This is a genomic window from Streptomyces sp. NPDC029836 (assembly GCF_055574495.1).
On the sequence record NZ_JBVHZI010000004.1, the window covers coordinates 304858 to 360325 of the forward strand.

A 55468-nucleotide genomic window follows, 5' to 3' on the forward strand; every position below is an offset into this window, starting at 1 on the left:
GCCCCGGACGAGGTCCCCGGGATCGGGAAGGCGCTGGTCCGCCGGGCGGGCACGAGCGCCACGCTGATCACCTACGGGCCGTCGCTGCCGGTCTGTCTGGAGGCGGCCGAGGCGGCCCGCGAGGAGGGCTGGGACCTGGAGGTCGTGGACCTGCGCTCGCTCGTCCCGTTCGACGAGGACACGGTCGTGGCCTCCGTACGCCGGACCGGGCGCGCGGTCGTGGTCCACGAGGCCGGCGGCTTCGGCGGACCGGGCGCGGAGATCGCCGCCCGCGTGACGGAGCGGTGCTTCCACCACCTGGAGGCGCCCGTGCTGCGCGTGACGGGCTTCGACATCCCATACCCGCCGCCGATGTTGGAGAAGCACCACCTGCCCGGTGTGGACCGGATCCTGGACACCGTGGCCCGCCTGCAGTGGGAGAACTGATGCCGCAGGTACTGGAGTTCAAGCTGCCCGACCTCGGGGAGGGGCTCACCGAGGCGGAGATCGTCCGCTGGCTGGTGGCCGTGGGCGACGTGGTCGAGATCGACCAGCCGGTCGTCGAGGTCGAGACCGCCAAGGCGATGGTCGAGGTGCCCTGCCCGTACGGCGGCGTGGTCACCGCGCGCTTCGGCGAGGAGGGTACGGAACTCCCGGTCGGCGCCCCGCTGATCACGGTGGCCGTCGGTTCGGGCACCATGCCGGAGCCGGAGCCGGCGGAGCAGTCGTCCGGGTCGGGCAACGTGCTGGTCGGCTACGGCACGGACCACTCCCGGCCGGCGCGGCGCCGTCGGGTCCGTCCGGCGGGTGCGGCGCAGGCCGCTCCGGCGGAGGTGGTTGTGGCCGCTCCGCAGGCCGCCCCGGCGGTCGTGGCCGCGGCCGCTCCGGTGGTCGCCGGCGGGCCCGTTCCGGTGATCTCGCCGCTGGTGCGCAAGTTGGCCCGGGACAACGGGCTCGACCTGCGGGCCCTGCACGGATCCGGTCCGCAGGGACTGATCCTGCGGGCCGACGTCGAGGCGGCCCTGGCGGGCGCGCCCACGCCGTCCGTCACGTCCGCGGCGCCCGTCGCGGCGGCCCGACCCGCCCTTCAAGGCGAGCGGATCCCGCTCAAGGGACTGCGCGGGGCCGTCGCCGAGAAGCTCTCGCGCAGCCGGCGCGAGATCCCCGAGGCCACCTGCTGGGTCGACGCGGACGCCACCGAACTGATGGCGGCCCGGGCCGCGATGAACGCCGTGGACGGGCCGAAGATCTCGGTGCTGGCGCTGCTCGCCCGGATCTGCACGGCCGCGCTCGCCAAGTACCCCGAGCTCAACTCCACCGTCGACCTGGCGGCGAACGAGATCGTCCGGCTCCCGGCCGTGCACCTCGGTTTCGCCGCGCAGACGGAGCGGGGGCTGATGGTCCCGGTCGTCCGGGACGCGCAGGACCGCAGCCCGGAGTCCCTGTCGGCCGAGTTCGCCCGGCTGACCGAGCTGGCCCGGGCGGGGAAGCTGGCACCGTCCGACCTCACGGGCGGGACGTTCACGCTGAACAACTACGGGGTCTTCGGGGTCGACGGCTCCACGCCGATCATCAACCACCCCGAGGCGGCCATGCTCGGCGTGGGCCGGATCATCCCCAAGCCGTGGGTGCACCAGGGGGAGCTGGCCGTGCGCAAGGTCGTCCAGCTGTCGCTGACCTTCGACCACCGCGTCTGTGACGGCGGCGCGGCCGGCGGTTTCCTGCGGTACGTCGCCGACTGCGTGGAATCCCCGTCGGTGCTGCTGCGCAGCCTCTGATCGGAGACCTCCACCGCGAGGTCTCCACCGCGAGGTCTCCGCCGCGACGCCTGCGGTGCGAAGCCTCCGCCGCGAGGACTGCGGCGGTACGAAGCCTCTGATCCGAGGCTTGCGATCCGCAGCCCCGGGCCGCCCGTCCTAACCGGGCGGCCGGGGCCGCGGCCGAGGACTCCCGGGGCGGCGGCCCCGGGAACACGGCCGGGCGGGACCCCCACCCCGCCCGGCCGTACCACCCGTTCCGCCGCGCGTCCGAGTTCCGCCCGTCCGAGGCGCAGGACGCGTTCCGGCCCTACACGGTCAGCAGCAGCTTGCCGACGTGGGCGCTGGACTCCAGCACCCGGTGGGCCTGCGCCGCCTCGGCCATCGGGAACGTCGCGTGCACCACGGGGCGCACCCGCCCCGCAGCCACCAGCGGCCACACGTGTTCGCGTACGGCCGCGATGATGGCGGCCTTCTCCTCCAGCGGCCGGGTCCGCAGCGAGGTGGCGGTGATGGCCGCGCGCTTGGCCAGCAGGGTGCCCAGGTTCAGTTCGGCCTTCACGCCGCCCTGCATCCCGATCACGGCAAGTCGCCCGTTGACGGCCAGCGCGTCCAGGTTCCGCGCCAGGTACTTCGCGCCCATGATGTCGAGGATCACGTCCGCGCCGGCGCCGCCGGTGGCGGACCGCAGCTCCTCCACGAAGTCCTGCTCGCGGTAGTCGATGAGGATGTCCGCGCCCAGCTCCGCGCAGCGCGCGAGCTTCTCCTTGCCGCCCGCGGTCACCGCGACCCGTGCGCCGACCGCCTTGCCGAGCTGGATCGCCATCGTGCCGATGCCGCTGGAGCCGCCGTGCACGAGCAGGGTCTCGCCGGGACGCAGCCCGGCGACCATGAACACGTTGGACCACACCGTCGCGACGACCTCCGGCAGCGCGGCGGCCGTCACCAGGTCGATGCCCGCCGGCACGGGCAGCAGCTGCCCCGCCGGGACGGCCACCCGCTCCGCGTAACCGCCGCCGGACAGCAGCGCGCACACCTCGTCGCCCACCGACCAGCCGGACACGCCCGGCCCGAGGGCGGCGATGCGGCCGGAACACTCCAGGCCGGGGTAGGGGGAGGCGCCGGGCGGAGGATCGTAGAAACCCTGCCGCTGGAGGACGTCGGCGCGGTTCACGGCGCTCGCCGCGACCGCGACGATCACCTCCCCCTCGCCGGCCACCGGATCGGGTACGTCGGCCCGGACCAGGGCCTCGGGGCCACCGGGCTGCTCGATCGTGATCGCATGCATGGCCCGGAGGCTACGCGAAGGCGCCCCGCGACGGCAGGACGCCGCCGCGTACGACCCGGCGCGCGGCCCCGGCACCGACCCGGCACCGACCCGGCGCGGACCCGTCCGGGGGGCCTACTCCACCGGGCCGAACGTCACATTGGGCGAGAGCGGACGCGTGGCGCGCACGATGCTGATGACCCGGTCCGTCAACTGGAGCGGGCTCGCGTGCGGGTCGTCGTAGGCGAGCAGACGGTGGCCGCGCAGCACGCTCACCACCAGGTCGTCGGTCTCCCGCACGCTGCGGCCCACCTCGGACTTGTTGACGGGGCGTTCGATCAGGTCGAGGCCGCTGCCCTGCTGGATGAGGTCCTCCATCACGGTGCCCGCGCTCGGGCTGAGCACCGACAGCCCGAGGAGCCGTCCGGCCGCGCTCGCGCTGGTGATGACCGCGTCCGCGCCGGACTGCTTCAGCAGCGGCGCGTTCTCCTCCTCGCGGACCGCCGCGACGATCTTCGCGCCCCGGTTGAGCTGGCGTGCCGTCAGCGTCACCAGGACCGCCGTGTCGTCCCGCTGGGTGGCGATGACGATCTGACGGGCCTTCTGGATCTCCGCGCGCAGCAGGACGTCCGAGCGGGTGGCGTCGCCGACCACACCCGTGAGCCCCTCCGCGTTGGCGGTGTCGATGACCTTGGCACTGGGGTCGACGATGACCACCTGTTCCCGGCTGAGGCCCGTGGCCAGCAGGGTCTGCAGCGCCGAACGGCCCTTGGTACCGAAGCCGACGACGACCGTGTGCTCGCGCAAGTTCTTCCTCCAGCGACTCAGCCGCCATTCTTCCCTGGTGCGTTCGGTGAGCACTTCCAGGGTGGTGCCGACCAGGATGATCAGGAACAGCACCCGAAGCGGGGTGATCAACAGGACGTTGACCAGCCGCGCGGTGTCGCTGTGCGGGACGATGTCGCCGTAGCCCGTCGTGGACAGGGTGACGGTCGCGTAGTAGACGCAGTCGAGGAGATCGACCGACCCGTTCGCGTTGTCGTGGTACCCCTCGCGGTCGAGCCAGACGATCAGAACCGTCAGACAGAGCACGAACAGGGCCATCAGCAGCCGCCGGCTCACCTGCCGTAGCGGCTTCTCGACGACGCGTTTGGGCAGCTTGATGCGGCGCGAGACGAGTTTTTCGTCCGCGCCGCGCGCCATGGCGTCCTGGCCGTGAAGTTTCACGTGAAACATCCCCCCGAAGCCCAGGGCAGGTCGAGGATTTCGAGGTCCTGCCCGGATCGTGCGCCGTGCGGCGGTACGACGGCCAGCGCGTCGGCGGCGGCCACGCCGCGCAGCATCGCCGGGCCGTTGTACCGCAGCGGCACGGCATGTTCGTCGGTCAGCAGCACCGGCACGAGCCGGGTGTCGTGCGGGTGGCCGGGCACGTCCCCCTGCACCGGCGCGGTGTAGCGCGGCCGCTGCCGGCGGCCCGCGAGGGCGCGCAGCAGGGGTTCGGCGAGGGTCAGCAACCCGGAGACGGCCGCCAGCGGGTTGCCGGGCAGGCCGACGACGTGCCGCCCGTCCGCCCGGTCGCCGATGCGGGCCAGCAGCATCGGGTGCCCGGGGCGCACGGCGACCCCGTCCACGAGCAGCTCGGCACCGGCGCGGGCCAGCACCGGGTGTACGTGGTCGACGGGACCGGACGCGGTGCCGCCGGTGGTGATCAGCAGGTCCGCGGAGGAGCCGGCGACGGCCTCGTACAGGGCCTGCGCCCCGGCCGGGTCGTCCCCGAGCCGGCGCGTACCGGTGACCTGCGCCCCGATCCGGGTGAGCCAGGGGCCGAGCATCGGGCCGAGGGCGTCGCGGATCAGTCCGTCGTGGGGTCGGCCCTCGGCCAGCAGCTCGTCGCCGAGGACGAGCACCTCGACGCGGGGCCGGGGCCGGGTGACCAGCTCGTCGTACCCGGCGGCCGCGGCGAGACCGAGGACGGCGGGGGTGACGAGGGAGCCGACGGGCAGCAGCAGGTCCCCGGAGCGGCACTCCTGGCCGCGCGGACGGATGTCCTGGCCGGTGCTGACGGCCCGCTCGGCGTGCAGTTGGGCGCCGACCTCGCGGACGTGCTCGCTGCGGATCACGGCGCTGGTGTCCGCCGGGACGCGGGCGCCGGTGGCGATCCTGACGGCCTCGCCGTCGGCGAGCGGAGCCGGCGGCTCCGTCCCGGCCAGGACCCCGCCGGGGCGGGTCCGCCAGGGGCCGGGTCCGGCGACGGCCCAGCCGTCCATGGCGGAGGTGTCGAAGGACGGCAGGTCGCTGAGGGCCTCCAGGGGGGCCTCCAGCACCTCGCCGAGCGCGTCGGGGAGCGGTACCCGGTGGCTGCGGCCGCGTACGCCCGAGCCGGCCCGGACGGCCGCCGCTCGGGCGTGCGGCCAGGCCGTGGCGCGGTGGCCTCCGGCGTCGCCGGCCCGGGCATCGCGGCTGACCAGGGCAAGGGCTTCGTCCAGGGCGCCGTCGGCGTCGGTACGGGTCATCCTGAGCCGCTCTCCTGGGGATCGGCGGGGCCCGCCTCGGCGGGCTTGGCGTCGGCGGGCTTGCCGTCGGCGGGGGTCGCTTCGTCGGCCCAGCGCAGGGCCAGCTCGGCGGTCTTGCGGCAGGCGTCGAGGACGGCCTGCGCCGGGTCGGCGCCCTGCGCCTCGGCGCGGGCCGCCGCGTAGCCCACGAGGAAGGTCGTCAGCGGAGCCGCGGGCCGGGCGACGCCGTGGGCGGCGTCACGGGCGAGGTCGAGCAGGGCCGTGACGTCGACGTCGACGTCGATGCCGAGCTCGTTCTTGGCGGCGTTGATCCATTGCTCCAGCACGGTCCCATGCTCCCTGATCCGGGCCCGGGCCGACGCCAGGTCCTCCCAGGTGTCGCAGTCGAAGGAGGCGAGGGGTGCGGTGGCGGTGACGGAGGTCAGGTCGAGCTCGGCGGTCAGGGCGCGCAGTGGCAGCCCGTTGAGGGTGCCGTGCTCGGTGGCGAGCAGGGCGATCTCGCGGCGCAGGGGCTCCGCGCGGTAGGCGGCGACCAGCGGCTGGTCCCGGCCGTCGGGGTCCCGGAGCAGGGCCCCGTCCGGCCCGTCGGCGGTCAGTAGCGCGCGGACGGTGTCCCGGTCGAGGAAGGGCAGGTCGGCGGAGAGTACGAGGACCAGCCCGGCCGTCGTGGCCCGCAGCCCGGCGTCCAGCGCGGCCACGGGGCCGCCGCCGGGCGGGTTCTCCCGGGCCCAGCGCACCGGGCGGGCCGTCGCCCGGCGGCCGCCGACCACGACGGTGGTCCCGGCGTCGGCGCACGCGTCGAGGACCCGGTCCAGCAGGGCGCGGCCGCCGACGCGCAGGCCCGGCTTGTCGGCCCCGCCGAGGCGGCGGGCGGCGCCGCCGGCCAGGACGATCGCGTCGTAGGTCATGCCCTTGAGTATGGGGGCCGGGGGTTGTCCACCGGCGGCGTGGGGCCGCGCCTCAATCGCCGGCGGGGCTGGAGGGGGTCGGGGGTTTCCGGGCGCCGCCCGGACCCGCGCCTCAAGTGTTGGCGGGGCTGGAAGGGGGTGACCGGGCCTGTGCCGCGTGGGGGCGGTGGGGTCGGGGGTTTCCGGGCGCCGCCCGGACCCGCGCCTCAAACGCCGGCGGGGCTGGGTTGGTCGCTGCCCGGGCCCGCGCCTCAAGCGTCGGTGGGGCTGGAAGGGGGTGACCGGGCCCGTGCCGCGTGGGGGCGGTGGGGTCGGGGGTTTCCGGGCGCTGCCCGGGCCCGCGCCTCAAACGCCGGCGGGGCTGGGTTGGTCGCCGCCCGGGCCCGCGCCCCAAGCGCCGGCGGGGCTGGGTTGGTCGCCGCCCGGGCCCGCGCCCCAAGCGCCGGCGGGGCTGGATCGGGCGCCGCCCGGGCCCGCGCCTCAAACGCCGGCAGGGCTGGGGCGGGGGGATCGGATCGCGCCCCCGCAGAGTGGTGGCGGGCTCGGGGCCTGGGGCTCCGGGCCCGCCGGGTGGGGCGGGGTTAGAGGTACGGGCCGGAGCGGACCGCGCCGTGGGGGCCGTCCTCGTCGTCCTCGTGCGATCCGCCGGGCGGCAGGGCGCGGCGCATCTGCTCCAACTGGGCCCGCGCCGCCATCTGCTGCGCGAACAGGGCCGTCTGGATGCCGTGGAAGAGGCCCTCCAGCCAACCCACCAACTGTGCCTGCGCGATCCGCAGTTCCGCCTCGGAGGGAATGGCCTCCTCGGTGAACGGCAGGGACAGGCGCTCCAGTTCCTCGACCAGTTCCGGTGCGAGGCCGTCTTCGAGCTCCTTGACGGAGGCGGCGTGGATGTCCTTGAGCCGGACCCGGCTCGCCTCGTCGAGAGGCGCGGCGCGTACCTCTTCCAGGAGTTGCTTGATCATGCTGCCGATCCGCATGACCTTGGCGGGCTGTTCGACCATTTCCGTCACCGGGACCTCGCGCGACTCGTCATCGGCGCCGCCGACCGCCATCCCGTCCTGTCCCACGATCAGGACGTTCGGGGGGCTGTCCTGCGACCGTTCACTCCTCGGCATCTCCATGCCGTCATTCTCTCGCACACCTGCGTACTCACACGGTGTGCCCCCGCGGGAGCGTGATCCACCCTGTCCGGGGGCCGGAACATAGGCCCGGCCCCCGTCGCGGGGGTCAGCCGGCCTCGCGGCGGGCCAGTGCGCCGCTCGAGCGGGTGACCAGCGCCGCGAGCAGCGCCGCTCCCAGCGGGACCACGATCAGCAGTCCGGCCAGCGTGGGCCAGGGCACGGCGATCGGCACGTACAGCTCGGTGTCCTGCACCGTGGCCCAGCCCCTCTCGATGCCGTTGCGGATCAGGCGTTCCTGTTCGCGTTCCTGGGTGAGCCGCAGCCCGACCGCCGGCAGGATCCCGGCGGCGGAGCCGAGGACCACGCCCATCAGAGCGACCACCCCGCACTGGAAGCCGCTCAGGGTGCGTCGCACGCGCGGGGCCGCGCCGACCGCCGCGAGCGTCTTCAGGTCGGCCTCGGCGTCGGCCTGCGCGAGGCCGGTGGCGATGCCGGCCGCGCCGATGGTGATCAGCCCCGCGAAGACGGTGAGGACGAGGACGCCGAGGGTGCTCTCCTTCTGGTAGCCCTCCTCGATCCTGAACCGGGCGTCGGCGCCCATCCGGTCGATCTCCCCGTCGAGCGTCTGCCGCTGCGCGCCGGTCGCCTTCCCGTCGAGGCTGAACCAGGCGCCGACGGGAGCCGTGGCGAGGCCCGCGTTCTTCGCGGCGGCCGGCGGTACGACCAGTCGGATGCCCCAGGCCTCGGCGGGACGCGGGGCCGTGTGGACGGCGAGCACCGTGTCCCGGCCGGGGACTTCGGCGTTCTTCCCGGCTGCCTCCTCTACGGCGGCCTGGTCGGTGACGACCCGCAGGGTGATCTTCCCGTCCTTCACGTCGTGCGGTTCGAAGGAGACCGGCCGGCCCTCCTTGAGGGCGGCGGTGGATCCGGGGTCGGTGACCGCGAGGACGGTCATCAGCTTCTCGTCGGCGATGACCACATCGGGCGCCGAGAAGTGCGTGCGCGGTGCGCACCGCGAGTCCTTGCGCAGTTCACGGGCCTGCGCCGGGGTGAAGGAGTCGACCCCGCCGGGTGCTTCGAGGAGCGGGCAGCGCTGTTCCTTCGGGGTGATGAGTTCGACGCGTCCGCAGGTCAGGTCGGAGTCGCGCATCTCGCAGTTCGGGTTGCCGACCACGAAGCGGTCGACATCGGCCCGTACGGCGACCGGCAGCGTGCTGCTGAGGGTGGCGCGCAGGGCCGGGACGTCCTTGTGCCCGGTGTTGTCATTGGCGGTCAGGGTCCCGACGTTGGCGGGGAGTTCGGCCACGTACTCGTGCCGGGCCTGTACGTCACGACTGTGCTCGTAGGTGGAGACCGCCACGGTGCCCGCGACGGCGGCCAGTACGGCGGCCACGGCCGGCGCGGTACGCCCCCGGTTGCGGACGGCGTCGCGCAGCGCGAGCCGCGGCGAGAGCGGCAGCAGGCGTCCGAGCCGCCCGAACAAGCCGACGAGGAGCGGGGTGAGGGCGACGACGCCCAGTTCGGCGATGGCGCTGCCCCCGGCGACGACGGTGGTGCTGACCTGGCGGGTCGCTCCGTAGAGGACGATCGCGGTGCCCCCGGCCACGGCGGCGAGGCCGACGAGGGGCAACACCCGGTTGGCGCGGCGGACGCCCCGACGGCCGGTCAGGGAGGCCAGTACGGTCTGTCGGGAGGCGGTGACGGCGGGCACGACCGCCGCGAGGAGCCCGGTCAGCACGGCGAGCAGGGCGATGCCGAGCAGTTCCAGCGGGCGGACGTCGAAGCCGCCGAAGCGGGCGCCGAGCTGCTGTTCCAGGACGGGCCGCAGCCCGACGGTGAGGGCCACACCGACCGCGGTGCCGATCACGGCCGCGACGGCGCCGATCACGAGGCCGCCGGAGAGCACGACGGCCCGGATGTGCCGCCGGTCGCCGCCGTTGGCGCCGAGCAGCCCCAGCTGGCGGCGCGAGCGCCGGGCGCCGACCGCGAAGGCGGGCCCGGCGAGCAGGCACACCTCCAGCATGGTCAGGCCGATGACGGTGGCCAGGACGGCCCGCTCGGTGAGGGTGCCGCCCGTGCCGGTCAGCTCGAACTGCTCCTTCGGCGCCTGGCGGAACAGCGGGACGTCGGAGTCGGCGGGCGGGTTCAGCGCCACGGCGCGGGAACGCACGAGCGCGCCCTTGGTGTTGGCCTCCTTGACCATGTTCCACGTGAAACCATCGCCGCCGACCGAGACCAGGTACGAGGTCCGCTCGGTCACCCCCGGCGCTCCGGTGGCCTGGAGCGCCTTGTTCAGCGGGGCGAACAGGGTGCCGGGGAGGGCGAGCAGCTCCGTGGTCCGTAGCGCGGAGGGGAGCTCGTACGCCCCCACCACCTTGTACGCGGCCGGTGAGCCGCGCGGGGTGACCGAGGAGCCGACGTACAGCCCGGAGGCCTTCAGGAAGGCGTTGGTGGCGACGACCTCCCCCCGCCCGGAGGGCAGTCGGCCGCGGTCGAGCGTGATCAGGCCCCGGGTCAGCGGGTCGTGCACGTCCAGCTCGCGCAGTTCGGTGGCGAGGAGGCCGTGCGCGGTGTGCACCTTGGTGTGGCCCGAGGTGTCCTGGACGGACCGGGCGCCCGCGGGGACCGAGGCCTTCAGCGGCTGCGCCTGCGGCTGCTTGCCCGGCCGGTAGGCGTCGTAGCCGCCGACCGGCGCGTAGTGCTCGCCGTCCGGGTGCTGGAACACGGCGGCGTCGACGTGGGATTCGGTGATCCGGGCGTCGGCCGCCCCGAGCTCGCGGGTCAGGGTCTGTTGCGGGGAGAGCTCGCCGCTGCGCAGGGCGAGGTCCGCGGCGCTCACGCCGACGATCGGCAGGGCGATCATCGACAGGACGAGGGCGCTGCGGCCCTTGGCGCGCCAGGCGTCGCGACGGGCGATGCGCAGGGCCGCGACCCAGGGGTGGAACCAGGAACCGAACGGGGAGGTCACAGGCCGGCCGCCCGCCCCGAGAGCAGCGAGTCGGCGCCGCTGCGCAGGGTCTCGTCCACGACGGTGCCGTCGCGCAGGAAGACGACCCGGTCCGCCCAGGCGGCGAAGCGGGGTTCGTGCGTGACCAGGATCCCGGCCGCGCCCGCGTCGCAGCGGTTGCGCAGCAGGGCCAGTACGGATTCACCGGTCTCGGAGTCGAGGGCGCCGGTGGGCTCGTCGGCGAGGACCAGTCGGCGGTCGCCGACCAGCGCGCGGGCGATGGCGACGCGCTGTTGCTGGCCGCCGGACATCTCGTCGGGGAAGCGGTGGGCGAGCTGCGCGAGGCCCATCTCCTCCAGCGCGGCGATGGAGGCGACGCGGGCCCTGCGGGCGGGGACGCCGTCGAGTTCGAGGGGCAGCGCCACGTTCTCGGCCGCGGTGAGGGCCGGTATCAGGTTGTAGTCCTGGAAGACGTAGCCGATGCTGCGCCGGCGCATGGCGGCGAGTTGTTTGCGGCTCGCGGTGGTGATGTCGAGGCCCTCGACGAGGACCCGGCCGCTGGTCGGGGTGTCGAGGCCGCCCGCGAGGGTGAGCAGCGTGGACTTGCCGGATCCGGACGGGCCCATCACGGCGACGAGTTCGCCGGGGTGGACGACGAGGTCGATCCCGCGCAGGGCGTGCACCTCGGTGGCGCCGCTGCCGTGGGTGCGCACGAGCCGGTCCAGTTGGAGTACGGGTTGCGTGGTGTGCTGGTCGGGCATGAGGGTTCCCCCTTGGAACGGTGGTCAGCCCCGCCGCGGTCGGGCGGTACGGGGCCGGCCGGCGGTGGCGCCGGCGGTGGGCTCGGTGGCGGGCTCGTCGGTGGCGGTCCCCGGCGGAGCGGGGGCGGCGGGCCCGGCGGGGGTCCGGCCGGCCTGCTGGGAGAGCCGTACGAGCCGTGCCTCGGAGTGGTCGAGCCAGCGGGCCTCGGCCTCGGTCTGGAAGATCAACTGCTCCAGGACGAGCAGCCAGGCGAGGTCGTCGCGTTCGTCGGCCTCGCCGCTCTCGATGGCGCCGAGGGCCCTGGCCTTGAGCCGGGTGTAGTCCTGCATGGCCCGCACGGTGGCGTGCCGCTGGGACTGGATCACGGCGCGGATGTCCACGCCGGGGGCGCCGACGGCCATGGCGAGCTTGATGGACAGCTCGTCGCGCGGCGGGTTGGTGCGGTCGACGGGGCGCTCGTACCACTCGCGCAGTTCGGCGCTCCCGGTGTCGGTGATGGCGTACAGGGTGTGTCCGGCCGCGTCCTCGCCGCCGGGGGCGACGAGTCCGTCGCGCTCCAGGCGGCCGAGGGTGGTGTACACCTGCCCGACGTTGAGGGGCCAGGTGGAGCCGGTGCGGGATTCGAATTCGGAACGCAGTTGGGAGCCGTACCGGGGGCCCCGTTCCAGCAGGGCGAGAAGACCGTGGCGAATGGACATACTCAGTATGTATACCGAGTATGCCCTTGCTCGCAAGGACCCCCGGGAGGATCCGGGGGTGGTCACGGGCCCCGAGGAGGCCGGTTCCGGGGCGGTCAGCGGCCGCGCCGCAGCCGCATCCCCATGAAGCCGAGGCCTAGTCCCATCAGGGCCAGCCCGGTGCCGAGCGGCAGTATGTGGGCGGCCAGATCGGCGGCCCGCTCGTTCGGCCCGGTGCCGATCGCGGTGACGGAGGACGGCGGCCGCGCCGCGGCGGGCGGCCGCGGCTCGGGCGCGACCTCCGGAGGGAGGACCGGCTCGCCGGGCGGCGGCTGCGCGGGCCGTACGGGGTGCGCGGGCCGGACGGGGTGGACCGGCCGCAGCGGACGCGACACCGGGGCCACGTCCACGGAGGCCGGTTCGCCGACCGGGCGCCCGGGCCGCTCCCGCCCCTCCCCGGCGGCGCTGCCGGCGAGGTCCTCGCGGGGCCCGCCGTCGGCGTCGGTGGTCCGACCGGCGACGGTGGCCGCGGCGACGTCGAGGGCGGCGCTCGCCGGCGCCGTGACCAGCAGCGCGGCGGCGAGCGCGGCTCCGGCCGCCCAGTGCGGGACGCGGAGGCGATGAGTCACGGGGAGCCCCTCCCGTTCCGGTTGACCGAGGAAGCGGAAACCGAGATCCGGCAAAGCGGAAGACCGAGGACCGAGCGGCGGAGCGGCGGAGCGGCGGACGGGCGGGCTAACGGGCGGCCGAATGACCGGGCCGACGGCGGCAGGTTCGTGCTCAGATTTACATAGTGGGGCAAAAGCGGCATCCCGGGCCGCCCATCGGGGTGGCCCGGGATGCCGGGTGTGTCGTGCGGGTCGCCCGGGAAGCCCCGGACCGACCGTCTCCTCCTACGGGTCCTCCCGCGGGTCCTGCTACGGGTCCCTCCGCGGGTCCTACTGCGGGTTGCCGCTGGAGACGATCAGCTTGAACTCCGTGTCGTCCTTCGCCACGTCGTCACCGGCCGCGGGCAGCTGCTCCAGGACGGTGTCCTGGCCGTAGACCGCCTCGTCCCGCGTCTCGATCTCGTAGCGCCAGCCGGCGGCCTGGAGGCACTCCTTGACCGAGCGGAGGTTCTTGTACCGCAGGTCGGGCGCGATGACCTTGTTCGCGTCCTTGTAGGCCTTGGACGGCTTCTTGCACTTCTCGACGTCGATCGTGCGCGAGGTGTCCGGCCCCTTGAAGCCCGCCTTGGCGGACCCGGACGCGGACGCCGACGCGGAGGCGCTCGGCCCCGGGCCGGCCTGCGGGTCCTCGTCCTTGCCGTTCATCGAGAGCGCCGCGATCAGACCGCCGACGGCCAGCAGGGCCACGACGATCGCGCCGACCACGACCGGCGTGTTCCGCCGGCCACCGCCCGAGCCGCCCGTCGCGCCGCCCTGGTGCGACGGGGAGATGGTGAACGGCGCCGGCGTCTGCGGCGCGTACTGCTGCGGCGCCGGCGTGTGCACGCCCTGCTGCGGGTACGCGTACCCGCCCTGGTGGTGCTGCGGCGGGGGCGTCGGCGCGTACGGGGACGGCGCCTGGTAGGGCTGCTGGAGCGACTGCGGCGGCGGGGCCTGGAACCCGGAGTCGACGGGCGGGAACACGGCCGAACCCACGCCGGCGCCGCTGCCCCCGGTGACGGCGCCGGGCACGATCGCCGGCGCGCCCGTCCGACCGGCCGACAGCACCCGCAGCAGGTCGTCGCGCATGGCGGCGGCCGTGGGGTAGCGCTCGTTCGGGTTCTTCTTCAGCGCCCGGGCGACGAGCGCGTCCATCGCCGGGGTGACCGCCCGGTTGATGGTCGACGGAGCCACCGGCTCCTCCTGCACGTGCGCGTACGCGATGGCCAGCGGCGAGTCCGCGTCGAAGGGGATCCGCCCGGTCAGCAGCTGGAACAGCATGATGCCGACCGAGTACAGGTCGGAACGGGCGTCCACGCCACGGCCCAGGGCCTGCTCCGGGGAGAGGTACTGCGGGGTGCCGACGACCATGCCGGTCTGCGTCATCGAGGTGACGCCCGACTGCATGGCGCGGGCGATGCCGAAGTCCATCACCTTGACGACGCCGCGCTTGGTCATCATCACGTTGCCGGGCTTGATGTCGCGGTGGACCAGCCCCATCTCGTGGCTGGTCTCCAGCGCGGCCAGCACGTCGGCCGTCACCTTCAGCGCCCTGTCCGCGGGCATCGCGCCGTACTGGCGGATGTCGGCCTCCAGGGCGGAGCCCAGGGGCTGACCTTCCACGTATTCCATGACGATGTAGGGCATCACGGTGCTGTCGCCGCCGCCGGAGCCGCCGAAGACGACTTCGCCCTCGCCCGTGTCGAAGACCGAGACGATATTGGTGTGCGACAGTTTCGCAACAGCCTGCGCCTCACGGCGGAACCGCTCGCGGAAGGACGCCTCGCGCCCCAGTTCGCTGTGCAGGGTCTTGATCGCCACCTGCCGGTCCAGCGCGGAGTCGTACGCGAGGTAGACCGACGCCATGCCGCCCTCACCCAGCAAATCCCTTAGCTGGTAACGGCCGCCGGCCAGAGAGCCGCCTGCGTACCGGCCCTGTGTGCCGTCCTGGCTCATGACTGTTGCTTCCCCTCGGGCTGCGTCCCCACGCGTCCGGCTGAGCGCATGTGGCGCCCAGTCTGCCGGAGGGCAAGCACACGTCAAGCCAGGTACCCGTTCCGTGACCACGGGGGCACGCGCCGCCTTCGTCCGGACGGTGACCGGTTCGGAGGCTGTAGCGTTCGTCGGAGCACCCGATGAGGACCCGATGAGGACCCACCGCTAGAGCGGACGAGAGAGACGACGGCGAGGACTGATGGCACCCGAACCCGAGGGAAACGGCGCCGGGATGGCCGACGGTCCTGAACATTGGGGCGCGGGCGGCATCGTCGGGGACGGCCGCTACCGGCTGACCCACCGCCTGGGCCGCGGCGGCATGGCTGAGGTCTTCGCCGCCGAGGACGTGCGCCTGGGCCGTACCGTCGCCGTGAAGCTGCTGCGCGCCGACCTCGCCGAGGACCCGGTGTCCAAGGCCCGGTTCACGCGCGAGGCCCAGTCCGTCGCCGGCCTCAACCACCACGCCGTGGTCGCCGTGTACGACTCGGGCGAGGACCGGGTCGGACCGAACGTCGTCCCCTACATCGTGATGGAGCTCGTCGAGGGCCGCACCATCCGCGACCTGCTGATCAGCGCCGAGGCCCCGGGCCCCGAGCAGGCGCTGATCATCGTCTCGGGCGTGCTGGAAGCCCTCGCGTACTCCCACCAGCACGGCATCGTGCACCGTGACATCAAGCCCGCGAACGTCATCATCACCAACACCGGCGCGGTGAAGGTGATGGACTTCGGCATCGCCCGCGCCCTGCACGGCGTGCAGTCGACGATGACCCAGACCGGCATGGTCATGGGCACCCCGCAGTACCTGTCGCCCGAACAGGCCCTCGGCAAGGCCGTGGACCACCGCAGCGACCTGTACGCGACCGGCTGCCTCCTCTACGAACTCCTCGCGCTGCGGCCCCCCTTCACCGGCGAGACCCCGCTCTCGGTGGTCTACCAGCACGTGCAGGACGCCCCGGTGCCGCCTTCGCAGCTGCCCGAGGGCGGTTCGATCCCGAAGGAACTCGACGGCCTGGTCATGCGGTCGCTCGCCAAGGACCCGGACGACCGGTTCCAGAGCGCCGAGGAGATGCGCGGACTCACCCAGTACGCGCTGCAGATGCTCCAGGAGCAGGGCGCGAACACCGGCACCTGGAACACCGGTCCGGTCACCATGTCCCTCCCGCACGGCCAGCCCGGCTCGCCGACCACGGCGATGCAGGCGAACGGCAACGGTGGCCAGTTCCCCTCGCACTCGACGACCTCGCAGTTCCAGCAGCCGATGGTGCCGCCGCTCAACCCGGACGACGGCTCCGCGTTCCCGGGCGGCGGCGGTCACGGCGGCCCGGGCGGCGGTCAGGGCGGCTACGGCGGCTACGGCGAGCGTCCGCGCGGCGGGCGCTGGAAGATGATGCTGTTCGCGCTGGTGGCGGTGCTCGCCATCGCCGGCGGTGTGGCGTACGCGTGGAAGAACGTCAGCGAGAACAACAGCAACAAGGACAAGACCCCGAGCACGAACCAGAGCTCGCCGGGCGCCTCGCAGAGCAAGCCGGGGGAGACCAGCCCGGAACCCGAGTCGAGCCCCTCGGCGCCGTCGACCTCGAAGACGTACGAGGAGACGTACGCGCCGAACCCGACCAAGAGCAACAAGTTCACGCCGAGCACGGGCCCGACGGCGAGCGCCAGCACGAGCCCGACCCCGACGGCGAGCAAGACCACGCCGGTGGACCCGACACCCCCCACGAAGGAGCCCCCCACGAAGGAGCCTCCGACGACGGAGCCTCCGACGAAGGAGCCGACGGACCCCGTCACGGGCGGCCCGGCGAACCCGGTCGAGTAGGCACCCGAACGCATCCGAAGTACGCGAAAGGGCCCGGCGGAACCAATTCCGCCGGGCCCTTTCGCGTCCCCGCGCGCGAGGTCGGTCCGTCCGATGATCACAATGCGTGTTGGTACTGCCGTTCCCGGCGGTTCGTGTTCCCGGCCAGGGTGTGGACGGTGACGAGTTGGGGTTCGATGCGCATGTAGACCGGATCGAAGACCGCGCCGTCCACGAAATGCGGGCCCGGACCGAATAGTTCCAGTTCCCCGTTGGTCGGTTCGACGATCTCCGCGGTGCCGGTGAACTGCACCGACCACAACCGTTCGTCGGGGGAATTGAAGTTGTCCGCCCCGTACGAGACGACACTGCCGTTGCAGGCCTGGTGATAGCCGAAACCGGCGTGCATTCTCAGGACGACCTTGTCGTCCACCACGATGTGGCGGGCGAGGGCGAGGAAGGGCAGCGCGCGCATGCTGGTGGCGACTCGGCCGTAGGGCACGCGGCGCAGCAGTTCGATGGCGTGGAGTTCCTCAGGGGACATGCGACCACTGTCCGGCACCGACGCGGCGTCGGGAAAGGGGATCCCGCCCCGATCATCGGGGACGTTGGTCCCGAATGGGCCGAGAGCGCCGAGGGCGCCACTGGCGGCCCCGGGGTCGGGCACCGTCCCCCGGGGGTCCGTCACCGTGTGTCATCGGCCCGGTGGCCGGGTGGAGCTACGCGCGCTTCTCCGCCTGGAGGCGGGCCACGTACGCGGCGGCCTGGGAGCGGCGCTCCATGCCGAGCTTCGAGAGCAGACTGGAGACGTAGTTCTTGATCGTCTTCTCGGCGAGGTGCAGCCGCTCGCCGATGACCCGGTTCGTCAGGCCCTCGCCGATCAGGTCGAGGATCTTGCGCTCCTGCTCGGTGAGGTTGGAGAGCCGGTCGTCGCCCTTGCCGTTCTTGCCGTCGCGCAGCCGCTCCAGCACCCGTGCGGTCGCGACGGGGTCCAGCAGCGACCTGCCGGCCGCCACGTCCCGTACGGCGCTCAGCAGTTCGTTGCCGCGGATCGCCTTGAGGACGTAACCGGAGGCGCCGGCCATGATCGCGTCGAAGAGGGCCTCGTCATCGGCGAACGAGGTCAGCATCAGGCACTTGATGTCCTCGTTCTGCGAGCGCACCTCCCGGCACACCTCGACGCCGCTGCCGTCCGGGAGTCGCACGTCGAGGACCGCGACGTCGGGGCGGGTCGCCGGGATGCGCACCAGCGCGTCCGCCGCGGTACCGGCCTCACCGACGATCTCGATGTCGTCTTCGACCGACAACAGCTCATGAACACCCCGACGTACCACTTCGTGGTCGTCCAGGAGGAATACCTTGATTTTTCCGTCTTCGCGCACGAAGTCAGTTTCACACACTCACCCCTTCCCTGCCGGAGTTACCCGGGATAACGTGCCGTTGTTCCGGCCCCCTGCAAGGCTGTGACCAGTGGTTGTTCGCGCTCCCGCCGATTTACTTGGATATCCAAGCAAAATCGCAGGTCAAACGGGGTTTCGCGGTTATACGACGCACTGGGTAACGTGCATTGCGCAGGGCACTCGCCGGGGCACCTGTCACGCCTGAATCCCGTACTCGACGCGCACCCACCCCGTGCGCGGGTACAGATGCAGGTGAGCCGCACTGGACCCCGGAGAACCCGGGTGCCGGACCGACGGAGGAGCACACGTGACCGTGGAGAGCACTGCCGCGCGCAAGCCGCGACGCAGCAGCGGCACCAAGCGGGCAGCCGGCGCGGCGAGCGCCCGCAAGGCCGCCGCCGCCACCGCACAGCCGCACGACGCCGAGCCTCAGCTCGTACAACTGCTGACGCCCGAAGGAGAACGGGTCGAGGTGGCGGACCATCCGGACCTCGCGGAGTTCGCGCCCTTCGTCGCGGACATCACCACCGACGACCTGCGCGGGCTGTACCGCGACATGGTCCTGACCCGCCGCTTCGACGGCGAGGCGACCGCCCTCCAGCGCCAGGGCGAGCTGGGCCTGTGGGCCTCGCTGCTCGGCCAGGAAGCGGCGCAGATCGGCTCCGGCCGGGCCCTGCGGGACGACGACTACGTCTTCCCGACCTACCGCGAGCACGGCGTGGCCTGGTGCCGCGGGGTCGACCCGACCAACCTGCTCGGCATGTTCCGCGGTGTGAACCACGGCGGCTGGGACCCGACGATCAACAACTTCCACCTGTACACGATCGTCATCGGCTCGCAGACGCTGCACGCGACCGGCTACGCCATGGGCGTGGCCAAGGACGGCGCCGACTCGGCCGTCATCGCGTACTTCGGCGACGGCGCGTCCAGCCAGGGCGACGTCGCGGAGGCCTTCACCTTCTCGGCCGTCTACAACTCGCCGGTCGTGTTCTTCTGCCAGAACAACCAGTGGGCGATCTCCGAGCCCACCGAGCGCCAGATGCGCGTGCCGCTCTACCAGCGCGCGCAGGGCTTCGGCTTCCCCGGCGTACGCGTCGACGGCAACGACGTCCTGGCATGCCTCGCGGTCACGCGCTGGGCGCTGGAGCGCGCGCGCCGCGGCGAGGGCCCGACCCTGGTCGAGGCGTTCACGTACCGCATGGGCGCGCACACCACCTCGGACGACCCGACGAAGTACCGGCGCGACGAGGAGACCGCGGCCTGGGAGGCGAAGGACCCGATCCTGCGCCTGAAGGCCCACCTGCTGGCCTCCGGGGGCGCCGACGAGGCGTTCTTCGCGGAGCTGGAGGCGGAGAGCGAGGTCCTGGGCAAGCGCGTGCGCGAGGTCGTACGGGCCATGCCCGACCCCGACACGATGGCGATCTTCGAGAACGTCTACGCGGACGGGCACGCGCTCGTCGACGAGGAGCGGGCGCAGTTCGCCTCCTACCTCGCGTCCTTCGAGGGTGGGGAGTGACCACCATGGCCATCGAAAAGATGTCGATCGCGAAGGCGCTCAACGAGTCGCTGCGCAAGGCCCTGGAGACGGACCCCAAGGTCCTGATCATGGGTGAGGACGTCGGCAAGCTGGGCGGCGTCTTCCGCATCACCGACGGGCTGCAGAAGGACTTCGGCGAGGAGCGGGTCATCGACACCCCGCTCGCCGAGTCGGGCATCGTCGGCACCGCCATCGGCCTGGCCCTGCGCGGGTACCGGCCGGTCGTGGAGATCCAGTTCGACGGGTTCGTCTTCCCCGCGTACGACCAGATCGTCACGCAGCTCGCGAAGATGCACGCCCGGGCGCTCGGCAAGATCAAGATGCCGGTCGTCATCCGCATCCCGTACGCGGGCGGCATCGGCGCCGTCGAGCACCACAGCGAGTCCCCCGAGGCGCTCTTCGCGCACGTACCGGGCCTCAAGGTGGTCTCGCCGTCGAACGCGAGCGACGCCTACTGGATGCTCCAACAGGCCATCCTCAGCGACGACCCGGTGATCTTCTTCGAGCCGAAGCGGCGCTACTGGGACAAGGGCGAGGTCGACGTCGAGGCCATCCCCGGCGAGCTGCACAAGGCGCGCGTCGCCCGCTCCGGCACCGACGTCACCCTGGCGGCCTACGGCCCCATGGTGAAGGTCTGTCTGGAGGCCGCCGCCGCGGCCGCCGAGGAGGGCAAGTCGATCGAGGTCGTGGACCTGCGCTCGATGTCCCCGGTCGACTTCGACGGGCTCCAGGCCTCCGTGGAGCGCACCCGCCGGCTCGTGGTCGTCCACGAGGCGCCGGTGTTCCTCGGCATGGGCTCCGAGATCGCGGCGCGCATCACGGAGCGCTGCTTCTACCACCTCGAAGCGCCGGTCCTGCGCGTCGGCGGCTTCCACGCGCCGTACCCGCCGGCCCGCCTGGAGGACGAGTACCTGCCCGGCCTGGACAGGGTGCTCGACGCCGTCGACCGCTCCCTGGCGTACTGAGGAGTGCCCCGATGACGATCCGCGAATTCAAGATGCCCGACGTGGGCGAGGGCCTCACCGAGGCCGAGATCCTCAAGTGGTACGTCCAGCCCGGTGACACCGTCACCGACGGGCAGGTCGTCTGCGAGGTCGAGACGGCGAAGGCGGCCGTGGAGCTGCCGATCCCCTTCGACGGGGTCGTGCACGCCCTCCTCTTCGAGGAGGGGACCACGGTCGACGTCGGCCAGGTCATCATCTCGGTGCGGACCGGCGCCGACGCCGGTGCGGACGGGGCGGCCCCGGCCGCCGAGGCCCCCGTGGCCGCCGCCGTCGCGACGGGCTCGGAGGCCGCCGCGGCCGCCGAGCCGGAGCCCGCCGCCCGCCAGCCCGTCCTCGTCGGGTACGGCGTGTCCACGGCCTCCACCAAGCGCCGGCCGCGCAAGGCCGCCGAGGGCGTGCCCGCCCGCAACGGCACCGCGCCGGCCCCGGCGGCTCCCGCCGCGGCTCCTGCCGTGGTCGCCGTCGCCGTCGCCGTACCGGCGCAGCCGACGGGCGAGCGCCCGCTGGCGAAGCCGCCCGTGCGCAAGCTCGCCAAGGACCTCGGCATCGACCTGGCCGCGGTGGTCCCCACCGGTCAGGGCGGCGTCGTGACCCGCGAGGACGTGCACGCCGCGGCCGCCGCGGCGATCACCCCCCAGGCCGTCGCCCCGGCGCCGGTGGCCGCTCCGGCGGCGCAGGCCGTCGCGGCGCCCGCCGTCGCGGTCGCCGTGGACCCCTCGGCGCGCGAGACCCGGATCCCGGTCAAGGGCGTCCGCAAGGTCACCGCCCAAGCCATGGTCGGCTCCGCCTTCACCGCCCCGCACGTCACCGAGTTCATCACCCTCGACGTGACGCGGACGATGAAGCTGGTCACCGAGCTCAAGGCCGATCCCGACCTGGCCGGGCTGCGGATCAACCCGCTGCTGCTCATCGCCAAGGCCGTCCTCGTGGCGATCCGCCGCAACCCGGACGTCAACGCGTCCTGGGACGAGGCGGCCCAGGAGATCGTGCTCAAGCACTACGTCAACCTCGGGATCGCCGCGGCGACCCCGCGCGGCCTGATCGTCCCGAACATCAAGGACGCCCACGCCAAGACGCTGCCGGAGCTGTCCGAGGCGTTGTCCTCACTGGTCGCCACGGCCCGCGACGGCAAGACCTCCCCCGGCGACATGCAGCAGGGCACGATCACCATCACCAACGTCGGCGTCTTCGGCGTCGACACCGGTACGCCCATCATCAACCCCGGCGAGTCCGCGATCCTCGCGGTCGGCGCGATCAAGCTCCAGCCGTGGGTCCACAAGGGCAAGGTGAAGGCCCGTCAGGTCACCACCCTGGCGCTGTCGTTCGACCACCGTCTGATCGACGGCGAGCTCGGCTCCCGCTTCCTGGCCGACATCGCGGCGGTCCTGGAACACCCCCGCCGGCTCATCACCTGGTCGTAGACCGGGCGCGCACCGATCCACGACCGGACGCGCGCACCGATCCGCCGAGGGCCGGCCTTCCCCAGGGAAGGCCGGCCCTCGGCGGTGCGTCGGCCTCGGCGGTGCGTCGGTCCGGGGCGCGCGTTCCCCGCCCGCCGGGGCGGGTCGGTGTGGATAACCCCTGGTCAGGACCGGATCCGCCGTGTGATCATCGCCCCGATGACATTCCGCGCTGCCACAGCAGACCCCGCAGACCCCGCAGACCCCGCCGACCTCGACCGCGCCCTCGCCTTCCCGGCGCACGGCCCCGTGGCGGCGCTCACCGCCGACCGCGTCCGCGAGGAACTCGCGGCCGGGCAGTTCCGCCCCGAGTGGATCTGGTTCGCCGAGGACGACGACGGCGAGGTGCTCGCCCGCGCCCTGTGGTGGGGGCGGGCCGACAGCGAGCGGCCCGTCGCCCTCGACTGCCTCCAGGTCCGCGAGGACGTCGCCGACCCGGCTGCGCTCACCGCCGGCCTGCTGGCCGCCGGGCACGCCGCCTTCGGCAAGGCCCCCCTGTACAACCTCTCCCTGCCGCGCGACTGGCGCGCCGACCCGGCGCTCGTCGAAGCCGTGGCCTGGCGCCATGAGGCCGCCCGACGGGCCGGTCTGACGCAGGAGGTCGAGCGGCTGCGCTACGAGTGGACCCCGGCCACCGGGGCCCCGGAGCCCACCGGCCGGCTCGTCTTCCGCGAGGGCACCGACGAGGAGTTCCTCGACGTCTTCGCCCGCCTCTCCCGCGGCAGCCTCGACCTGAACACCCGGCAGGAACTCGCCACGATGACGGAGGAGGAGTTCGCCCGCGCCGACTTCGCCTACTACCTCGACTGCCCCGGCGAACGCTCCTGGTGGCGGCTGGCGCACCTGCCCGACGGCACGCTCGCCGGGATGGCGATCCCCTCCGCGACCCCGTACCACCGCAACGTCGGCTACCTCGGCGTCGTCCCCGAGCAGCGCGGCAAGGGCCTGATCGACGAGGTCCTCGGCGAGATCACCCGCTTCCACGCCGCGGCCGGCGCCGAGCGCGTCACGGCGACCACCGACGTGGTGAACCTCCCCATGGCCGCCGCCTTCGACCGGGCCGGCTACGAGGTCACCGAGATCCGCCTCGTCCTGGAGGAACCCGCGGGGGGCTGAGCCCCGCCGCCCGGGCGGGAACGAACCCCCTCCGGCTCGTGTGAACCGCCCGCTCCCGACGCGGTAGCCTCCGCCCGGGAAAGGGGGTCCGCGTGCCCATCACCGAGTTGCAGGTGTACTCCGTCGAGCGGGCCGACGTCACGGGCGGGGTGTGCCTCGTGCGGTGCCTGGGCGGCGCCGCCCGCCCCGGGCAGGTGTACGCAGCCGGGGAGGCGCGGCTCGGGCTGCGCCGCATCGAGGCCGCCGGACTGACCGTGCACTCCGTCGGCGGGGGCCGCGTCGCGCGGGTCCACCTCACGGGCCCCATGGTCGCGCTGCTGACCCGCGGCCAGGTGCTCACCTCGGTGCCGACCGACGGGCACGCCCTCGCGGAACTGGAGGCCTGGCTGGCCGGCGGGCCGCCGCTGCTGGAGGAGCCGCACCCACGACCCCTGCGGGCCCTGGCCGGGGCCCGGATGCAGGACGAGGACCTGCCGGACGGGGTCCGGCTGCGCTGGGGCCGGATCGCGTTGACCGCCGGAGCCCGCTGCGCCGAGGCGGAGGGCACGCCCGACCTCGTACGGGCCTGCGAGCTGGCCGCCGTGCGCAGCTACCTGATCCGCCGGTTCGGTCCCGGGCCCGGCGGCGATCCGGCGGCCCTGTGCCGGGACCTGCTGGAGCTGATCGACCTGACCCCGCCGGCGGCCGCCGCGCTGGCCGTCGGCTGGCGCGAGCTGCCGGCGGAGCGGATCCAGCACCTGCGCCGGATCAAGAGCCTGATCGCGTGGATGGTCCTCGTACGCCCCTTCCTGACGGCCGAAGACCCCCTGGCGCGGGCCGTCGACGCCTGGTCGGCGGTGCGCGCGGGTCTGCCGTAGCGCCTCGGGGGTGCGCGGTGCGGGTGGGGCCGGTGCGGGTGGGGCCGGTGCGGGTGGGGGGTGGTGCGCGAACCGGGTTACCGCCAGGGGATGTTGAGCCAGGGGCTCGCCGGGTCGGTGGTCAGGGTCAGGTGGGTGGCGAGGGAGGAGGCGTACCACTCGCCGAACTCCTCCTCGTCGAAGTGCAGGCAGCGCCCGAGCAGGTACCCGGCGGAGAGTTCCTCCCAGGACCGGTAGCTGCCCCGGGCCGCTTCGCCCGCCCGGAGGACGGCCCGCTCGGTGTCCTCGATCGTGCAGTAGCGGGCGCCCAGACCCCAGCGGGCCATCTGCGAGGCGCGGCCGTGGTCCCAGCCCGCGACGGAACGCACCCAGCCGCCCTCGGGGAGCAGCCCGTCGGCGCGGAAGCGCTGTTCGTAGCGGGCGATCCGGCCGATCAGCCGTTGCACGCCGGCTATCTCCCCTTCGAGTTCGGCGACCGGGCGGGGCTCCGCGAGGGTCACGCCCTCCGGGGTGAGCTGCGGCTCGACGGCCTGCTCGGCGCTGCGGCGCAGCCCGTACTCGACGGCGTGCCGCCAGTGCTCGACGTCGACGGGGCCGGCGAAGTCGGAGGCGAGCATCCGGCGCACGCGCAGGGCGAACTCCCAGACCGGGCTGACGACTTCGGCGTGCTGCATGCGGCGCAACACGTCGAACCAGCCCGTCGCGTCCGTGATTCCCCAGGAGGTGCGCAGGCGTTCGCGCTCGCGGGTGTAGCCCTTGCCGTGGTAGCCGAGGGCGTTCCAGAACTCCCCGTTGAGGACGGCGAGATGGGCCCCGACGGCCAGTCCGTGCGCGACGGCCCCGTGCAACGGCCCGCCGGTGTGCAGGGCGTGCACGGCGCCGGGCTCGGGACCCCAGGCGGAGGTGGCGTCCCAGTGAGCCCGCCAGCGGGCGCGGTCGGCGGGCGTGGTGGTCAGGTACGCCCCGGCGGGCGTTCCCGGGTTCACGGCGAGGTGGGCCGGGTCCCGTTCGTCCCAGGCGTTCGCGAACCAGGCGAGGCTCTGGCGCAGGAAGACGGTGTCGGCGTCGGGCGCGGGCAGCATGCCCCGGGTCCACACGGCGAGGCTGCCGTCGTGCGGGGACGGGTGGAAGCGGGCCCGGCCCGGATCGGCGTCGACCCGGGCGCGGGACTGCGGGAGGAACAGTTCGGCGCGGGCGAGGGTGTCGAGGTAGCCGGACCAGTCGCCGCGCGTCCTGGCCCCGTGCAGTTCTCTCTCGATCGCGCTCGGCGCCGTCCAGCCAGTCATACCGGGACCCTATACGGACGTCCCGGGACGTCGTGGGGCCGTACCTGGCCCCGTACGTCTTCGACGGGCCGCCCGTCCTCCAGGACCGGCTGCGCCGGGTCTTCGCGCAGGCGCAGTCCGCGCCGGCCGGGCCGGGCCGGGCCCTCGTCCGGATGGGCAAGGCCCGGACCGGGCGGAGGGCGCTCCTGCGGTGGGGGTGGGGGCGACTGAGGGGTTCGGGCCGGCGCCGCCGGGGCGGCCAGTCCGACGGGGCATCAGCCGAGGGTGACGGCATCGACGCAGGTCAGCGCGGTACGTACGCCGGTTGCGCGGCGTGTCCCCGGGGGTGGTGGACGCGCTGCGGTTGCGGGGGCCGGCGGGGTGCCGCTACGTGGAGCGGGACACGTCCCATGTCACCCGTAGGCCCCGCCGGACAGGAGAGATCCGTTGCGCCGCTCCACGCGCCTCACCCGCTATGCCGTCCCCGCAGTGCTCTGCACCGCGCTGCTGGCCGCGTCCCCCGGCCTCGCGACGGCCGCCGACGCCCCCGCGAGGCCGCCGGTCGCGGCGCCGGCCGAGGCCGGGTCGAAGGCGATCCCCGACGCCGAGGCGCTGCTCGCGCAGGTCCGGCAACTGGGCTCCATCGGCGGGGTGTTGCAGCCCGTGACTGACCTGCTCGGCGCCATCCTCGCGTCCCCCGACGGCAAACTCCCGGAGGCGGACGTGGCCGCCTTCCGGTCGAAGACCGACACGGCCCTCGCCACCCTGAGAAACAACCTCCCACCCACCCCGGCCGTCCCGGCCCCGCCGGTGACCACCCCGCAACTCCCGGCGGCCGCCCCGAAGCTCCCGGCGGACGCGCTCAAGGTGCCTGCGGACGCCCCGAAGCTTCCTGTCGCGGCCCCGAAGCTCCCGGCGGACGCCGCGAAGCTCCCCGCCGCCGCACCGCAGGTCCCGGCGGATGGCCCCAAGCTCCCGGCGGCCGCGCCGAAGTTGCCCGCGGGCGCCCCGAAGGCTCCGGCGGATGCCGGGAAGCTCCCCGCCGCCGCACCGCAGGTCCCGGCGGATGGCCCCGAGCTCCCGGCGGACGGGACGCAGCCGGCGGATGAGCCCCAGCTCCCCGCCGCCGCCCCGAAGGCCCCGACGGACGCACCGAGGCTCCCCGTCGCCGCGCCCAAGGGGCCCGCCGTGCCGGCCCGGGCCTTCGCCGGGCCGCTCGACGTGATGACGGCGGCGATCGACAACCTCAAGGAGTCCGTGGACGGGCTCCTCAGGACGGCGGGTCCCTGCGGCTGTACGACCGACGCCAAGGCCAAGGCCACCGACGTCCTGACCAGCCTGGTCGCCACGCTGGTCGCACTCCTCACCGGCCTCGGCCTGCCCGGCCTCCCCCCGCTCCCGGTCCCCGTGCCGGTCCCGTAGCAGCGCGCCCGCGTAAGTCCGCTGCCGTACGGGCCCGGCACGCTCGCATGCCCCCCTGCTGTGCGAACCCGGGGCGCCGGCGTAGTCGCCTGCTGCGTGGGCCCGGCGCCCCCTCGTAGTCGCCTGCTGCGGGGCCGGGCGCGCCCGCATGATCCCCTGCCGTACGGGCCGCACGCTCGCATGCTCCCCCTGCCGTACGGGCCCGGGGGCGCCGGCGTAGTCGCCTGCTGCGTGGGCCCGGCCTGCCCACAACGTCCCCCTGCCGCGTGGCCGGCGCCCGTAGCCGCCTGCTGCCTAGGCCCCGCGCGCCCGCGTAAGTCCCCCCGCTTCCCGGGCCCGACACGCGTCCCCCGCCGCGCCGCCCCCCGGGCACCCCGCGGAAGCGGACCGGCAGCGCCACCCTGCGGGCACGTGTCAAAGGGCGCCCCGGGCCGCCAAGGTCGCCTCCAGCAGGGCCACGTCCGCCGCGTCCTTCGGGCGCCTGGCGCGGCCCGGTATCCATATCGGGGTCATCCGTTTGATCTCGATCTGCGCCGCCGGGGAGACGACCGGGCACTCCAGCGCGCCCAGCCGCCCCGGCTCCGCCGCGTCCAGCATCCCGGCCGGCCACCGCGTGCCCGCCCAGGGGCCGCCGGCCACCACGTCCCGGCCGGCCCCGTCCCGGTCGACCAGCGCGAAGCTCAGCTCCTCGCCGTCGCGTACGAGGTTCAGCTGTTGGCCGTCCGCCCGCAGGACCTCGTACCCCCGGGCCACGAGCGGGCCGATCAGCCGGCTGGCGTCCCGCGCCCGGGTGAACCAGTCGATGTCCTCGTGCTCCCGGGTGATCCGGCCGAGCCAGAAGTCCATGGCCCAGCCGCCCCGCAGCCAGACCTCCACGCCCAGTCCGCGGACCTCGGCGATCATCGCCAACTGGCGTCGTGCGCACGGCTCTTCCATGCGATCACCGTACGACCCCCGTGCCACCGAGCGACCGTGCGGACCCCCTTGACGGGGTTCCGCGGCGGGGAGACGTTCAGGGGTCTCGCATCCGAACGGTCGCAGCCGGGGGGCCGCCATGCCGCAGGAGTCCGTCCAGACCGTGGGGGAGCTACGGGCGCAGCTCGCGGCGTGCGGGGCGAGGTGGTCCGTCGGCGAGCACCTGGCGGACGCGGACCCCGTGCCGCGGCCCGCGCTCGGTCTGGACCCGGGGGCGAACCTGACGCCGGCCGCGCAGGCGGGCCCCGTCGACCTGCGGGCGCTCGTCGGGCACGCGAGCGGCAATCCGGACGTGACCCGGCGCAGGGCCGCGCACGGGCTGCTGCCCGGCGCGGCGGACGCCGGTCCGGGCGGCGGGCGGCCCGTCTCCGTGGACTGGCGCGACCGTTGGGGGCGGCCGTGGCTGACCCGGGTGAAGGACCAGAACCCGTGCTGCTCCTGCTGGGTGTTCGGGGCGACCGCGCTGGTGGAGTCGATGGCCCGGATCGAGCACGGGGTGTGGGCCGCGCGTTCCGAGGGGGACGTGCACGACGGGATGAAGTCGGCCTGCGGACAGGGCGGCGACCCGGAGACCGCCCTGGACTGGATCCGTACGAACGGGGGCCTCGCGGACCCGGACTGCTGGCCGTACGGCACGCCGCCCCCGGGGCTGCCCGCCGAGCGGCGGGAGGCGTGGCGGGCGGAGTACACGCCGAGTTGGGACCGGTCGGGGCGGACCGTGCGGATCCCGGAGCCCGTACGGCTCGGGGACGTCGAGCAGCAAAAGGTCTGGCTGGACACCGTCGGCCCGCTGACGGCCTGCTTCGACGTGTACGACGACTTCTTCGGGCTCGGCGCCGGCGTCTACCACCGCACCAGCGACCGCCGGGCGGGCGGCCACTGCGTGTTGATCGTGGGCTACGACGACGCGGCGGGCTGCTGGCTGTTCCGCAATTCCTGGGGCACGGACCACCACGTGGGCGGCTACGGCCGGATCGCGTACGGGGATTCGGGCATCGACGACTGGGCGAAGTGCGGTCTGTACGGCACGAACATCGACCCCTGGAGCAAGCGCCGGTCGCACGCGGGCAGCGTCTACGAGAGCGGCAACGGCCGCGCCCACCGCAACTTCGAGATGGCCGCGACGGCGGGCGCCGGCCGGTTGCGGCACTGGTGGCGCGAGGGCGAGGCGCCGTTCTCCTGGTCGCGGGACGAGACGTACGCGCACGACGCCTCGGGCCAACCCGCCTTCACCGGCACCACCTACAACCGGAACATGGAGTCCCTGCACGTCACGACGGGCGGCCGGTTGCGCCACTGGTACTTCGAGCAGGCGGTGCGGGTCTGGCGCGACGGCGGCGCCTTCGGACCGGGCGACGCGGCCGTCGGCTCGACCCCCGCGTTCATCCAGAGCGACTACGGCAAGCCGGGGAACTTCGAGGTGGTCGTGCGGACCGCCGACGGCCGGCTGAACCACTGGTGGCGGATCAACGGGGCCCCCTGGACCTGGAACGACGGCGGCCGGTTCGCGCCCGGCACCGCGCACTACGGTCCGGCCCTGATCCAGACCCGGGGCCGCCGGCTGGACCTCGTCGCCGCCCGCACCGACGGCCGGATGCAGCTGTGGTGGCGGGACGACGCGGACGGCTTCGCCTGGCGGCCGGGCGAGGTGTTCGGCGCGGGCGTCACCTCGGCGCCGTGCCTGATCGAGGGCCCGCACGGGGCCGCGGACGAGGGCACCGCCGGGAACTACGAACTGTGCGCGGCCCGCGGTGACGGGCGGGTGGAGCACTGGTGGCGGGACAACGCGGCCGGCGCGGGCTGGGCCCGGGGCGGGGTGTTCGGGCATGACGTGCTGGCCGTGACCGGGATGCTCCAGGGCAGCTTCGGGTTCAACCTGGAGGCCGTCGTCCTGCGCACCGACCGACTGCTCCAGCACTGGTGGCGCGACGGCGCGGGCTGGCACGAGGGGCAGGTCATCGGCCCGGCCTGAGCACCAAGCGGCGTCGGCCCGGCCGGCGACGCGGTGCCGTCACGCCGTGCCGGCGACGCGGTGCCGTCACGCCGTGCCGGCGACGCGGCGCCGTCGGCCGGGGCCGAGGGCCCGGTGTCGTCGGCCCCGGCCTACGGCCCGGTGTCATCGGCGCGGCCTGAGCACCCGGTGCTGGAGGGCCTCCAGCGGGCCCCGCTCGAATCGGCGCAGCCACAGCCACGAGCCGAGGGCCAGGACCAGGGAGACGGCGGCCCACAGGCCCATCACCCACCACGGCCCGTCGTCGGCGAAGCGGGTGGCGAGGCCGAGACCGAGGCCGTAGCAGAGCAGGACGCAGAGCGCGTTCTGGGCGACGTAGCAGGACAGGGCGCTGCGGCCGACCGAGGAGAGGGCGGTGACCACCGGCTTCGGCAGCCACAGCCGGTCGAGGGCGATGCCGATGAGCCCGATGTAGCCGACGGCGACCAGCGGGGCGACGCCGTAGCGGCCGACGGCGAAGAAGTCGCCGCCGCCGAGGGTGGTCGCGACGGTCAGCGGCAGGCCGAGGCCCAGGCCCCAGCCGGCCATCCGGGCCCGGATGCGGCGGCCGGCGTCGCCGGCGGTGAAGGCGCCCGCGCGGTGCAGCCGGACCCCGAGCAGGAAGAGGAACACCAACAGACCGAAGGAGAAGACGGGTTCGATGCGCAGGGCGGCGAAGTTCTGCAACCGGAAGGCGATCTGGTCGAACCAGTTCCCCTCGGCGTAGAGGGCGACGACCTCGGGGTCGACCCCACCGGACCCGGAGCCGGAGCTTGCCCCGGAGTCGTCCGAGCCGCCCACCAGGGCCAGGGTCAGCAGCGCCACCATCACCAGGTGCAGCGCCCCGGCCGTCCACATGGCCCGGCGCCGGACCTTCTCGGAGCGGGCGGGCAGCCGGGCCACGAGGAGGGCGGTCACCGCGTAGCCCATCAGCACGTCCCAGGCGAAGACGAGCAGGAAGTGGACGGTGCCCTCGACGAAGAGGAAGGCGGCCCGCCGCCAGTACCGGCCCGGCCACGGGTTGCCGCGCCGGGCCGCCGAGTCGTACTGGATGGCCAGCCCGACGCCGAACAGGACCGTCAGCAGGGCCAGGAACTTGCCGTCGGCGAGGGCGCGGAACACGGTTTCGGCGATGTTCGCGGCGGACGGGTCGGACAGCGGGTCGACCGGGGTGAGGCCCCCCTGGAGGACGCCCCACTCGGCGCCGGGGGAGGTGAAGATCCAGACGTTGGTCATGAGCGTGCCGAGGATGGCGGCGCCGCGCAGGACGTCGAGGAGGGGCAGCCGCGCGGTCGCGCGCCGGGTCGGGACGGTCAGGGTGTCGGCCATGACTTCAGCGTCCCGGCGGGCGGGGCGCCGTACGTCCTGCCCGTGGACGAACGGCCGGTACATCCTTCGATGCAGCCGCGGGCGGGCCGCGTCCACATCCCGGACGGTCCGCCGCTTGCACCTCTGTTGTATCTAAGCTGTGCCCATGCCGACCGACTCCCCCGCCCGGGCCACCGTCACCGCGGCCGACCGCGTCTACCGCCACGTCAAGCAGGGCGTGCTGGAGCGCCGCTACGAGGGCGGGGTGCTGCTCACCGAGGGCGAGGTCGCCGAGGCCGTCGGGGTGTCCCGCACGCCGGTGCGCGAGGCGCTGCTGCGGCTGGAGACCGAGGGCCTGCTGAAGCTGTACCCGAAGAAGGGCGCGCTGGTGCTGCCGGTCTCCGCGCAGGAGATCGCCGACGTGATCGAAACCCGGCTGCTGGTCGAGGAGTTCACCGTACGCAGGGCCGTGCCCGCCCCGCCCGCCCTGCTGGAGCGCCTCGCCGCCCTGCTCGCCGAGCAGCGGCGGCAGGCCGCCGCCGGCGACACCGCCGCCGCGATGGCCGCCGACCGTGCCTTCCACGCCGAGATCGTGCGCCACGCCGGCAACGCGATCCTCTCCCGCCTCTACGACCAGCTCCGCGACCGGCAGCTGCGGATGGGCGTCGCCCTGCTGCACGCCCACCCCGACCGGATGGACCCGACGCTCGCCGAGCACGCCGAGATCCTGGACGCGCTGCGCGCCGGGGACGCGGAGGCGGCCGCCGCCGCCGTGCGCGGGCACATCGGGCGGGTCGAGGCGCTGGTGCGGAGGGCGGGCCGATGAGCGCCGCCGGCTGCGCGCGGGGCTCGTCGGGGCCCGTCCCCAAGGACCCGCCGGGCGGGCGGGAGGCCGTCCTCATCTGGTCGATCGGCGTCGCCGTCTACTTCGTCGCCGTCATCTTCCGGACCAGCCTCGGCGTGGCCGGACTCGACGCCGCCGACCGCTTCCAGGTCAACGCCTCCGCGCTGGCCACCTTCTCGTTGCTCCAGCTGCTGGTCTACGCGGGGATGCAGATACCCGTCGGCCTGATGGTGGACCGGCTCGGCACCAAGAAGGTGCTCACGCTGGGCGCCGTCCTGTTCACCGCCGGGCAGCTCGGCTTCGCCCTGTCGCCGTCGTACGGGATGGCGCTGGCCGCCCGTGCCCTGCTGGGCTGTGGCGACGCCATGACCTTCATCTCCGTCCTGCGCCTCGGCACCCGGTGGTTCCCGGCCCGGCGGGCGCCGCTGATGGCCCAGCTGGCCGGGCTGGTGGGGATGGCGGGCAACCTCGTCTCCACGCTGGTGCTGGCGCCCGTCCTGCACGGCGTCGGCTGGGTGCCCGCCTTCGCGGGCAGCGCCGTCGCCGGGCTGGTGGTGCTGGTGCCGCTCGTGCTGTTCCTGCGGGACCAGCCCGAGGGGTACGGGAGCCCGTCCGCCGGGGGAGCCGGGGCGGGCGGCGGGTTCGTCCGGCGGCAGATCGCCGATTCCTGGCGGGAGCCCGGCACGAGGCTCGGGCTGTGGGTGCACTTCACGACCCAGTTCCCGGCGATGGTGTTCCTGCTGCTGTGGGGGATGCCGTTCCTGGTCGAGGCGCAGGGGCTGTCACGGACCGCCGCCGGCGGGCTGCTGACCCTGATCATCGCCTCGAACATGGCCTTCGGGCTGGTCTACGGGCAGGTCGTCGGCCGCCGGCAGGGGGCGCGGATCCCGCTGGCCCTCACGACCGTCGGCGTGACCGCCGTGCTGTGGGCCGCCGTCCTCCTGCACCCGGGGGAGCGGGCCCCGATGTGGCTCCTGGTCACCCTGTGCGTGGTGCTCGGCACCTGCGGTCCGGCCTCGATGATCGGCTTCGACTTCGCCCGGCCCGCCAACCCGGCGGAGCGGCAGGGCACCGCGTCCGGCATCACCAACATGGGCGGCTTCCTCGCGTCGATGACCACCCTGCTCGCGGTGGGCGTGCTGCTCGACGCCACCGGGGACGACTACCGGATCGCCTTCTCCTCGGTCTTCGTCCTCCAGGTGCTGGGCACCAGCCAGATCCTGCGGCTGCGGGGCCGCGCGCTCGCCCGGGAACGCTCCCGCGTCCCGGCGGCCGTGCCGTCCGCGCGGACCGCCGTGGCCGCCACGGACCCGGCGGGCGTCTGAGGCGCTACGACACCCCCGCGCTACCGACACCCCCGCGCTACCGCGCCCCCGCGCTACGGCGTCACGGCGAACGCCGCCAGGATGGCCGCGGCCAGCTCCTGATCGCCCTCCGCCTTCACCCGGTCGGCGACCGTGCGCGGTCGCACCCGGCCGGCGGCGAGGCGTACGTACGTCTCCCAGTCCAGGGTCAGCGTCACGGCCGGGCCCAGCGAGGGGGACTCGTCCAGGGTCCCCCGACCCGCCGCGTCCACCCGTACGGTCCGCATGAACTCCAGCGGGCCGTGCACGTCGATGACCACCGCCGAGTTCGCCGGCGCGCCCGCGCCCTTGGCGATCGCCTTCGGCAGGCCGGCCAGCAACATGTCCTGCGCCACGTACGCGCCGGGGGAGTCCCAGTTCCCCGGCACGCCCAGCGCCGCCCTCAGGTCCTGCTCGTGGATCCACACGTCGAAGGCGCGCAGCCGCAGCGCCTGCTCCAGCGTCACCTGCACGCCGAGCGGCCCCCGCACCATCGTGGCCGGATCCCGCTTCTCGTTGCGCAGCTGGCGCGAGCGCCGGATGACGGTGTACTCCAGCTCCGAGGTCATCTCCGGAGCGGTGTGGTGGCGGCGTACGTCCACCTGTACTTCCATGTAGCGGGTGAACTCGTCCACCACGTGCCGCAGATCACGCGGCAGCGTGTGGATCGGGCGGGGATCTCCGAGCTGCTCGCACTCGATGCCGATGATGTGTGACACAACGTCACGAACGGACCAGCCGGGGCAGGGAGTCGCCCGGTTCCAGTCGCGCTCGGGCAGCGGGAGGACCAGCTCGGATATCGCCTCGATGGAATGGGTCCACGCGTCGGCATAGGGCTGGAGGCTGGGATGGACGGTCAACGGGACCCCTCGCGTGCTGTTCAGTGGCGCGTTGTGGACTGTGCCCATAAGTACGCTGCCGGTGAGCACCCCGGCAGTGCTTTCGTGTGACGATCGTAGGCCCGAGTCGACGGCTGACAAGCCAGGACGGTGGTACTGTGCGCGCTTCGCTGATCCAAATCGCGGTGAACGACGGGGAGTCGGTGGCCTCCCGGCGCTCCCGCGTGGCCGAACTCGTACGGGATCAGAGCGATTCCGATCTCGTCGTGCTGCCCGAACTGTGGACCGTCGGCGCCTTCGCCTACGAACAGTTCGAGACCGAGGCCGAGCCGTTGGACGGCCCCACCTACGAGTCCATGGCCGACGCGGCCCGGGACGCCGGCGTCTGGCTGCACGCCGGCTCGATCGTGGAGCGCGCGGGCGACGGCTCCCTCTACAACACCGCCCTCACCCTCTCCCCGAAGGGCGAGCTGGCCGCGACCTACCGCAAGATCCACCGCTTCGGCTTCGACCAGGGCGAGGCCGTCCTGATGTCGGCGGGCGACTCCCTGACGACGGTGACCCTGCCGGAGCAGACCCTCGGCATCTCCACCTGCTACGACCTGCGCTTCCCCGAGCTGTTCCGGGGCCTGGTCGACGCCGGCGCGACGACGATGGTCGTGGCCGCCGGCTGGCCCGCCCGCCGCCGGTCCCACTGGACCCTGCTGAACCGGGCGCGGGCGGTGGAGGACCAGGCGTACGTCCTCGGCTGCGCGCTGGCCGGGACGCACGCGGGCGTCGAGCAGTCCGGGCACAGCCTGGTGGTCGACCCGTGGGGCGAGGTGCTGGCCGAGGCCGGGCCGGGCGAGGACGTCATCACGGTGGACCTGGACCCGAAGAAGGTCGCCGAGACCCGCGAGCAGTTCCCGGCGCTGAAGGACCGGGCACTGGGCGTCCGGGCCCCGGGCGGCGCGCGATGAGCGCGCCCGAGGGGCAGGCGGCGGCGGTCGAGGCCGCGCGGGAACCCCACGAGCCCTCCCCCACCGAGCGCGCGGCGCGGGACGGGGTGTGCGCCGAGGCCACCGGCCTGGCCCACCACGAGGCGCACGAGGCCCTGGAGGCGGCCCGCGAGGCCGGCGCCGATCCGGCCGTGGTGGCGGAGTGGCAGCGCATCACCGAGCACCTGGAGGCCCACGGCGGGCCCTACACCCCGGAGTCCGACCCCTTCGCCCAGGGCCGCATGGCGGCGCGCGCCCACCACGCGGAGGGGGCTCCGTAGGCCCCGCCCCGACGCCGCGCCCGGGCGGGGCCCACCCGCCCGGGTCAGCCGACGACGGCCCGGGCGACGTCCCGGAGGGACCCGCGGTCGTCGTCCCCCTCCTGCTGGTCCAGCCCTTCCTGCCCCTCCCGCTCGGACATCCGGATCACGCACACGGCGACCGCGATCAGCAGGGCCGCGTCCGCGTCCTCCCGGATCACGTCGACGGCGTACGTCTCGCGGATCCGGTACCACTGGCGCGAGACCAGGGCGAGCAGCTCGCCCGCGTACTCGATCTTGAACTCGCGTTCCGCGATCCGGCCGCTGACATCGAGTTCCGTCCCCTCGACCAGCGTCACGCGGTGGTGGTGGCGCAGCAGCGAGAGCCGCTTGCGGCGGATGACGGCGAGCCGCTGGTCGTCGCGCTCCAGCGTCATCGCGTCGCGCAGCGAGAAGAACTTCTCCCGCAGGGTGATCAGGATCCGCCCGTCGGGGTCCTTCAGTTCCAGGGTGTCGCGCAGCCGCAGCGCCTTCCCGTCGACGAGGAAGGCCTGCCGGCCGCCCTCGTCCTCGATCCAGTAGTCGTCGCCGATCGCGAGCACTTTGTCCCGTACGAGGTATTTCATGCGGTCATCGGTGCCCGCGATAGGTTGCCGCCATGCCTCTTCTCTACGTGACCGACCTGGCGTACCCGGCCCGCGGCCGCCGCTACGGCGACGAGGACACGTTCCTCACCTCCCGGCTCCGCGAGCACTTCCCCCTCGCCCTGTGCCATCCGCTGGACGCGGCGTCCCTGATGGGCGGCTTCGACGCCGTCGTGGTCCGCAACAGCGGACCCGTCCTGCACTACCAGGAGGCCTACGACGCCTTCCGGACCGCCGCCCTCGCCACCGGGACCCGCGTCTACAACCCGTTCGTCGGGCGCGGCGACATGGCCGGCAAGCAGTACCTCCTGGACCTCACCGCCGCCGGCTTCCCGGTCATCCCGACCGTCGACGACCCCGCCGACCTGCACCTGCTGCCCGAGGTGCCCGTGTACGCGGTCAAGCCCAAGCAGGGCGCCGACTCCATCGGCCTCACCTTCACCGGCGACCCGGGCGGCCCGGCGGGCGAGGTGCTGATCCAGCCCCGCATCGACTTCGCGTACGAGGTGTCCTTCTACTACGTCGACGACGCCTTCCAATACGCCCTGTACGCCCCCGACCCGGCCCGCCGCTGGGACCTCGTCCCCTACGCGGCCACCGACGAGGACCTGGCCTTCGCGAGCCGCTTCATCGCCTGGAACACCCTCGCGCACGGCATCCAACGCGTGGACGCCTGCCGGGCCCCCTCCGGGGAACTCCTCCTCGTGGAACTGGAGGACCTGAACCCGTACCTCTCCCTGGACCTCCTCCCGGAACCCACCCGCGACGCCTTCGTGACGTCCCTGGTCGCCTCGCTGAAGTCCTTCCTGGCATCGGACCCGCCGACGCGGTGGCCCCGGCCCCACGGCGCTCTTCGCACGGCCGTGACGGGCGCTTCACGACCGGATGGCAAGCTTGAAGGATGAACGATGCTGCCCCGGCGCCCACCCCCGCGCCCGCGCCCCGCCGACGTGCCCGTGTCCGTGCCCCCGAGCTGATCGGCAAGGGCGGCTGGCTGAACACCGGCGGCAAAGAGCTCGCCCTCGCCGACTTCCGGGGTCGCGTGTTGATCCTCGATTTTTGGACGTTCTGCTGCATCAACTGCCTCCACGTCCTCGACGAGCTCCGTGAGCTGGAGGAGAAGCACCGGGACACCGTCGTCATCGTCGGCGTGCACTCGCCGAAGTTCGTCCACGAGGCCGAGCACGCGGCCGTCGTGGACGCCGTCGAGCGGTACGGGGTCCACCACCCGGTGCTCGACGACCCCGAGCTGGCCACCTGGAAGCAGTACGCCGTGCGGGCCTGGCCCACGCTCGTCGTCATCGACCCCGAGGGGTACGTCGTCGCCCAGCACGCCGGCGAGGGCCACGCCCACGCCATCGAGCGGCTGGTCGAGGAGCTGGAGGCCGAGCACGAGGCCAAGGGGACGCTGCGGCGCGGCGACGGGCCCTACGTGGCGCCCGAGCCGGTCGCGACCGACCTGCGCTTCCCCGGCAAGGCGCTGCTCCTGCCCTCGGGGAACCTCCTGGTGTCGGACTCCACCCGGCACCAGCTCGTCGAGCTCGCCCCGGACGGGGAGAGCGTCGTGCGCCGCGTCGGCAGCGGGTCGCGCGGCTTCACCGCCGAGAGCTTCAGCGAACCGCAGGGCCTGACGCTGCTGCCCGACGGCAGGGTCGTCGTCGCCGACACCGTCAACCACGCGCTGCGCACCTTCGACCCGGTCACCGGGGCCGTCGAGACCGTCGCCGGTACGGGCCGCCAGTGGTGGCAGGGCTCGCCGACCTCGGGTCCGGCCCTGGAGGTCGACCTGTCCTCGCCGTGGGACGTCGCCTGGTGGCAGGGCAAGGTGTGGATCGCCATGGCCGGCGTGCACCAGCTGTGGACCTGGGACCCGGAGACCGGCGCCGTCGCGGTCGCGGCCGGGACCACCAACGAGGGCCTCGTCGACGGTCCGGCCGCCGAGGCCTGGTTCGCCCAGCCGTCGGGGCTCGCGGCCGCCGGGGACCGGCTGTGGATCGCCGACTCCGAGACCAGCGCCCTGCGGTACGTCCAGGCCCCGGCCGCCGACCCGGACGGCTCCGCCGACGGGTACGCCATCGTCACCGCCGTCGGCAGCGGCCTGTTCGACTTCGGCCACCGCGACGGCGACGCCGCCCAGGCCCTGCTCCAGCACCCGCTCGGCGTCACCGCCCTGCCGGACGGCTCGGTCGCCGTCTGCGACACGTACAACCACGCGCTGCGCCGCTACGACCCCGCCACCGGGCAGGTCTCGACGCTCGCCACCGACCTGCGCGAGCCCAGCGACGCGGTCCTGGTCGGCGAGGACATCGTGGTCGTGGAGTCCGCCCGGCACCGGCTGACCCGGCTGCGGCTGCCCGAGGAGGCCGTACGGGTCGACGCGGTCGCCCACCGCACCCAGCGGGCCGCCACCGAGGTCGCCCCGGGAACGCTGCGCCTCGACGTGGTCTTCCAGGCCCCGGCCGGCCAGAAGCTCGACACCCGCTACGGTCCCTCGACCCGGCTCCTGGTCTCCTCGACCCCGCCGGAACTCCTGGTCGCGGGCGAGGGCCGGGGCACGGACCTGTTCCGCGACCTGGAACTGAACCCCGAGGTCCCCGAGGGGGTGCTGCACGTCTCGGCGATGGCCGCGTCCTGCGACGACGACCCGGCGAACGAGTACCCGGCCTGCCACGTCCACCAGCAGGACTGGGGCGTCCCCGTCCGCCTCGCCCCGAACGCCGCGACCCGCCTCCCCCTGGTGCTCGCGGGCCTGGACGCGGAGTAGCGCGGACCGCGAGCACGGGAACCCCCGCCCCGCTGTGCGCGGTGCGGGGGTTTCGATCGACCGGCCGGTTCGTCAGCCCCGCAAGAAGGACAGCAGGGCGTTCGCGAGGAGGTACGGGTCGTCGGCGCCGCAGAGTTCGCGGGCGCTGTGCATCGACAGGATGGCCACGCCGATGTCGACGGTCTGGATGCCGTGGCGGGCGGCGGTGATCGGGCCGATCGTCGTGCCGCACGGCATCGAGTTGTTGGAGACGAACGTCTGCCACGGCACGCCGGCCCGCTCGCAGGCGCCGGCGAACACCGCGCGGCCGCTGCCGTCGGTCGCGTACCGCTGGTTGACGTTGACCTTCAGGATCGGGCCGCCGTTGGCGCGCGGGTGGTGCGAAGGGTCGTGCCGTTCCGCGTAGTTGGGGTGGACGGCGTGTCCGGTGTCGGAGGACAGGCAGATGGTGCCGGCGAAGGCGCGGGCCCGGTCCTCGTAGCTGCCGCCGCGCGAGAAGACCGAACGTTCCAGCACGTTGCCCAGGAGCGGGCCGTCGGCGCCGGTGTCCGACTGCGAGCCGTTCTCCTCGTGGTCGAAGGCGGCCAGCACCGGGATGTGGTCGAGCTTGTCGGCGGTGGAGACGGCGGCGAGCGCCGCGACGCCCGCGTGCACCGACAGCAGGTTGTCCATCCGCGGTCCGGCGAGGAGTTCGCGGTCGCGGCCCAGGTAGGCGGGCGGCTCGATCGAGTGGACCATCAGGTCCCAGCCGGCCACCGAGCCCTGTTCCAGGCCCTCTTCCTCTTCGAGGAAGGCGATCAAGTCGCCCTCGCGGGCGTCGCCCAGACCCCAGATCGGCTGCATGTGGCGCTGCTTGTCCAGCTTCAGGCCGTCGGTGTTCACCGAGCGGTCGAGGTGGACGGCGAGTTGGGGCACGCGCAGCAGCGCGCGGTCGATGTTGACGAGCCGTTCCGTGCCGTCGCGCAGCGTCAACCGGCCCGCCAGGCCGAGGTCGCGGTCCAGCCAGGTGTTGAGCAGCGTGCCGCCGTAGATCTCGACGGCGACCTGCCGCCAGCCCTGCGAACCGGTGTCCGGGACCGGCTTGACCCGCAGGTTGGGGGAGTCGGTGTGCGCGCCGACGATCCGGAAGGGAGTGTGCGCCGCCGCGCCCTCGGGCACGTACCAGGCGATGAGTGCGCCGCCGCGGAGTACGAACCTGCCACCCGTGCCCGAGTCCCAGGCATCCGATTCCGACAACTGCCTGAAGCCCGCCTTCTCCAGCCGCTCGGCCGCGTTGGCCACGGCGTGGTACGGCGACGGACTGGCCGTCAGGAAGGTCATCAGATCGTCGGTGTGTCCGCGGTCGAAGCGGGCGGGAGAGGTCATGTGGTTCACCTTAACGACGGTCGTGTTCGCCATTGGCCGGACTGCGGCGGATAGCGGAAGGGTCGAGGACGGCGGGGTGTGTGGCCCGTGGTCCCTTCGCGATCAGCCCGGCGGACGCTCGAATCGGCGCTGCAACTGCCTGCGCTCGCCCCGCCGGATGCGCGGGAGCATCTCGGGGGTCTGCGCGGGACGCTGCGCACGTCTCTTGCGTCCGGCGCAGAAGATACAGGCCTCGCCGGGAGGAGCATCGGGGTCGATCGGCGCGCCGGGGTGCTCGGAGCATCCCGACGCGTTGCGGGGGCGGGAGAGTTCGCGGGCCACGATGAAGGCGCGGTGCAGGTCGTCCGCGATGCGCACGAAGTCCTGGTCGGCCGAGCCGAGGGTCAGGTGGAAGCGCTGCTCGTCGACGACGCGCAGGTAGTGGCGCAGGACGTCCAGGTCGTACGGGGGCTCGGGCACGGGGTAGCCGAGCCGGCGCTGTTCCCCGGCGGCCGGTCCGGCCGCGCGGGCGCCCTGGATGCGGCGGCCGAGGCGGCGCCGGTCGTTGCAGATGAGGCAGCGGCCCCAGCCGTCCGGTGCCTCGGGGTCGAGCGCGCCGTTGGGGTGTTCGGGGCACCCGGTGTAGCTCTTGGCGGGGGCGAGGCCGGCCGCCGTCCGGAAGGCCAGGTGGAGGGCGTCGGCCACGGGCTCGTACTCGGCGGGGTGGGCGCCGTCGTACAGCTCCTTGACGCGGTCGCCGAGGGCGCCCACATTCGCCTGCAGCTCCTTGAGGGCATACGGGCGTCCGGTGGGGACGGAATACCCCCTGCTGCTGTGCTGCTCCTGTGGGCTCATGTCTACGAGCGTGCCACGAACCGCCGACAACAGTGGCCGGACCCCCGGCAGGGAGGTCCGGCCACTGGTGGCACGCGCGGGGCGTACCGGCTGGTCGGCGGGGCGCGGTGCCTTAGAAGGCGGCCTCGTCGAGGTCCATCAGGGAGTTGTCGACGAGCTCGGCCAGCCGGCGCTGGACGGAGACGTTCGGCAGCACCTCGGCGGCGAAGAACTTCGCGGCGGCGATCTTGCCCTGGTAGAAGGGCACGTCCTTCGCGGAGGCGCCGGCGAGCTTCTCGGCGGCCACGGCCGCGCCCTTGAGCAGCAGGTATCCGACGACGACGTCACCGGAGGCCATCAGCAGGCGGGTGGTGTTCTGGCCGACCTTGTAGATGTTCTTGACGTCCTCGCCGGTGGCGGTGAGGTCGACGATCATCTGGCCGACGATGCCTTCGAGGTCCACGGCGGCCTTGGCGAGGGCGTCGCGGGCGGGGGCCAGGTCGTCGCCGCCGACGGCCTCGGCGAGGAACTTCTTGATCGTCTCGGAGAGGACGTTCAGCGAGGCGCCCTGGTCGCGGACGATCTTCCGGAAGAAGAAGTCCTGACCCTGGATCGCCGTGGTGCCCTCGTAGAGGGTGTCGATCTTGGCGTCGCGGATGTACTGCTCGATCGGGTATTCCTGGAGGTAACCGGAACCGCCGAAGGTCTGCAGCGACTGGGCGAGCTGCTCGTAGGACTTCTCCGAGCCGTAGCCCTTGACGATCGGCAGCAGCAGGTCGTTCAGGCCGATCTCGGCGGAGGCGTCGTCGCCGGCGGCCTGCTTGAACTGGATCTCGTCCTGCACGGAGGCCGTGTAGAGCACGAGGGCGCGCATGCCCTCGGCGTAGGCCTTCTGCGTCATGAGCGAGCGGCGTACGTCGGGGTGGTGCGTGATGGTGACCTTGGGCGCGGTCTTGTCCATGAAGTTGGCCAGGTCCGGGCCCTGCACGCGCTCCTTGGCGTACTCCAGCGCGTTGAGGTAGCCGGTGGAGAGGGTGGCGATGGCCTTCGTGCCGACCATCATCCGGGCGAACTCGATGATCATGAACATCTGGCGGATGCCGTCGTGCTTGTCACCGATCAGCCAGCCCTTGGCGGGGTGCTGGTCGCCGAAGGTCATCTCGCACGTGTTGGACGCCTTGAGGCCCATCTTGTGCTCGACGTTGGTGGCGTAGACGCCGTTGCGCTCGCCCAGCTCGCCGGTCTCCCAGTCGAAGTGGAACTTCGGGACGAGGAAGAGCGACAGGCCCTTGGTGCCCGGGCCGTGGCCCTCGGGGCGGGCGAGGACGTAGTGGAGGATGTTCTCCTCCATGTCGTGCTCACCGGAGGTGATGAAGCGCTTCACGCCCTCGATGTGCCAGGAGCCGTCCGCCTGCTCGACGGCCTTGGTGCGGCCCGCGCCGACGTCCGAACCGGCGTCCGGCTCGGTGAGGACCATCGTGGAGCCCCAGCGCTTCTCGACGGCGATCTCGGCGACCTTCTTCTGCGCCGCGTTGCCCTCCTCGAAGAGGATGCCGGCGAACGCCGGGCCCGAGGAGTACATCCACACGGCCGGGTTCGCGCCGAGGATCGTCTCCGCGAACGCCCAGATCAGGGAGCGGGGCGAGGTGGTGCCGCCGATCTCCTCGGGCAGGCCCAGACGCCAGTACTCGGAGTCCATGAAGGCCTTGTAGCTCTTCTTGAAGGACGCCGGGACGGGCGCGGTGTTCGTGGTCGGGTCGAAGACCGGCGGGTTGCGGTCGGCGTCCTCGAAGGAGGCGGCCAGCTCGTTCTCGGAGAGCTTGGTCATCTCGCTGAGGATGGTCCGCGCGGTGTCGGTGTCCATCTCGCCGAACGGGCCGGTGCCGTACAGCTTGTCGCGTCCGAGCACCTCGAAGAGGTTGAACTCGATGTCGCGGAGATTCGACTTGTAGTGCCCCATGGCGACGGCTCCGTTAAGGCTCGGTGAGACGGGTTCCTCGTGCATACCACTCGGTAACAACATGATGCTACCGGTCGGTAATAAGAGCAACCCCTCTCCGGCGACTGTGACCAGGGTCAAAGCTCGCACCAGACGGTCTTCGTGTCACTGCCCCGCGTCACACCCCATCGGAGGGTCACCGCGTCCAGCAGGGCCAGCCCGCGCCCGGACTCCTCGGTTCCGCCGGCCTGTCGCGGCAGGGGCCACGCGTGCGGGGCGGGGTCGGTGAGCTCGACCCGCGTACGGGTTGCCCTGCCGTTCCCGTTGCCGTTACCGGCCCCGCCGCCGTGGACGCTGACGCGCAGGGTGACCGGGGTGCCTTCGCCGAGGTGGGTGATCACGTTGCTCAGCAGCTCGCTGACGCAGAGTTCCGCCTCGGGGCAGCCGGCGGCTTCCCCGATGTGCTCGCGGACGGCGTGCCGCAGCAGGGGGGCCGCCTTCGGGACGGCGAGCAGCCGGATCGTGAGCGCGTTCACCGGCCGGCGGCCAGGGCGTCGGCCAGCAGTCGGGCGGTGGCGACGTTGCAGTTGCCGAGGGTGATCAGGGGCGGGGTCCGGTAGCCGCCGGCGTACGAGGGGAGGTGCAGGTCGAGGGAGGGCAGCGTGATCCCCCGCTCCGCGAGGGCGAGCCGCAGCTCTGCGAGGGCCTCGATGGCGATGCGGTCGTTGACGTGGTCGCTCATGGGGGGACTTCCGTTCCGGTGCGGAGTGTGACGAAGCCCTCACAGAGTGGGGTCGGGCGGCGTAGCGTGGGAAGGGTTTCAGGTTGCGCTGGGCAAGTGACAAACGGTGGTGGTGGGTTGTGCCCGCTCGCAAGGATCCGGACGCGTCGGCGAACGTTCCGTCGTTCTACGGTGCCGAGCTTCGGTACAAACGGGAATCGGCGGGGTTCACGCTGGAGCAGCTGGCCGAGGGCAGCTTCCGGGGTGTTCCGTTCCTGAGTCAGATCGAGCGGGGCGAACGTCGGATGCCGATGGATCTGGCTCAGCACGCGGACGCCAAGCTGGGGACGGACGGCTTTTTCCAACGGCGCTGTGAAGACGCGCGCAAAGCGAAGCAATCTGGGCACGCGGAGTACTTCGCGGACGTCGCGGAGATGGAGCCGTTCGCGGAGACCATTGAGGATTGGGCACCGATGCTTGTCCCGGGGCTGCTTCAAACGGAGGACTACGCGCGGGCCATCAGCCGGGCCGCCATGCCCCGTGCGACCGATTCGGCGATCGAAAAGCTGGTCGTCGCCCGGTTGGGGCGGGCCGAGCTCTTCGACCAGGAACGGCCGCCCGAATTCTGGGCCGTCCTGGACGAGTCGGTGATTCGCCGTGCCGTCCTGCCCACGTGCCGGATGGCCGCACTTCTGGAGCACATCGGAGCCGTGATCCGCAGGACGCGGTCCATTTTGCAGATCGTCCCGCAAACCACCACCAGCCACGCTCTCATGATGGGAATGGCGCGGCTGATGACCTTTCCGGACGCACCTCCGGTGGTCTACGTGGAGAACCTGCACAGCGGGCAGCTCATCGACTTTCCAGCCCTCGTGAAGGAGTACCGCAGGTCTTACGATCTGCTGAGGGCCGCCGCCTTGCCGCCGGGGGCGTCCCTGGCCCTTCTCGACGCTGCGGCAGAGGACTACCGAAATGGCAAGCAGCGGGTCTGACTTGAGTACCGCGAGCTGGCGCAGGAGCAGCTACAGCAACGGGACGGGCGGTGAATGCGTCGAGGTTGCCGACGGGCTCATCGGACTCGTCCCCGTCCGGGACTCCAAGCGACCCGCCGGCCCCGCCGTGATCGTCCGTGCCGCCGCCTGGGTTCCGTTCGTCGGGGCCGTCAAGGACGGGCGCTTCTAGGGGCTGATGTGGCCGGAACCACCCGTTCCCCAGGGGCGGGTTTCGGCCACTTTTCGTTGTCCGGGTTTCGTCGCCCGGCCTGCGGTGGCGTGAATCCGGTAGCCGAGCATCCCGAATGCCCGTTTCGCCCGCTGCAAGCGAAAGGCTGATTCCGCACCGCGTACGGATGTTTGTTCGGGGCACGGCCCGCTGGTGCCTCCGAGGCGCGTGTGAACGTATGAGCCGCCGGGGGCCATTGGAGCCTCCGGCCCGTCTTTCGGGGGAAAGTCCATGCGTTCACGTGCCTTCGGCACGCCACTTCGGCGTGCCCGCACATCGTCCCGTACGGCCGCGCTCGCGGCCATGACCGCTCTCGCGGTCACCCTCGCCGGAGCTCCCGCGCTCGCGGAACCCGTCGACCCCGGCCCCACCTCGGCGTGGGGCAAGCCCGGTCCCCGGCTCGACGTACCGCCCGTCCAGGTCGGGCGGACCGTGCCGGTGCCCAACCAGGCCGAGGCCGCGCCCACGCCCGCAGAGGCCGCCTGGCGCGCCGCCCAGGAGGAGCGGGCGCGCACCGGGGAGGAGCCGCCGGCCCCGCAGAACCGTTCCGCCACGGCGATGGCGCCGCTCGTCTACGTTCCGGAGGGCCAGGGCGCGGTGCCGTGGCACCAGATCTCCGACTTCCGGATCACCGACTCCCTGGTGGCCCGGATCAACTACTCCAACGGCAACCTGATGCTCGCCGCGACCGACTTCCAGGTCGCGGGCGTCGGCCAGTCGCTGCGGCTGGCCCGGACGTACAACTCCCTGAACTCCCCGTACGGCAAGGTGTCGGACAGCTGGTGGCAGGAGTACGAGCGTTACCTGCACGTCTTCTCCAACTCGGTCGTGCTCTACGCGGCGACCGGTGACACGCTCACCTTCGACAAGAACGCCGACGGCTCCTTCACCACGCCCAAGGGTTACTCGAAGGACCTGAAGAAGAACGCGGACGGCACCTACACCCTGACCGACCGCAAGTCGGGGACGAAGGACGGCTACGACGCGAACGGCACCCTCACCAAGGTCACCGACCGCAACAACGGCACGATCACCGTCACCCAGCACGACGAGGGCTCCGAACACAAGGGCTTCAAGCTCACCGAGACCCGCTCCGGCCGCTGGCTCGACCTGCTGAAGACGAACCCGTCCCAGTGGCAGGCCAAGGACCACACCGGCCGTACCGGGGTCTTCGACCTCGACGCGGCGGGCAACCTCGTCCGTACCGCCGACACCGAGGGCAAGGCGACCTCGTTCGGCTACGACTCCTCGAACCGCCTGACGAAGATCACCACGCCCGAGGGCCGGGTGACGGTCTTCACCTACGACGCGGAGAACCGCGTCCGCTCCATGCTCCGCGCCACGCAGACGAACGGATCCGGCCACACCGGTCCGACGTACACCTACGACTACTCCGCCGCGTCCCCCTCCGATGCCGGGACCACCACCGTCACCGATCCGGAGCAGCACGCGACGAAGTACGAGCACGACGGCGACGGCCAGGTCACCAAGGTCACGGACGCGCTGAACCACTCCCGGTCCAAGACCTTCGACGCCAACCGCAACGTGCAGACCGCGAGCGACGCACTGGGCGTCGGCGGTACGGGCGCCAACGTGACGGAGTACGGCTGGGACAGCCGCAACAACCCGGTCAAGGCCAAGCTGCCCACCGGCGCGACCGCCTCCGCCGCCTTCCAGACGATCGCCGGCACCGAGCTGCCGAAGACGTCCACCAGCGCGGACGACGAGAAGACGGACTACACCTACGACACCGCGGGCAACACCAAGTCCGTCGCCGTCACCGGCACGGGCGGCGGGAACCAGTCCTTCGACTACAACCCGGCCACGCCCACCTGTGGCGGCTTCGAGGGCCAGCGCTGCAAGGCGACGACGAGGATGAGCGACAGCAAGTCGGTCTCCACGTCGTTCCGCTACGACGCCCAGGGCAACCTGGACCGCGTCACCCCGCCCGCGCCGCTGGGCGTCCTCACCTACACGTACGACGCGCTGGGCCGGACCACGGCCGTGCAGGACGGCCGCGGGGTCAAGACGACCTACACGTACGACAACCGCGACCGGATCAAGACGGTCGACAGCTCCAACTACGCCACCGTGACGTACGAGTACGACGGGGACGGCAACCTCAAGCAGCGCTCGGACGGCACCGGCGTGACGCAGTACGACTTCGACCCGCTCTCGCGCGAGACGGTCCGCACGCTCCAGAACGGCTCGCAGACGAAGCTGGCCTACACCCCGGCGGGCAACGTCGACTACTACCAGGACCCGGCCGGCACCACCGACTACACCTGGAACGAGGTCAACGGGCTCAAGGAGCTGAAGGACCCGAGCGGCAAGGTCACGAAGTACGAGTACAACGAGAACGACTTCCGGAAGAAGACCCTCTACCCCGGCGGCACGGTCCAGGAGGTCACCCCGGACACGTCCGGGCGGCCGGAGAAGATCAAGGCGACCTCCCCGAAGGGCACCCTGGTCGACCTGTCGTACTCCTACCGGAACGGCGTCAAGGACGGCGGGAAGATCCGCACCAGCACCGACGCCGTCGCGGGCCTGAAGACCACGTACACCTACGACGGCGCCGGACGCTTCTCCTACGCGAAGGAGGAGAAGGGCGCCGCGCTCACCTCGTCCTGGCAGTACTGCTACGACCTGGCCGGCAACCTCACCTCGCAGGGCGTGGACCAGGGCTGCCCGCGCGGGACGACGTACGCGCTCAACGACGCGCAGCAGATCACCGCGAAGGACGGTTCGACGGCCAACTGGTCCTACGACAAGCTCGGCAACGAGACCGCCGGGGCGTCGACCCCCGAAGGCACCCGCACCGCCGAGAAGTGGTCCGACCACTCGCAGATGACCTCGGTGACGGTGGGCGGCAAGACGTACGCGGGCCAGTACGGCTCGACGGACCAGAGCGAGCGCATCAAGCTGGGTGACACCTTCTTCCACAACGGGCCGCTGGGTCTGTCGGCGAAGTCGACGGCCGGTGTGGACACGGGATTCAACCGGGAACCCGGGGGCACCTTGAACTCCATGACGACCGGGGGCAAGTCGTACTACTACCTGACCGACGCGCTGGGCAGCGTCGTCGCGCTGGCGGACGGCAGCGGTACGAAGGTCAACACCTACTCCTACAGCCCGCGCGGCGTGCAGCGCGCCGCCACCTCGGAGCAGGTCCCGCAGCCGTACCGGTTCGCCGGCGGCTACCAGGACCCGACCGGCCTGTACCACTTCCAGGCGCGGTACTACGACCCGAACCTCGGCCGGTTCAACTCGCCCGACCCCAGCGGCCAGGAGAAGAACCCGTACCTCTACGCCGAGGGCGACCCGGTCAACCGCATCGACCCCAGCGGGCTGTTGTCCCTGGACCTGGGCGGGGAAGCCTGCTTCTGGCTGTGCGGCGGGGCCGGTGTGTCCGTCAACGAGGACGGGAGCGTCCACCCGTACCTGTCGCTCGGTGTCGGCAACCCCGGCGCCAGCGTGGACGCCAGCCTCGCCTCGGGGTCGGCGGACAAGGGCCTGACGGGCGAGGTCGCCTGCGGGTTCGGCCCGGCGGAACTGTCCGTGGCGACCGACGGCTCGGAGGGCGTCGGTACCGGCGGCAGCACGGGCAAGTGCTCGGCCACCGCGAAGTACACGTTCTGACCGACCCCCCTCCCCCCATCCACTGAAGCGACCTCACCGACAGGAAAAGGAAGAAGACATGGACCCGATACTGCTCCTCGCCACCAACCGGCCCGACGGGCCCTCGTGGACGCCGTACGTGTTCATCGGCGGCTTCGTGCTGGTGATGATCTTCGTCGGTGTCATGTTCGCCAAGAAGCGCCGGTAAGGACCGGCCGAAGTCCGATGGAGGCGCCCCGGCCGGGGCGCCTCCTCTCGTAGGGGAGGCAAGACATGCAGGCAGTCGTGGGAATCCTCGTCGCGCTCTTCGGGATCGCGCTCGCCGTGGCCGGGCCCCGTTTCGCCGCGACGGTGGGCAGCGGCGCGGGCCGCCGGTTCGAGAGGTCCAACACGGTCGCCTTCCGGGTCCTGGGACCCGTCATCGCCGTCCTGGGCCTGCTCTGGGCCGTGGGCGTGCTGGGGGGATAGCCCGGCGGGGGCGGGGACGGTGGCCGGTACCCGCCGGTACGGGGTCGGCCGCTCGATAGGGTGGGCCGCATGTACGGCTACGACCAGAATCCGGGCGCCCAGCAGCAGGGCTACGCGCAGCAGCCCCCGCCCCAGCAGGGCTACGCGCAGGCGCCGCTGTACCCGGAGCCGTCACCGCCCTCCCTCGCGGACGCGGTCAGGGCCTTCACCACGGGCTCGCTGTCCGCCGAGGACTTCCAGCAGATCTTCGCCACCTCGAAGGTCTACTGCCCGCGCGGCGAGACCCCCGGGTTCCTGGCCCTGCACAACACGCAGCAGCCGGTGATCCCGATGTTCACCTCGCTCAAGGAACTGCGCCGGTACGCCGGCAAGGAGTCCAAGTACTTCGTGATCACCGGCGCCGAGGTGATCGACCTGCTGCCCACCGGTTACGGCTTCGTCCTCGACATGGAGGGTGACCACCGGATGGTGTTCGACGCGAAGGCGGTCGAGCAGATGGTCGACTTCGCCATGCGCCGCATGTACGGCTAGCCGGCCGACGGGGGCCGACGGGGGCGGGGGCGGGGGCGGGCGGATGCTGAGGGTGCACTTCACGGCCGAGGACCTGTTCGACGTCACCTTCGCGCCCGAGCCGCTGCCGCTCGTCGAACTCGCGCTGGCGCTCGTCGCCTGGCAGCGCACCGACCAGCCCGCCGTCTTCGGCCGCTGGCGCGCCGGTGTCTCGCGGGAGCTGCCCGCCGGGGCGCGGCCCCTGCTGGACCTGTTGCGCCCCGACGGGGACAACCCGCCGTTCGTGGAGCCGTACGCCGCCGACCTGGAGGAGGCCCTCGCGGCCGTCCGGGACGCCGCGCCGTTCCTCACCCCCGACCAGCTGGCCCGGACGGCCGCCCGGGCCCCCGGGCCCGCCTCCTGGCTGCGCGCGCTGTGGAGGCAGGACCGGGAGGCCTGGGACGTACTGGACGAGGCCCTGCGGGCCGCCCACGCGACGGTGCTCGCCCCCCAGTGGGCCCGAATCAGGCAGTCCTTCCGCGCCGACGTCGCCTGGCGGACCCGGCTGCTGGCCGGCCACGGCATCAAGGCCTGCCTCGCGAGCGTCCACCCCCGGGCGGCCTGGTCCGGCACGGCCTTCGAGGTGGGGCTGCCGCCCGACTACGAGGTCCGGCTCGGTGGGCGCGGCCTGGTGCTCATGCCCTCCGTGTTCTGGACGGGCCGGCCGCTGCTCGCCGGGCGCCCCGACGGCTCGCACGTCCTGGTGTACCCGGCGCTGACCCCCCTGCCACTGGCCGCGCCCGGCCCCGCCGGGGGTGCGCTGGACGCCCTCCTCGGGCGGACCCGGGCGGCCGTCCTCCAGTCGCTGCTGGAGCGGCGTACGACCAGTGAGCTGGCCCGGGACCTCGCCATCAGCCTGCCGTCGGTCTCCGAGCACACCCGCACGCTGCGCGCGGCCGGACTGATCACCACGGAACGCGACGGCCGGGCCGTGCTGCACTCGGCGACGGTCCTCGGCGTGGACCTGCTGCGCAGCGGCGGCTGAGCCCTCGGGCCCCGCAGCCTTCGGGCACCGCCGAAAGGTTCGCGGGGGTGGCCGGGCGGGGTCGACCATCGGTGCTGCGGGAGTGCGGCGCCGGGTACGGGGGTCCCGGCGGCCGCACGGCCCCGCCCCGGGCCCGGCGTCAGGTCCGGCGTCAGGTCCGGTCGGGGCCGTGCGTGCGGTGGGTCACCGCCGCCACGACGCACCAGGCGAGGGCGACCGCCACCGCGGCGACCGCTCCCGCGGCCAGGAGCGGCGCCGGGGGGCGGAAGCCGAGCGCCAGCCGGGTGCCGAGGAACACGAGGACGAAGCCGACGCGGCCGGGCGCGTACACGGGGATGCGCGCGGCCGTACCGCGCAGCGACGCGCAGGCGACCAGCCCGGCGCCGAGGCACCAGGCGAGCAGGCCCCACGGGGAGCCGGGGGCCGCGCTGGGAATCCCGTACTCCGCCGGCCCCAACCGGAAGGCCGCCGCGATCCAACCGGCCGCCACCGCGCCGCCGGCGATCCCCGCCACCCACAGGGCGTGCCGCCATAGGGGCCCCTGCCTGCGGGTTTCCTCCGGCACGCCGTCGCCGGACACATCGTCGAAGGTGAATAAGTTGCTCACGTCCGGTAGGACGCGCCCCCGGGCGCAAGGGTTGGCGCGGTGCGGGAATTATCCCGGCGCACCTCCCGTTGTGGCCGGGTGTGGCAGAAAGTTCGAGTTTCAACTAAACTCGACGCAGAAGGAGGTCCTGACCATGCCCGCAGTGACTGTTGAGAACCCGTTGACCCTCCCGCGCGTGGCCGAGCCGCAGACGGCCGCCGCCCGCAAGGTCCTGGCCGTGAGCACGGCGCCGAGCGGCTTCGAGGGCGAGGGATTCCCGGTGCGCCGCGCGTTCGCGGGGATCAACTACGAGCACCTCGACCCGTTCATCATGATGGACCAGATGGGCGAGGTGGAGTACGCCCCGGGTGAGCCGAAGGGCACCCCGTGGCACCCCCACCGCGGCTTCGAAACCGTCACGTACCTGATCGACGGAACCTTCGTCCACCAGGACAGCAACGGCGGCGGCGGAGTCATCAACGGCGGTGACACGCAGTGGATGACCGCCGGTGCGGGCCTCCTGCACATCGAGGCCCCGCCGGAGTCCCTCGTCCTGTCGGGCGGGCTCTTCCACGGACTCCAGCTGTGGGTCAACCTGCCGGCCTCCGACAAGATGATGCCCCCGCGCTACCAGGACATCGGCGGCGGCCAGGTCCAGCTGCTGACCACCCCCGACGGCGGCGCGCTGCTCCGCGTCATCGCCGGTGAGCTGGACGGACACCAGGGCCCGGGCATCACCCACACCCCGATCACGATGATCCACGCGACCGTCACCCCGGGCGCGCAGATCACCCTCCCGTGGCGCGCGGACTTCAACGCCCTCGCGTACGTCCTGGCCGGACGCGGTGCGGTCGGCCAGGAGCGGCGTCCGATCCAGAAGGGTCAGACGGCCGTCTTCGGCGAGGGCGGCTCGCTCACCATCCGGGCGGACGAGTCCCAGGACTCCAACGCGCCCGCGCTGGAGATCGTGCTGCTCGGCGGTCGCCCGATCCGGGAACCGATGGCGCACTACGGCCCGTTCGTCATGAACAGCCGGCAGGAACTCCAGCAGGCCTTCGACGACTTCCAGGCCGGCCGGCTCGGCACGATCCCGACGACGCAGCGCACGGGCCTCGGCCACCGCGGCGCCGGTGAGGCCGACCAGGACTGACCCGTCCGACGGGCTCCCGACGTTCGGGAGCCCGCCCCGACCGTCAGTCGGCGGTCGGTCGCGAGGTCCCGTGGTCGCCGCCGAGGGTTTGGCCGGCGGCCAGGCGGGCGTACAGGCCGCCCTCGCGCAGGAGTTCGGCGTGCGTGCCCGAGGCGCGCACACGGCCGTCCTCCAGGACGAGGATGCGGCGCGCCCCCGTCACCGTGGACAGGCGGTGGGCTATCACCAGGACGGTGGTGGTGCGCGCGATGTCCGCGATGACCTCGCGCAGCTCGCCCTCGTTGAGCGCGTCGAGCTGCGAGGTGGCCTCGTCGAGCAGCAGCAGCCGGGGCCGGCGCAGCAGCGCGCGGGCGATGGCGACGCGCTGGCGCTGGCCGCCTGACAGGGCCGTACCGCGGTGGCCGACCTCGGTGTCGAGGCCCTCCGGCAGGGCGTCGACGAGCGCGGTCAGTCGTACCTGATCCATGACGTGCCGGAGTTCGTCCGGGCTCGCGTCCGGGGCGGCGAACGTCAGGTTGTCGCGCAGGGTGCCCGCCAGGACCGGGGCGTCCTGCTCCACGTAGCCGATGGTCCGGCGCAGTTCGGCCGGGTTCCAGTCGCGCAGCTCGCGGCCGTCGACGGTGACGCTGCCGCTGTCGATGTCGTAGAAGCGCTCCAGCAGGGCGAACAGCGTGCTCTTGCCGGTGCCGGAGGGGCCGACGACGGCGGTCAGTCCGCCGGGTCGGATCTCGAAGTCGGCCCCGTCCAGAACGGGTCGGCCGTCCTCGCGGTAACGGAAGACGACGTCCCGGAAGACGATGCCCGCGCCGCCCCCGGTGGTGCCGCGCTCGCGTGCCGTCCGTGCGGCGGGCACCTCCGCTTCGCCTTCCTCGGGGGCGAGTTCCAGCACCTCGTGGATGCGGCGGACGGCCGCGGTGCCCACTTGGAGGCCGCTGATCCCGCTCGCCAACTGGGCGACCGGCCCCACCAGGTAGAACAGGTACAGCAGGAAGCCGATCAGCGAGGCGACGCTCATCGACCCGTTCGCGACGCGCGCCCCGCCCAGGCCCAGCACCGTCAGGAACGCCAACTGCACGACCAGGCCGCTGGAGGTGCCGGCCACCGCGCCCCACCGGGCCGCCCGCAGGCCCGCCCGCCAGGCGCCCCGCGCCGAACCCTCCAGGACGGCGCTCTCGCGCTGTTCGGCGCCGCTGGCCTTCACCGTACGGATCGCTCCGAGCAGTCGCTCCAGCCCCGAACCCAGCTCGCCGAGGGCCTCCTGGGCCTCCTTGCTCGCCCGCGCGATGCGCGGCATCACCAGGGCGGTGCACCCGCCGATGGCGACGACGACGCCGAGCACGGCGAGGAACAGGACGACGTCGAGCCAGGCCATCAGGACCAGCATGCCGAGCAGGGTGACGGAGCCGATGAGGGTGTCGACCAGGTTGTTGGTCGCCGCCTCGCGCAGCAGGGTGGTGTCGGCGGTGACCCGGGATATGAGGTCGCCGGGCGGCCGCCGGTCCAGGTCCGCGACGCGCAGCCGGGGCAGTCGGGAGATCAGCCGCCTGCGGGCGCCCAACACCACGCTCTCGGCGGCCCGTTCCACGGTGTACACGCCGAACGCACTGGTCAGCGCTCCGCCCACGATCAGCAGGGCGAGGAGCAGTACCTGGCGGGTGACGGACCCGTCGACGGCGAGCGCCTCGACGAACGACTTGGCCACCAGGGGTTGGGCGAGGCCGCTGAGCCCGCCGAGCGCGCTCAGGGCGGCGCCGGCGATCAGGGCCTTGCGGTGCGGGCGGGCGTGCTCCAGCAGGGTGCGGGTGGCACCGGGCCCGGCGGCGTCGACCGCATCGGCCTTGACCGCTTCGGCGTTGGCCGTGCCTGCTTCGCCCGTGCCTGCTTCGCCCATGCCTGCTTCGGCCGTGCCTGCGTCAGCCGTGTCGGCCTCGGCCGCGACCGTGTCGCCCGTCGCCGCGTCCGCGTCCATCGCGTCGCCCTTCGTCGTGCCGTCCTTCATCGTGGTGGCTTCTCTCGTTCCTTCGTCGGGTCGGTGGGTCAGGACATCCGCAGGACGGTGAGGATCTCCGGCGCCTTCTCGAACAGCCGCCGACCCATGGCCCGCAGCGTCACCAGGACGGCGAGCATCCCGTACGCCGTCCCCAGCGGCAGCAGCAGCCAGGAGGACGCGGAGCCGTCCAGGGCGATCGCGCCGATGATCACCGGGGCGATCGCCACCACCCCGAGGAGCGAGCCGCAGAAGTTCGCCAGGTGGTAGCCGCCGCTCTGGCCGGGCGCGCTCACGCTCCACGGGTCCTCGGGGTACGGATAGGGGCGGAAGACGCTGATGACCATGCCCAGGGCGAACGTCACCCCGAGCAGCGCGAAGCTGACGCCGAGCGCGGCCGCGAGCTGGTCGGTGCGCCCGGTGGCGAGGGCGACGCCGCAGCCCACGACGGTCAGCCAGGGCACGATGAACACCAGCTGGGGAAGCAGCCGGCCGACGAGTTCGGCGCGGGCCTGCGCCACGGTTCGCAGCGTGGCGACGTTGCTCCAGATCGCGGAGCCGTCGAGGGCGAACAGCACGCCGGGGACGGTCAGTCCGAAGACCCAGGCGCCGCCGACGGCGACGTACGGGGTGCGCACGCCGATCGGCACCATCACGACGGGGAACAGCACCGCGTACGCCAGCGCCGCGATCATCGTCATGCGGTGCCTGGGGGACCGGGCGAAGGCGCTCAGCTGGTGGTGGGCGACCAGCAGGGTCCGGCTGGAGGCGAGGAGCCGGGCCCGGCGGCCGGTCGTACGGGCGGCGCGGACCTCACCGGCCCGGGCCGTGGAGGAGTCCGTGGTGGTCATCAGGCGGGCCAGGGAGCCGTGCCACCACACCATCAGCAGGCCGATCAGGGCGGCGGTCCCGGCGAGTTCGAGCAGGGCGGTGCCGGTCCTGCCGTCGGCGGCGGCCCGGACGGCGTCGGCCGGCCAGCCGGGCGGGGTCCGGCGCAGGATCCGTACGACGACGGGCGGCAGCGCGAGACCGGAGCCGGCGGTGGTCAGCAACAGGTAGGCGGCGTACCCGCCGACGGCGGTCAGCAGGCCGCCGAGGGCGGCGGCGTCCTTGCCGCGCCGGCCGGTCAACGCCCGCGCGAAGGCCGCCAGTACGGCCCGGGAGGCGACCACGCACAGCAGCAGCGCCAGCGGCACGGCGAGGACGGTGACGAGCGCGCCGGGCAGGCTGTCGAACGCGCCCTCGGCGGCGCCGACGACGGCTCCGGTGATGAGGACGAGGGTGCACAGCGGCCCCGGGCCGACGAGCGCGGAGGCGGTGGCCCCCGCGATCAGCCGGCTCGGCCGTACGGGCAGCACGGCGAGCCGGGTCGGATCGGAGCTCTCGTCGCCGCCCGCGCCGAAGGACAGCGGCAGCGCCAGCCAGGCGACGGCCAGTCCGGCGAGGACGAGGACGGCGAAGTCGGCCGATTCGGGTTCGCCCTGGGCCCGGGCCAGGCCCACGGCCACCCAGCAGGCGCCGGTCAGGCTGATGAGCGAGCCGGAGACGAAGCCCACGGCGCGGGCGGTGCTGCGGCGCAGACTGCTGCGCAGGAGGGCGAGTTTCAGCCCGACGAAGACCCCAACCATGCGAGGCTCCCCCCCTTCGCCTTCCCGGCGGGGGCGCCGACCAGTTCCATGAAGCGCTCGTTCAG

General features: G+C 73.1%; 50 protein-coding genes (2 of these 50 running past the window's edge). 24 read left to right on the forward strand and 26 right to left on the reverse strand.

Features of this window, described 5'->3' with window-relative positions; genetic code table 11:
* Both ACZ4XJ_RS15100 and ACZ4XJ_RS15105 read left to right on the forward strand, forming a co-directional pair.
* Positions 1 to 426: the end of an alpha-ketoacid dehydrogenase subunit beta gene (locus ACZ4XJ_RS15100; RefSeq protein ID WP_362875466.1), read on the forward strand. It extends 543 nt beyond the left edge of the window; only the last 426 of its 969 coding nucleotides appear in the window; the start codon falls outside the window, past its left edge; its stop codon occupies positions 424 to 426.
* Positions 426 to 1757, forward strand: coding sequence for a dihydrolipoamide acetyltransferase family protein (locus tag ACZ4XJ_RS15105; protein WP_362875185.1), 1332 nt, complete (start codon positions 426 to 428; stop codon positions 1755 to 1757). Before ACZ4XJ_RS15100 ends, ACZ4XJ_RS15105 begins: the two co-directional genes overlap by 1 nt.
* A gap of 289 nt (positions 1758 to 2046) precedes the next feature.
* Here ACZ4XJ_RS15105 and ACZ4XJ_RS15110 read toward each other — a convergent pair whose 3' ends face one another.
* The 10 genes from ACZ4XJ_RS15110 to ACZ4XJ_RS15155 form a co-directional block, all read right to left on the reverse strand.
* Entirely contained in the window at positions 2047 to 3024 is a 978-nt protein-coding gene (locus ACZ4XJ_RS15110; protein WP_362875186.1) for an NAD(P)H-quinone oxidoreductase, read from the reverse strand.
* A gap of 114 nt (positions 3025 to 3138) precedes the next feature.
* Positions 3139 to 4239: a potassium channel family protein gene (locus ACZ4XJ_RS15115; protein WP_362875187.1), complete on the reverse strand. Its 1101-nt coding sequence runs from the start codon at positions 4237 to 4239 to the stop codon at positions 3139 to 3141.
* Positions 4227 to 5516, reverse strand: coding sequence for a molybdopterin molybdotransferase MoeA (locus ACZ4XJ_RS15120; RefSeq protein ID WP_468496415.1), 1290 nt, complete (start codon positions 5514 to 5516; stop codon positions 4227 to 4229). The genes ACZ4XJ_RS15115 and ACZ4XJ_RS15120 overlap by 13 nt, the downstream gene beginning before the upstream one ends.
* Positions 5513 to 6424 (reverse strand): NTP transferase domain-containing protein, encoded by a 912-nt coding sequence (locus tag ACZ4XJ_RS15125; RefSeq protein ID WP_362875189.1) that lies wholly within the window; start codon positions 6422 to 6424, stop codon positions 5513 to 5515. The genes ACZ4XJ_RS15120 and ACZ4XJ_RS15125 overlap by 4 nt, the downstream gene beginning before the upstream one ends.
* A 581-nt stretch (positions 6425 to 7005) precedes the next feature.
* A complete protein-coding gene (locus ACZ4XJ_RS15130; RefSeq protein ID WP_281211160.1) occupies positions 7006 to 7545 on the reverse strand; it encodes a bacterial proteasome activator family protein in 540 nt (179 codons plus the stop codon).
* 106 nt (positions 7546 to 7651) lie between these two features.
* Complete coding sequence (locus ACZ4XJ_RS15135) at positions 7652 to 10408, reverse strand: ABC transporter permease (protein WP_468496563.1); 2757 nt, start codon at positions 10406 to 10408, stop codon at positions 7652 to 7654.
* Between the two features lie 101 nt (positions 10409 to 10509).
* Positions 10510 to 11253 (reverse strand): ABC transporter ATP-binding protein, encoded by a 744-nt coding sequence (locus tag ACZ4XJ_RS15140; RefSeq protein ID WP_468496416.1) that lies wholly within the window; start codon positions 11251 to 11253, stop codon positions 10510 to 10512.
* 24 nt (positions 11254 to 11277) lie between these two features.
* Entirely contained in the window at positions 11278 to 11952 is a 675-nt protein-coding gene (locus tag ACZ4XJ_RS15145; protein WP_362875191.1) for a PadR family transcriptional regulator, read from the reverse strand.
* Positions 11953 to 12047: 95 nt separating this feature from the next.
* Positions 12048 to 12560, reverse strand: a complete 513-nt coding sequence (locus tag ACZ4XJ_RS15150; RefSeq protein WP_468496417.1) for a hypothetical protein — start codon at positions 12558 to 12560, stop codon at positions 12048 to 12050.
* A 309-nt stretch (positions 12561 to 12869) separates the two neighbouring features.
* Positions 12870 to 14534 (reverse strand): protein kinase domain-containing protein, encoded by a 1665-nt coding sequence (locus tag ACZ4XJ_RS15155; RefSeq protein ID WP_362875193.1) that lies wholly within the window; start codon positions 14532 to 14534, stop codon positions 12870 to 12872.
* Positions 14535 to 14772: 238 nt separating this feature from the next.
* Between ACZ4XJ_RS15155 and ACZ4XJ_RS15160 the strand changes: the two genes are divergently transcribed.
* Positions 14773 to 16389 (forward strand): protein kinase domain-containing protein, encoded by a 1617-nt coding sequence (locus ACZ4XJ_RS15160; RefSeq protein WP_468496418.1) that lies wholly within the window; start codon positions 14773 to 14775, stop codon positions 16387 to 16389.
* 97 nt (positions 16390 to 16486) lie between these two features.
* Here ACZ4XJ_RS15160 and ACZ4XJ_RS15165 read toward each other — a convergent pair whose 3' ends face one another.
* Both ACZ4XJ_RS15165 and ACZ4XJ_RS15170 read right to left on the reverse strand, forming a co-directional pair.
* Positions 16487 to 16912 (reverse strand): pyridoxamine 5'-phosphate oxidase family protein, encoded by a 426-nt coding sequence (locus tag ACZ4XJ_RS15165; RefSeq protein ID WP_468496419.1) that lies wholly within the window; start codon positions 16910 to 16912, stop codon positions 16487 to 16489.
* 175 nt (positions 16913 to 17087) lie between these two features.
* Positions 17088 to 17750: a response regulator transcription factor gene (locus ACZ4XJ_RS15170; protein ID WP_362875196.1), complete on the reverse strand. Its 663-nt coding sequence runs from the start codon at positions 17748 to 17750 to the stop codon at positions 17088 to 17090.
* Positions 17751 to 18075: 325 nt separating this feature from the next.
* On the opposite strand from ACZ4XJ_RS15170, the gene pdhA reads away from it, so the two are divergent.
* From pdhA to ACZ4XJ_RS15195, 5 genes are all read left to right on the forward strand, one after another.
* Positions 18076 to 19284, forward strand: a complete 1209-nt coding sequence (pdhA, locus tag ACZ4XJ_RS15175; RefSeq protein ID WP_383987121.1) for a pyruvate dehydrogenase (acetyl-transferring) E1 component subunit alpha — start codon at positions 18076 to 18078, stop codon at positions 19282 to 19284.
* A 5-nt stretch (positions 19285 to 19289) separates the two neighbouring features.
* Positions 19290 to 20270, forward strand: a complete 981-nt coding sequence (locus ACZ4XJ_RS15180; protein ID WP_362875198.1) for an alpha-ketoacid dehydrogenase subunit beta — start codon at positions 19290 to 19292, stop codon at positions 20268 to 20270.
* 11 nt (positions 20271 to 20281) lie between these two features.
* Positions 20282 to 21730, forward strand: coding sequence for a dihydrolipoamide acetyltransferase family protein (locus tag ACZ4XJ_RS15185; RefSeq protein WP_468496420.1), 1449 nt, complete (start codon positions 20282 to 20284; stop codon positions 21728 to 21730).
* Between the two features lie 198 nt (positions 21731 to 21928).
* Positions 21929 to 22885, forward strand: coding sequence for a GNAT family N-acetyltransferase (locus tag ACZ4XJ_RS15190; RefSeq protein ID WP_468496421.1), 957 nt, complete (start codon positions 21929 to 21931; stop codon positions 22883 to 22885).
* Between the two features lie 92 nt (positions 22886 to 22977).
* Positions 22978 to 23742, forward strand: a complete 765-nt coding sequence (locus tag ACZ4XJ_RS15195; RefSeq protein ID WP_362875201.1) for a hypothetical protein — start codon at positions 22978 to 22980, stop codon at positions 23740 to 23742.
* 77 nt (positions 23743 to 23819) lie between these two features.
* On the opposite strand, the gene ACZ4XJ_RS15200 is transcribed toward ACZ4XJ_RS15195, so the two are convergent.
* Positions 23820 to 25028: a DUF1266 domain-containing protein gene (locus tag ACZ4XJ_RS15200; RefSeq protein WP_362875202.1), complete on the reverse strand. Its 1209-nt coding sequence runs from the start codon at positions 25026 to 25028 to the stop codon at positions 23820 to 23822.
* Between the two features lie 426 nt (positions 25029 to 25454).
* Here ACZ4XJ_RS15200 and ACZ4XJ_RS15205 point away from each other — a divergent pair, with 426 nt between their 5' ends.
* Positions 25455 to 26429, forward strand: a complete 975-nt coding sequence (locus tag ACZ4XJ_RS15205) for a hypothetical protein (RefSeq protein ID WP_468496422.1) — start codon at positions 25455 to 25457, stop codon at positions 26427 to 26429.
* 414 nt (positions 26430 to 26843) lie between these two features.
* Here ACZ4XJ_RS15205 and ACZ4XJ_RS15210 read toward each other — a convergent pair whose 3' ends face one another.
* The gene (locus tag ACZ4XJ_RS15210; RefSeq protein ID WP_468496423.1) at positions 26844 to 27365 is read right to left on the reverse strand and encodes a nucleotidyltransferase domain-containing protein; all 522 of its coding nucleotides are present in this window, start codon (positions 27363 to 27365) and stop codon (positions 26844 to 26846) included.
* 118 nt (positions 27366 to 27483) lie between these two features.
* On the opposite strand from ACZ4XJ_RS15210, the gene ACZ4XJ_RS15215 reads away from it, so the two are divergent.
* Positions 27484 to 29376 (forward strand): C1 family peptidase, encoded by a 1893-nt coding sequence (locus tag ACZ4XJ_RS15215; RefSeq protein WP_468496424.1) that lies wholly within the window; start codon positions 27484 to 27486, stop codon positions 29374 to 29376.
* Positions 29377 to 29520: 144 nt separating this feature from the next.
* On the opposite strand, the gene ACZ4XJ_RS15220 is transcribed toward ACZ4XJ_RS15215, so the two are convergent.
* Complete coding sequence (locus ACZ4XJ_RS15220; RefSeq protein WP_468496425.1) at positions 29521 to 30723, reverse strand: DUF418 domain-containing protein; 1203 nt, start codon at positions 30721 to 30723, stop codon at positions 29521 to 29523.
* Between the two features lie 145 nt (positions 30724 to 30868).
* On the opposite strand from ACZ4XJ_RS15220, the gene ACZ4XJ_RS15225 reads away from it, so the two are divergent.
* Positions 30869 to 31528, forward strand: a complete 660-nt coding sequence (locus ACZ4XJ_RS15225; protein WP_468496426.1) for a GntR family transcriptional regulator — start codon at positions 30869 to 30871, stop codon at positions 31526 to 31528.
* The gene (locus ACZ4XJ_RS15230; protein ID WP_468496427.1) at positions 31525 to 32871 is read left to right on the forward strand and encodes an MFS transporter; all 1347 of its coding nucleotides are present in this window, start codon (positions 31525 to 31527) and stop codon (positions 32869 to 32871) included. The genes ACZ4XJ_RS15225 and ACZ4XJ_RS15230 overlap by 4 nt, the downstream gene beginning before the upstream one ends.
* 53 nt (positions 32872 to 32924) lie before the next feature.
* Here ACZ4XJ_RS15230 and ACZ4XJ_RS15235 read toward each other — a convergent pair whose 3' ends face one another.
* On the reverse strand, positions 32925 to 33749 hold the full coding sequence (locus ACZ4XJ_RS15235; protein WP_362875210.1) for a maleylpyruvate isomerase family mycothiol-dependent enzyme: 825 nt from the start codon (positions 33747 to 33749) through the stop codon (positions 32925 to 32927).
* Positions 33750 to 33886: 137 nt separating this feature from the next.
* Between ACZ4XJ_RS15235 and ACZ4XJ_RS15240 the strand changes: the two genes are divergently transcribed.
* A complete protein-coding gene (locus tag ACZ4XJ_RS15240; protein ID WP_362875211.1) occupies positions 33887 to 34687 on the forward strand; it encodes a carbon-nitrogen family hydrolase in 801 nt (266 codons plus the stop codon).
* Entirely contained in the window at positions 34684 to 34986 is a 303-nt protein-coding gene (locus ACZ4XJ_RS15245) for a hypothetical protein (protein ID WP_468496428.1), read from the forward strand. Before ACZ4XJ_RS15240 ends, ACZ4XJ_RS15245 begins: the two co-directional genes overlap by 4 nt.
* 44 nt (positions 34987 to 35030) lie before the next feature.
* On the opposite strand, the gene ACZ4XJ_RS15250 is transcribed toward ACZ4XJ_RS15245, so the two are convergent.
* Entirely contained in the window at positions 35031 to 35591 is a 561-nt protein-coding gene (locus tag ACZ4XJ_RS15250) for an LURP-one-related/scramblase family protein (protein WP_362875213.1), read from the reverse strand.
* A 32-nt stretch (positions 35592 to 35623) separates the two neighbouring features.
* Here ACZ4XJ_RS15250 and ACZ4XJ_RS15255 point away from each other — a divergent pair, with 32 nt between their 5' ends.
* Positions 35624 to 36514, forward strand: a complete 891-nt coding sequence (locus ACZ4XJ_RS15255; RefSeq protein WP_468496429.1) for an ATP-grasp domain-containing protein — start codon at positions 35624 to 35626, stop codon at positions 36512 to 36514.
* Complete coding sequence (locus tag ACZ4XJ_RS15260) at positions 36511 to 38373, forward strand: NHL domain-containing thioredoxin family protein (RefSeq protein WP_468496430.1); 1863 nt, start codon at positions 36511 to 36513, stop codon at positions 38371 to 38373. The genes ACZ4XJ_RS15255 and ACZ4XJ_RS15260 overlap by 4 nt, the downstream gene beginning before the upstream one ends.
* Before the next feature lie 72 nt (positions 38374 to 38445).
* On the opposite strand, the gene ACZ4XJ_RS15265 is transcribed toward ACZ4XJ_RS15260, so the two are convergent.
* From ACZ4XJ_RS15265 to ACZ4XJ_RS15285, 5 genes are all read right to left on the reverse strand, one after another.
* Positions 38446 to 39738, reverse strand: a complete 1293-nt coding sequence (locus ACZ4XJ_RS15265; RefSeq protein ID WP_362875216.1) for a M18 family aminopeptidase — start codon at positions 39736 to 39738, stop codon at positions 38446 to 38448.
* 102 nt (positions 39739 to 39840) lie between these two features.
* Entirely contained in the window at positions 39841 to 40572 is a 732-nt protein-coding gene (locus ACZ4XJ_RS15270) for a hypothetical protein (protein WP_362875217.1), read from the reverse strand.
* 112 nt (positions 40573 to 40684) lie between these two features.
* On the reverse strand, positions 40685 to 42511 hold the full coding sequence (locus ACZ4XJ_RS15275) for an acyl-CoA dehydrogenase (RefSeq protein WP_362875218.1): 1827 nt from the start codon (positions 42509 to 42511) through the stop codon (positions 40685 to 40687).
* Between the two features lie 116 nt (positions 42512 to 42627).
* The gene (locus tag ACZ4XJ_RS15280) at positions 42628 to 43026 is read right to left on the reverse strand and encodes an ATP-binding protein (RefSeq protein WP_362875219.1); all 399 of its coding nucleotides are present in this window, start codon (positions 43024 to 43026) and stop codon (positions 42628 to 42630) included.
* Positions 43023 to 43232: a hypothetical protein gene (locus tag ACZ4XJ_RS15285; RefSeq protein ID WP_468496431.1), complete on the reverse strand. Its 210-nt coding sequence runs from the start codon at positions 43230 to 43232 to the stop codon at positions 43023 to 43025. Before ACZ4XJ_RS15285 ends, ACZ4XJ_RS15280 begins: the two co-directional genes overlap by 4 nt.
* A gap of 119 nt (positions 43233 to 43351) precedes the next feature.
* Here ACZ4XJ_RS15285 and ACZ4XJ_RS15290 point away from each other — a divergent pair, with 119 nt between their 5' ends.
* The 7 genes from ACZ4XJ_RS15290 to ACZ4XJ_RS15320 all read left to right on the forward strand — a co-directional run bounded on the left by ACZ4XJ_RS15290 (position 43352) and on the right by ACZ4XJ_RS15320 (position 50052).
* Complete coding sequence (locus ACZ4XJ_RS15290) at positions 43352 to 44203, forward strand: helix-turn-helix domain-containing protein (RefSeq protein ID WP_362875221.1); 852 nt, start codon at positions 43352 to 43354, stop codon at positions 44201 to 44203.
* Between the two features lies 1 nt (position 44204).
* On the forward strand, positions 44205 to 44393 hold the full coding sequence (locus ACZ4XJ_RS15295) for a DUF397 domain-containing protein (protein WP_468496432.1): 189 nt from the start codon (positions 44205 to 44207) through the stop codon (positions 44391 to 44393).
* 342 nt (positions 44394 to 44735) lie between these two features.
* Entirely contained in the window at positions 44736 to 48071 is a 3336-nt protein-coding gene (locus ACZ4XJ_RS15300) for an RHS repeat-associated core domain-containing protein (protein ID WP_468496433.1), read from the forward strand.
* A gap of 58 nt (positions 48072 to 48129) precedes the next feature.
* Positions 48130 to 48258 (forward strand): hypothetical protein, encoded by a 129-nt coding sequence (locus ACZ4XJ_RS15305; protein WP_362875224.1) that lies wholly within the window; start codon positions 48130 to 48132, stop codon positions 48256 to 48258.
* Between the two features lie 65 nt (positions 48259 to 48323).
* Complete coding sequence (locus ACZ4XJ_RS15310; RefSeq protein ID WP_362875225.1) at positions 48324 to 48518, forward strand: hypothetical protein; 195 nt, start codon at positions 48324 to 48326, stop codon at positions 48516 to 48518.
* A gap of 69 nt (positions 48519 to 48587) precedes the next feature.
* Positions 48588 to 49049: an SseB family protein gene (locus ACZ4XJ_RS15315; RefSeq protein WP_362875226.1), complete on the forward strand. Its 462-nt coding sequence runs from the start codon at positions 48588 to 48590 to the stop codon at positions 49047 to 49049.
* A gap of 43 nt (positions 49050 to 49092) precedes the next feature.
* Positions 49093 to 50052 carry an ArsR/SmtB family transcription factor gene (locus ACZ4XJ_RS15320; RefSeq protein WP_468496434.1) on the forward strand — a complete coding sequence of 320 codons (960 nt, stop codon included), beginning with the start codon at positions 49093 to 49095 and terminating at the stop codon, positions 50050 to 50052.
* Between the two features lie 151 nt (positions 50053 to 50203).
* On the opposite strand, the gene ACZ4XJ_RS15325 is transcribed toward ACZ4XJ_RS15320, so the two are convergent.
* On the reverse strand, positions 50204 to 50659 hold the full coding sequence (locus ACZ4XJ_RS15325; RefSeq protein ID WP_468496435.1) for a hypothetical protein: 456 nt from the start codon (positions 50657 to 50659) through the stop codon (positions 50204 to 50206).
* 133 nt (positions 50660 to 50792) lie between these two features.
* Between ACZ4XJ_RS15325 and ACZ4XJ_RS15330 the strand changes: the two genes are divergently transcribed.
* Positions 50793 to 51788, forward strand: coding sequence for a pirin family protein (locus tag ACZ4XJ_RS15330; protein WP_383991892.1), 996 nt, complete (start codon positions 50793 to 50795; stop codon positions 51786 to 51788).
* Between the two features lie 43 nt (positions 51789 to 51831).
* Here the strand turns inward: ACZ4XJ_RS15330 and ACZ4XJ_RS15335 are convergent, their stop codons facing one another.
* The 3 genes in view from ACZ4XJ_RS15335 to ACZ4XJ_RS15345 are tightly spaced (at most 38 nt apart) and all read right to left on the reverse strand, a layout consistent with a single transcriptional unit that may run on beyond the window.
* Positions 51832 to 53787: an ABC transporter ATP-binding protein gene (locus ACZ4XJ_RS15335; protein ID WP_468496436.1), complete on the reverse strand. Its 1956-nt coding sequence runs from the start codon at positions 53785 to 53787 to the stop codon at positions 51832 to 51834.
* Between the two features lie 38 nt (positions 53788 to 53825).
* A complete protein-coding gene (locus ACZ4XJ_RS15340) occupies positions 53826 to 55403 on the reverse strand; it encodes a transporter (protein ID WP_468496437.1) in 1578 nt (525 codons plus the stop codon).
* A protein-coding gene (locus ACZ4XJ_RS15345; RefSeq protein WP_468496438.1) for an ABC transporter ATP-binding protein crosses the window boundary here: on the reverse strand, positions 55379 to 55468 show its 3' portion. 708 nt of this gene lie beyond the right edge of the window; the window shows 90 of its 798 coding nt (coding positions 709-798); its start codon lies off the right edge, out of view; the stop codon is at positions 55379 to 55381. The genes ACZ4XJ_RS15340 and ACZ4XJ_RS15345 overlap by 25 nt, the downstream gene beginning before the upstream one ends.

What these genes read in the sequence shown, in the direction of transcription:
- ACZ4XJ_RS15105 (WP_362875185.1), top strand. Translation starts at nt 426, where the DNA reads ATGCCGCAGGTACTGGAGTTCAAGCTGCCCGACCTCGGGGAGGGGCTC.
- ACZ4XJ_RS15110 (WP_362875186.1), bottom strand. Translation starts at nt 3,024, where the DNA reads ATGCATGCGATCACGATCGAGCAGCCCGGTGGCCCCGAGGCCCTGGTC.
- ACZ4XJ_RS15115 (WP_362875187.1), bottom strand. Translation starts at nt 4,239, where the DNA reads ATGTTTCACGTGAAACTTCACGGCCAGGACGCCATGGCGCGCGGCGCG.
- ACZ4XJ_RS15120 (WP_468496415.1), bottom strand. Translation starts at nt 5,516, where the DNA reads ATGACCCGTACCGACGCCGACGGCGCCCTGGACGAAGCCCTTGCCCTG.
- ACZ4XJ_RS15125 (WP_362875189.1), bottom strand. Translation starts at nt 6,424, where the DNA reads ATGACCTACGACGCGATCGTCCTGGCCGGCGGCGCCGCCCGCCGCCTC.
- ACZ4XJ_RS15130 (WP_281211160.1), bottom strand. Translation starts at nt 7,545, where the DNA reads ATGGAGATGCCGAGGAGTGAACGGTCGCAGGACAGCCCCCCGAACGTC.
- ACZ4XJ_RS15135 (WP_468496563.1), bottom strand. Translation starts at nt 10,408, where the DNA reads ATGATCGCCCTGCCGATCGTCGGCGTGAGCGCCGCGGACCTCGCCCTG.
- ACZ4XJ_RS15140 (WP_468496416.1), bottom strand. Translation starts at nt 11,253, where the DNA reads ATGCCCGACCAGCACACCACGCAACCCGTACTCCAACTGGACCGGCTC.
- ACZ4XJ_RS15145 (WP_362875191.1), bottom strand. Translation starts at nt 11,952, where the DNA reads ATGTCCATTCGCCACGGTCTTCTCGCCCTGCTGGAACGGGGCCCCCGG.
- ACZ4XJ_RS15155 (WP_362875193.1), bottom strand. Translation starts at nt 14,534, where the DNA reads ATGAGCCAGGACGGCACACAGGGCCGGTACGCAGGCGGCTCTCTGGCC.
- ACZ4XJ_RS15160 (WP_468496418.1), top strand. Translation starts at nt 14,773, where the DNA reads ATGGCACCCGAACCCGAGGGAAACGGCGCCGGGATGGCCGACGGTCCT.
- ACZ4XJ_RS15165 (WP_468496419.1), bottom strand. Translation starts at nt 16,912, where the DNA reads ATGTCCCCTGAGGAACTCCACGCCATCGAACTGCTGCGCCGCGTGCCC.
- ACZ4XJ_RS15180 (WP_362875198.1), top strand. Translation starts at nt 19,290, where the DNA reads ATGGCCATCGAAAAGATGTCGATCGCGAAGGCGCTCAACGAGTCGCTG.
- ACZ4XJ_RS15185 (WP_468496420.1), top strand. Translation starts at nt 20,282, where the DNA reads ATGACGATCCGCGAATTCAAGATGCCCGACGTGGGCGAGGGCCTCACC.
- ACZ4XJ_RS15190 (WP_468496421.1), top strand. Translation starts at nt 21,929, where the DNA reads ATGACATTCCGCGCTGCCACAGCAGACCCCGCAGACCCCGCAGACCCC.
- ACZ4XJ_RS15200 (WP_362875202.1), bottom strand. Translation starts at nt 25,028, where the DNA reads ATGACTGGCTGGACGGCGCCGAGCGCGATCGAGAGAGAACTGCACGGG.
- ACZ4XJ_RS15210 (WP_468496423.1), bottom strand. Translation starts at nt 27,365, where the DNA reads ATGGAAGAGCCGTGCGCACGACGCCAGTTGGCGATGATCGCCGAGGTC.
- ACZ4XJ_RS15215 (WP_468496424.1), top strand. Translation starts at nt 27,484, where the DNA reads ATGCCGCAGGAGTCCGTCCAGACCGTGGGGGAGCTACGGGCGCAGCTC.
- ACZ4XJ_RS15220 (WP_468496425.1), bottom strand. Translation starts at nt 30,723, where the DNA reads ATGGCCGACACCCTGACCGTCCCGACCCGGCGCGCGACCGCGCGGCTG.
- ACZ4XJ_RS15225 (WP_468496426.1), top strand. Translation starts at nt 30,869, where the DNA reads ATGCCGACCGACTCCCCCGCCCGGGCCACCGTCACCGCGGCCGACCGC.
- ACZ4XJ_RS15230 (WP_468496427.1), top strand. Translation starts at nt 31,525, where the DNA reads ATGAGCGCCGCCGGCTGCGCGCGGGGCTCGTCGGGGCCCGTCCCCAAG.
- ACZ4XJ_RS15245 (WP_468496428.1), top strand. Translation starts at nt 34,684, where the DNA reads ATGAGCGCGCCCGAGGGGCAGGCGGCGGCGGTCGAGGCCGCGCGGGAA.
- ACZ4XJ_RS15250 (WP_362875213.1), bottom strand. Translation starts at nt 35,591, where the DNA reads ATGAAATACCTCGTACGGGACAAAGTGCTCGCGATCGGCGACGACTAC.
- ACZ4XJ_RS15255 (WP_468496429.1), top strand. Translation starts at nt 35,624, where the DNA reads ATGCCTCTTCTCTACGTGACCGACCTGGCGTACCCGGCCCGCGGCCGC.
- ACZ4XJ_RS15260 (WP_468496430.1), top strand. Translation starts at nt 36,511, where the DNA reads ATGAACGATGCTGCCCCGGCGCCCACCCCCGCGCCCGCGCCCCGCCGA.
- ACZ4XJ_RS15265 (WP_362875216.1), bottom strand. Translation starts at nt 39,738, where the DNA reads ATGACCTCTCCCGCCCGCTTCGACCGCGGACACACCGACGATCTGATG.
- ACZ4XJ_RS15270 (WP_362875217.1), bottom strand. Translation starts at nt 40,572, where the DNA reads ATGAGCCCACAGGAGCAGCACAGCAGCAGGGGGTATTCCGTCCCCACC.
- ACZ4XJ_RS15275 (WP_362875218.1), bottom strand. Translation starts at nt 42,511, where the DNA reads ATGGGGCACTACAAGTCGAATCTCCGCGACATCGAGTTCAACCTCTTC.
- ACZ4XJ_RS15285 (WP_468496431.1), bottom strand. Translation starts at nt 43,232, where the DNA reads ATGAGCGACCACGTCAACGACCGCATCGCCATCGAGGCCCTCGCAGAG.
- ACZ4XJ_RS15300 (WP_468496433.1), top strand. Translation starts at nt 44,736, where the DNA reads ATGACCGCTCTCGCGGTCACCCTCGCCGGAGCTCCCGCGCTCGCGGAA.
- ACZ4XJ_RS15305 (WP_362875224.1), top strand. Translation starts at nt 48,130, where the DNA reads ATGGACCCGATACTGCTCCTCGCCACCAACCGGCCCGACGGGCCCTCG.
- ACZ4XJ_RS15310 (WP_362875225.1), top strand. Translation starts at nt 48,324, where the DNA reads ATGCAGGCAGTCGTGGGAATCCTCGTCGCGCTCTTCGGGATCGCGCTC.
- ACZ4XJ_RS15315 (WP_362875226.1), top strand. Translation starts at nt 48,588, where the DNA reads ATGTACGGCTACGACCAGAATCCGGGCGCCCAGCAGCAGGGCTACGCG.
- ACZ4XJ_RS15320 (WP_468496434.1), top strand. Translation starts at nt 49,093, where the DNA reads ATGCTGAGGGTGCACTTCACGGCCGAGGACCTGTTCGACGTCACCTTC.
- ACZ4XJ_RS15330 (WP_383991892.1), top strand. Translation starts at nt 50,793, where the DNA reads ATGCCCGCAGTGACTGTTGAGAACCCGTTGACCCTCCCGCGCGTGGCC.
- ACZ4XJ_RS15335 (WP_468496436.1), bottom strand. Translation starts at nt 53,787, where the DNA reads ATGAAGGACGGCACGACGAAGGGCGACGCGATGGACGCGGACGCGGCG.
- ACZ4XJ_RS15340 (WP_468496437.1), bottom strand. Translation starts at nt 55,403, where the DNA reads ATGGTTGGGGTCTTCGTCGGGCTGAAACTCGCCCTCCTGCGCAGCAGT.